The following is a 57671-nucleotide window of genomic DNA, read 5'->3' on the forward strand; positions in this document are numbered from 1 at the left end:
AGAATAAAGTGGTTTTGATCATAGCTAAAGCTGACATGATCAAGACGAATAAGAGGGTCGGGTACTCTTTCGGGTTTTTGGAATTGGAAAGAGAACTCATTTTCCGCCACAACAGGGGCGATATCCTCGAGTTTTTCTAATGCTTTGACGCGGCTTTGGGCTTGCTTTGCCTTGGTCGCTTTAGCACTAAAGCGATCGATAAACTTTTGAAGATGCGCACGCGTCTTCTCATTTTTCTCAAATTGGGCTTGTTGGTGCGCTAATTTTTCTGCTTTTAAACGCAGGAATGCAGTGTAGTTGCCGCTATAAACGGTCGCTTTTTGCTGGTAGAGATGGATAATTTGAGTACAGATATTATCGAGAAAATCGCGGTCATGGGAAATAACAATTAAGATGCCGGGATACTGTTTGAGCCAATTTTCAACCCAAACAACGGTCTCAAAGTCGAGATGGTTTGTTGGCTCATCAAGTAGCAGAATATCGGAGCGACACATTAATGCTTTGCCGATATTGAGGCGCATACGCCAACCTCCAGAAAAATCTTTAACCGGTTTGTGGTAATCATCTACCTTAAAACCTAAACCATCGAGTAGTTGATAGGCTCTGCTATCAGCACGATAGCCATCAATCTCTTCAATGCGAGCATAGATATGAGCAATTTGATTGGCATCATTTTGTGCAAGAGCGCTCACCTCTGCTTCACGTAGTTCTACTAACTCTGCATCTCCACTTAAAATATATTCAAAGGCGGAGAGCTCCGTATTATGGATCTCTTGCGCGACCTCGGCAATCACCGCAGACTTAGGAATATGAATTTCCCCTTTATCAGGTTCATGACGACCGAGTATGGTATTGAAGAGGGTTGTTTTCCCTGTTCCATTTTTACCTACTAATCCGACTCGCATGCGTGGTGTGATGGAGAAGCTGAAGTTGTCAATAAGTATATTCGCATTCATGCGAATGGTGAGGCCTTGGAATTCAATCATAGTTAATCAGGAGATCTCTGTTGAGCTAAAATTAGGTGAAAGTAGGGTGTAAGTGAGGTTGAAATTTGAGGTTCAAGTGTGGGTTGAGATAGCGGATAAAACAGAAGCTGGAGTTGAAATTATCATACTTGTAATCGCCATGCCTATAATTGTTATGTCTGAGATAACTATCTCAGCTCAAAAGGGTAGGGAATCACGCTGTTTGATTCTATCTCTATCTTCAATAATGATTTTCTAGAGGGTAGAACTCTCTGCATGATTGATCGCCTGCCACATTAGAAATGCCTCTTTAGTTGCTTTAACATCATGAACTCTTAAGATTTTAGCACCTTGTTCAATACTCCAGAGCGCTACGGCAAGATTGCCGGCAAGTCGCTCTTTAGGTTCTTCTACATGAGTGATAGCACCAATAAAGCGTTTGCGAGAAACGCCGACGAGATAGGGGTATTGGCTTTTATGCGTCAATCTTCGGAGCTCTTTAAGTAGGGTGAGCTGTTCCGGGACAGATTTATCAAAGCCAAAGCCGGGATCTAAAATAATTCGTGAGGAATCTATTCCCTCGCTCACACATTTTTGGGCGACTTTTTCTAGATGTTGAAAAACGGAATGAGTCACGCCGCCAGTGAGGCGATAATCCCCTGTAATATGCATCTTTTGGTGATCGCCTAACATATGCATCAGAATGACTGCTGCTTTAGATTCTAAAAGAGAGTCGAGTGCTTTAGGATCGCTTAATGCGGTGACATCATTGATAATATCGACTCCAAGATCGAGCATCTGCTTCATCGTCTCTGCACGAAAGGTATCAATTGAAAGGGGGATATCAAGTTTTTGTCGAAGTAGAGATACGACAGGTCGAAGGCGTCTGATCTCCTCCTGGCTACTAATCGGGGTTGCTTTGGGATTTGTAGATTCCGCGCCGATATCGAGAATATCGGCTCCTTCCTCTAACATCTCATAAGCGCGATCTAAGGCTCGTTCAGGATCATAATAATCACCACCATCGGAGAATGAGTTAGGCGTTAAGTTGAGAATCCCCATAATTTTGGGGGAGGAGAGATCAAGTGTTCGATCGTTAAAGGTTATATTCATATGTTCTCTACTTTCGTTATAACAATTAGTCATATCCATAAGTCATACTCATTAGTTGTATCAACTCATTTGAGTCAATCCATTTGAGAGAAAAAAGATGGCAAAAGCCATCTTTCTTTTTTATAGATTTTTGCAACTCTTTGCTTCTCTCTCAAATAGTGATTTCTCTTTTAGAAATAAGCCGTTTTGAGAAGATTAGAGGTGGCGACGAGGATCGTAATTATTATTGATATGGGGATCTTGTTCGCCTAGATCTTCACTTTCATGAGAAGCGTTGATGCCCTCTTCTTGCGTTGTTGAAGCTTTCTCCTGCTGATCCTCTTTGTTTACGTTCTCTTTCGCATTAGAGAACTCTCCATCAGCAATCTCTTCATCTCCCTTTTTATGGGAGATTTTATCAACAGAAGAGATTAAAAGATCGCCATCAACCCGTTTAACATCTTTCGGGCGTTCATCAAAAGCGAGCGCCATCGCTTCTTTAAAGAACTCTAATGCACTCTTATCATCATTCTGAATCAACTTAATTTCACCAATTAAGCGATAAGCTTTTACAAATTGGGGATCGAGTTGAATAGTTTTTTGAAGGTGAGTCATCGCTTCATCATATTGCTGGTTTCGAAAAAGCATATGTGCAAGAGTATATTGTGTAATGGCACTATCTGGTACATCTGCGTTAAACTTTTTAGCATGATGAAGGAGTTTTTGCTGATCGCCACGATAGAGGTGACCATAAGCTAAGATCAGCATCTCATTGTGTGAGCGATTGATCTCTTTTCGAAGAATTTCTTCAGCACGCTTTGTATCCCCCACATCAAGTAAGCGATTAGCATAGGCGATGAGTAGCGCAGGCTCATGTTGGAGATGTTTAGGAAGGCGACCCCAGACGAGGCGTAATTGATCAGAATCTTTACTAATTTGACTTGCATACTCAAAGAGTGCTTTGTAAACATTCTCTGTATATTGATCGATCTCTTCACTAGGCGTTAAGCGAGGTAGTGCTTTTTGCAGATTGGGAAGAAGTCTAAATAGCGCCTCATTTTTACCCTGCTTCTGCAATGCAACGGCAAGAAGTAGTGTTGCGTAGTGGTTTTTTTCTCGTTCTAAGAGGGTATTTAGAAGAAGTTCAGCCTTCTCATTCTCATCAGCCTCCAAGAGAAGTTCTGCACGCTGTACCTCTGCTAACTCACGATCATGCTCTGAATCTGAGAGATCGATCTCACGAAGATAGCGATCTCTTTTCTCCATATTGCCGGAAAGTTGAGCTGCTCGCGCTGCGCCCACATAGCAGAGATTTTTACTTTTACTTCCTTTTGCCGCTAGTAAGAAGAGATCTTCTGCCACTTTGGGGCGATTTTCAAGAAGTGCGAGTTCTGCTTCCGCAAATTGTTTATCTGCAATTCTCGCGCGACGATTGAGTCGAAAATGACGCATAATCTTCGGCGTTCTAATAATTGTGATGATCAGTCGAATCACAACATAGATGATGAGAATAGAGACTGCAGCAAGTAACAAGCCTCCGACAATTGTGGTATGAATTGTTTTAGGACCAATGATGGGGAAGGAGCCTGTAATGAGAACCTGTCCTGTATCATCTTTGACAACAAAGAAGAGGAGAATGGCTAAAATCGGAATAAGAATAATCCAACCGATTGTTTTAAGAAATCTACCCATTATTGCGCTCCTTTATATGCTCGAAGAGTGGCTTCAAAGTCTGTGAGTGTGCGCTCAATATTAGGAGGAGTCACTTCAAGTTTTGCATCAAGAAGCCATTGTAACTGCTGAATAGCCTCTCTAACATCGGCATTATCTTCATCGAAGTAAGTTTTTACCCAAGATTGTACGCTCTCTACAGAGTGTTTGAAGAGGGTGACTTGATCTTGAAGTAGTGCGATTTTTGCCGCAGTTAATTCAAGTTGAATATTTTGTAGTAGGAAGAAACGATCTTCTTTCGCCATTAGTTCCGGTACTTCAGTTCGCTTATCTTCGATCACGACAAGGTGCTTGAGGGAACTTGTTAACTTATCAGTCCAACTCTCTCCTTCAGGAGCGCCTTGGTTAAAGATCTCATTTTTAAGGTTGACCAGTGCGCTATCGCTCTTAAGGGGGGCCTTCTGAAGGAGCATTGTCACTTTCTCTAAGCGACGAGTAATATCCACTAGATCTAATGGTTCTAATGTCTTTAAGGTATCGATATTGGCTTCGAGAAGCTTTTTGGTCTCATTGAAATTGATACTGTTGATCTGAGAGAGCTTATCGAGTGCTGAACTTAAGATCTGTGATGCTGTCTTGTAATCTTTGTCGTATTGCACTTTTTGAATCGCTACCTTGAGGAGATAATCAACCTCTGTAGTGCGAAGCATCTCTAAATCGGTAATATTTTTGATGGTAGAGATGAGCTCTTTTGCTTCATTGAGAACGACATTTTGTTGTAACTCTTGTGCTGCGAGCTTCTTATCAAAGTCGTTAGCGATTGTAATCGCTTGATTGCTGACTTTGGCAATATTGTTGATTTGATCGCCTTGAGCTAAGAGGTCTTTCTGTGTTGCTGCGAGTTTATCGATCTGTGCTTGTAATCCCTTAGCTGACTCTGCCATCGATTGGTTAAGTTGATCATGTTTTTGCGCAACTGCGGCAACTTGTCCTGAGAGTGATTGAGCATCACTCGTCGCTATCTTATCGGTGGTAACTTTGAGTGTGGAGAGGCTCTTGTTGAGCGTATCAACTTGCCCTTTAAGCGTGGAGATTGTCGATGCATCTGTTGCAATAGCGCTCTCTAGTTGAGCGATCTTATCGGTTTTCTCTAACGAGCCTTTATAGTAGGAGAATCCACCAAGCCCTAATCCACCTAATGCTAAGATAAGAGCGAGATAGGTCAATCCTTGGCTGGGGCGAGTTGAGTGTTCAGTGCTCGATGTTGTGGCTGTCGTTGCTGAAGTTGCAACATTTTCGCTATGCGCCTCATTATTCATATTGTGATCTTCCGCTCTCTCTAATGACTTTTCATCAACTGTTTTTGTGGTTGAATCGTTCACACTATCCTGTTCTTTGCGTTTTTGATTCTCTTGACCCTTCTCTTCCTGCGCGGATAGAGACGTTTTTTCTAGATCGTGAGGCGACTCAATCTTTTGCTTGATCTCTTGATTGGTCTCTTGGGTATTTGTTGTTTTAGAGGCCTCTTTCTCATTATCGGCTTCTTTATTAGAACGCTCTTCATCAGATTTCTTCTTAGAAGATTCATTTTCAACAGCTTGATTTTGATTCTCTCTGCGCCCATTGCCTCTCTTTTTATTACCTTTCTGATTTTGGCGCTTACTATTCGTGGTTTGCGTTTTATCATCGTTATCACGCTTCTCCACAGTTGCTGTATCAAGCTCTTTATCTACAGTAGTAGCCTCATTAGTAGAAGATTGTGGGGAGATGGACTGTTCTGTTTTTTTAGAATCTTGGTTATTCAGCTCTTGCGTCATAGAGCGCTCCTTATCATTATCAGGTGAGATAGAAGGGGAATTGAGGGGGTGCGAAGTGAGAGGGTTAAAATACTCCTCAATTGCTTGCCAGAGATCTTTTTCAAGTGCAGATCGGGCAACAATGACTCTCTCAAACCCTTCTGATTTTACTATGTTTTCTAATCGTTCGCTACCTACAAAGATCCCATCAATTTGGGCTCTGAGCTGGTGTCGCTCTAAAATAGGGAGTAAGTTATTGAAAGCCTCTTGGCTTGAGATAACAAGATAGAGTGATCTTGTAGATGTCGGTGTTGAAGCAGATGTTGTAGCCGAGGAGGCATCTTTAAAGCTTAGAAGAGGTGTGAGATTGAGCATCTCTTCAGTGGGGGCTTCCCGGCGATAGACATCACAATATTTGCCAAAGCCACCAAGATCATCAATTGCTCGATCGAGGAGTCGGCGCCCCCCTTCACCACTAATAATTAAGATTTTTTTGCCGGCAATATGATGGGCTTTTAATGTCTCAACGAGTGCTTCAGAGGTGTAGGGCTTAGGTGCTGTAATCGATTCTTTATTGGCAAGATAGGGCTCTAAAGCTCTCTCTGTGCCGGAACCTATAGAGATAAATCCCTTAATTTTATCGAAGGATAGCCCTAACTTCTTAGCAAAACGAACAGAGTTAGGACTTGTAAAGAGAAGGTAATCATACTCTGATACCTGATCTAACTCTTTTTGTGCTTTAGCTAGTTCTTGAGGTGGGGCGATAATAATGCCGGGAAGATCAAAAGCGGTGTATCCCGACGCTTGCAATTTTTGGATAAAGGAGTGTGACTGCCCCTTTGGGCGAGTCACAATAATTCCAATTTCGGCAATATTTCCAATATTTCCAATATTATTAATATCTTCGATAGGATTATTCTCTTTCTGCTTCATAGATTTAGCCATAGATCTTTTCAAGTATCTCTTTTGCGCCACGAGAGAGAAGGTTATCTGCAAGGGCTTCTCCTAAGGCGACCGCTTCTTCAGGTTTTCCCCACAATTCATGATAGATAATTGTCCCATGATCGAGATCTCCTACTAAGCCTCTAAGATAGAGCCCTTTTTCGCTCAACTGGGCAAAGCCGGCAATAGGCGCTTGGCAACCACCATTAAGTTTTGCATTGAAAGCTCTCTCTGCCGAAACACAGATAGCGGTCTCTTCATCGTTCAATTTGGCAATCACCTCTTGAACCGCATGATTGTTAGTGACACATTCGATTCCAATTGCGCCTTGACCGACGGCTGGTAGGGAGATTGTATCGGGAAGAAGTTGGGTGATCTTCTCTTCAAAGCCTAAGCGGATTAATCCTGCCGCTGCAAGGATAATGGCATCATACTCTCCATTTTCTAATTTTTGGAGGCGTGTATTTACATTTCCTCGAAGATCTTTAATCTGAAGGTCGGGGCGGTGTGCTAATAGTTGAGCTCTACGACGTAGTGAGCATGAACCTACTACTGCACCTTCAGGAAGATCATCTAAGGACTTATAGTTAATGGAGACAAGCGCATCTCTTGGATCTTCTCGTTTTAAGATTACAGGTACACTCATCCCTTCAGGGAGTTGAGATGCCATGGGAACATCTTTCATTGAGTGAACAGCAATATCTGCTCTTCCTTCTAACATCGCAACCTCTAGCTCTTTGATAAAGAGCCCTTTCCCCCCTATTTTACTAAGAGGTGAAGAGAGTAGTTGATCCCCTTTTGTTGTCATGCCGAGCAATTCAATCTCCATTTCCGGGAAATGCTTGAGGAGTTCACTTCGAACATGGTTCGCTTGCCAGAGCGCGAGAGGACTTTCACGTGTTGCAATTGTTAATTTCATCTTTTTATCCTAGTTAAAATCTCGATTTTAGTTGGTTGCTTAATAATATATCAATTTTACCGCTTGAGTTATGATCTCTTATAGAGATTGATACCGACACCGATGCCGTATTGATTGCGTATCGATAGCGTATCGATGGCATATCGATGTCGCAATAAGCGATAGGAATAGAGTTATTGCAATATCAGTTGCGACATAAATCCGATATGATCTTGATATAAATTAAGTCTCGATAACTCGATATGTTATCAATTTATATGAAACGCTTTCTCTTTTATTGATACTTATCTCTATTTTTAGAGAGTATGAATCTCTAAAATAGCGAGAAATAGCGATAACATATTGATGAGATATATTGACTATATTATCTATAATGTTCTTTTCAGCAAAATTAATGATGAAGGTAGATGCGATGCAAAATGTTATAACGATAGATGGCCCTAGTGGTGTAGGTAAAGGAACTCTCTCCTTACAGCTAGCAAAAAAATTGGGCTGGCACTTTTTAGACTCAGGAGCGATCTACCGTGCAGTGGCTCTTTTTGCTGAAAAGAGAGGGGTAGATCTTGAAGATGAGGTTTTAGTCGCTTCTCTTGCAGCCGCGTTGCCCCTTCGTTTCGAAGTGGTGGGTTCTGCTCTCAATATCTATCTAGAAGAGGAAGATGTTACCCATAAGATTCGTGAAGAGAAGACGGGTAATAAGGCTTCAATCGTTGCCAAACATCCGCAAGTTCGGGAAAACTTACTTCAACGCCAACGTGATTTTGCACAAGCGCCGGGACTTATTGCTGATGGTCGAGATATGGGAACGGTGGTCTTTCCAAGTGCAAAATTGAAACTCTTTTTAACAGCTACTGCAGAAGAGCGGGCAAAAAGACGGCATAAACAGTTGTTAGAGAGTGGAATTTGCGTTAATATAGAGCAGATTTTATCTGAGGTGGAAGCAAGAGATGAGCGAGATCGGACGCGATCGAGCGCCCCCCTTATTGCAGCAGATGATGCGATAGTGATCGACACATCTAAACTTGGGGTGGATGAAGTCTATGCATCGGCTTGGAAAGTAATTAAAGAGAGATTCTTTTAAACTACTAAAAGTGCTTAAGCGATGTTATAAACGATGTTTAAACACTTATAGAATGGTTTAAAAATGGTTTAAAATTTCGATCTTAAAATGACTTTAAAAGCTGTTGATAACAGATTTTATACCTCTTAGGTGGATCATCTGAGGTTTGTCATCGAAGGTTTAAGGGGAGACTGAGATAATCGGTCCCTCTTTTGCTTTATCAGCTCGATAAAAGAGGGTAATCAGAAGATTATTGATTAGATGTAGGTTTCACAAAGAGCGATAGCAATATCGATCAGTAGCCCCCAGTTCATATCTATAGAAGATCTAAAAGATCTAGAAGATATTTCTCGGGTAGGGGATTTCAGAGCAACTGCTCGGAAGTCGGTCGATTACAGAGCTAAAGCGCTAACGTTGTGATTTTTTATTACTTTAAACAAGTCGTAGATTGGGATAACGCTACAATTTACTTGTTGCCAAGAAATTGAGAATACTTAAGGTAGAGCACCTAGGGTATATGAGGTTTCTAGCAAATAGGGTGAGTATAGTGAGAAAAATATTCCACATGTCTATGCATTTTTAATTATATGTCATTAAGTTTTGCAGAATTATTTGAGCAATCAATCGCCGAAGAACAAGCACGTGAAATTGGTGCAATCATTGAAGCAACGGTTGTTAAGATCGAAAACGGTTTTGTAATCGTTGATGCTGGCCTTAAGAGTGAAGGTCGCATCCCCGCTGAACAATTTCAAGACCTAAATGGTGAAATTGAAGTTCAAGTTGGTGATAAAGTAGACGTTGTCCTTGAGTCATTAGAAGATGGTTTCGGTGAAACTCGTCTTTCACGTGAAAAAGCGAAACGTGCAGAAGTATGGGCATTCCTTGAGAAGAAACTTGAAAATGATGAGATCATTAAAGGGGTTATCTCAGGTCGCGTTAAAGGTGGATTTACTGTTGATATCGGTACAGAGCGTGCATTCTTGCCAGGTTCATTAGTTGATGTTCGCCCTGTTCGTGATATCGCATATCTTGAAGGTAAAGAGCTTGAGTTAAAAGTTATCAAGCTTGACCAAAAGCGTAACAACATTGTTGTTTCACGCCGCGCGGTACTTGAAGAAGAGTATTCTGCAGAACGTGAAGAGCTTCTCAAAACACTTGAGGAAGGTGATGTTGTTAAAGGGATCGTTAAGAACCTTACTGACTACGGTGCGTTTATCGACCTTGGTGGTATCGATGGTCTTCTCCATATCACAGATATGGCATGGAAACGTGTTCGTCACCCATCTGAGATCGTAGAGATCAATCAAGAGATCGAAGTTAAGCTTCTTAAATTTGATAAAGAGCGTAACCGTGTATCACTTGGTCTTAAACAACTTGGTGAAGATCCATGGAAAGATATCGCTATGCGCTTCCCTGCAGGTCTTCAAACAAAAGGTAAAGTTACTAACATTACCGATTACGGTTGCTTTGTTGAGATCGAGCCAGGTATCGAAGGTCTTGTTCACGTTTCAGAAATGGATTGGACTAACAAAAACGTTAACCCTTCTAAAGTTGTTACAGCAGGTGAAGAAGTGGGCGTTGTGGTTCTCGATATCGATGAAGAGCGTCGCCGTATCTCACTCGGTATGAAACAGTGCATGCCAAATCCATGGTCTGAGTTCGAGATGAAATACAACAAGAACGATAAGATCAAAGGTACAATCAAATCTATTACAGATTTCGGTATCTTCATCGGTCTTGAAGGTGGCATTGATGGTCTTGTTCACCTTTCTGATATTTCATGGAGCGTTCCTGGTGAAGAAGCGATCCGCGAATATAGCCGTGGTGATGAGATTGAAGCAATGGTATTAGCAGTAGATGCTGATCGTGAGCGTATCTCTTTAGGTATCAAACAACTTGACCAAGACCCATTCTCTTCATTCTTAGCAGAGCATGAGAAAGGTTCTTTAGTGAAAGGTGTTGTTACTGAAGTTGATGCTAAGTATGCAGTCGTTGATCTTGGTAACGGTGTTGAAGGTAACCTTCGCGCATCTGAAATTTCATCTGAGCGTGTAGAAGATGTTCGTAACGTCTATAACGTAGGTGATGAAGTTGAAGCACGTTTTGTAAGCGTTGATCGCCGTAACCGTTCAATCGTTCTCTCTGTGAAAGCAGTTGACGAAGTGAGCCCACAAGATATCGCTGAATATACGAATGATAGCGTTGGTGCGACAACTTTCGGTGATCTCTTAAAAGAGCAGTTAAAACAGCAATAAGAAGCAACAATAATTTTAGAGCCACTTTGATTAATGTAGATTAGCGTGATTCAGATTGATCTAGATTGATCAATTGAGGTTCATTAAGATTAATAGTTGTATGACCTTCGGTCAGCAAAAAACCGCAGACTTTATAGTTTGCGGTTTTTTTATAGAGGTATTTGATTCTAATAGAGAATTAAGAGATATTTTTTAGAGTGATTGTTGCTTAATAGAACGATAGATTGTATTATTTTATATATAAAAATATACATAAATTTACGGCGTTTGCGGGATTTATGCTGAAAACTAGGGAATTATAGAATCAAGGAGAAGTACGGTGACTAGATCAGAGCTAGTACAGAGATTAAGTGCAAAATACCCACACTGTTCAACAGCTGAAGTTGAAAAGAGTGTTAAGAAAATTTTAGAACATATTACAGAGACCTTAGGGAAGGGCGGGCGTATCGAGATTAGAGGATTTGGTAGTTTCTCTGTTCGTTATCGAGAGCCTAAGATAGGGCGCAACCCGAAGACTGGAGATGCAGTAAAATTAAGTGGCAAATATACCACCCACTTTAAACCGGGTAAATTGCTCCGTGAGCGGGTCAATGAAAGCCGTGAGCATTATGAGCTTCCGAAGTAGAGTGATGACCGCATATCAATATTAGACCGAAGTATCAGTATTTAAGTATCAGTATTTAGTGTCACACTTTGGTAATGACATACTTTAGTATCGAATTTCATGCTTGTCTTTATTTTAGAGAGAAGCAGTAGAGTAGTCGATAAGAGCATCTCAAGCGATGGTTTGAGATGCTTTTTTTATCTCTTCTGTTTAAGAGGTAGGAAAAATAGAGAGCAGGATGAATATTATGATGCAATGGTCATGGAAATTATTGGGAGTTCGCTATAATAGAGATTGACTCTATTAGGGGTTAGAGATTAGAGGTCGAGCTATTTTATGAAGGATATGAAGGAGCAGAAACGCGTTGAGTACTCAAAGAGAAGAGCAAGAGCTCTATTTTATTATTCCTGCAGCTGGCATTGGAAGCCGCATGGGATCTGAAGTGCCGAAGCAATACCTTGAGATTGCCGGAGAAACTATCTTGACGCACACCTTAAAACTATTTTTAGGGGTTGAGGAGATGAGTGGTGGTGTTGTTGCTCTATCAGCTGAAGATGATAAAGCGCTAGCGATCGAGAGTGAATCTTTATGGCGGGTCGCAGGGGGTGCAACACGGACAGATTCTGTTGCGGCGGGGCTCTACTTCTTAAAAGAGAAATTAAGTGGTGCGGGAAAAGATCTTAACAAGATCTGGGTTGCGGTGCATGATGCAGCAAGGCCAGGATTGAAGCCTGAAGAGCTCTCTCTCTTTCTTCGAACGGTATTAGAAGATGCGCCGCAAGGGGGTGCTATTATGGCATTGCCGGCACAAGATACTGTGAAGCGAGTCGATGGGGAAGGATTGATTGTCGAGACCCTTGATCGTGATTCGATCTGGTTAGCACAAACTCCCCAGATGGCGCCACTTTTGACACTGATTGAAGCTACCGAGCGTGCAGCAAGAGAAGGTGCAAAAGTGACAGATGAAGCGTCACTTTTAGAGTATAATGGCCTCTCACCAAGGGTCTATCGGGGTTATCCACACAACTTTAAAGTCACATATCCTGAAGATCTACAATTAATGAGCCTCTATTTTAGTGAGAGAAGATGATGAGAATAGGATTTGGTTTTGATGTTCATACCTTTCAAGAGGGTGATCATCTTATGTTAGGCGGGGTAAAGATCCCTTTTCATAAGGCATTTAAAGCGCACTCAGATGGTGATGTTGTGCTACATGCTTTAACTGATGCTATTTTAGGAGCGGTAAAGGCGGGAGATATTGGAACACTTTTTCCCGATACTGATCCCCGTTATAAAGATGCCGATAGCCGTCTTCTTCTCAAAGAGGCTTACCAAATTGTTCTCAATAGAGGTTATAAGATTGGTAATATCGATATTACGATTATGGCGGAACAACCGAAGATGAAGCCCTATAGAGCGGCGATTGAATCTGTGATTGCCACAGATCTTAATATCTCTACAGATGATATCAATGTTAAAGCGACAACTATGGAGAAGCTAGGTTTTGTCGGTAGGGAAGAGGGAATAGCCGCACAGGTCGCCATCTTATTAAAGCGTCAGGAGTGAAGTGGGCGAAAGCTATCAGTAGTAGTAAGCAGTAATTTAAAACAGATGAGACGAGGGCGCATCGATAAATAGTAATGGATGCTCTAATAGATCTTTTGATAGATCTTCTGATAAACCTTCTAAGAGAGATTAGAGGTATAGAAGTATTGGAAGTATTAGACATTGATGATTACTTACAGAGATGCCCATTATGAAACAAATATAGGAACAAGTAGAGTATGCAACGAAAGAGAGATATTTTTGTCACAAACGCACTGCCATTTGCCAATGGTGATATTCATTTAGGGCATCTATTAGGATATGCTCAGGCCGATATTTGGGTGCGTTTTCAGCGAATGCTCGGAAACAATGTTTATTATATCTGCGCTGATGATACCCATGGAACGCCCATTATGCTAAAGGCAGACTCTCTTGGCATTACTCCTGAAGAGTTAATTGCAAAAGCGCATGCGGCTCATCTGCAAGATTTTGATAATTTCCATATCGATTTTGATAATTATTACACGACACACTCAAAAGAGAATCAACAGTTAGTTGAAGAGATCTATCTTACGCTCAAAGCAAATGATCTAATAGAGACAAAAACGATTGAGCAGTTCTATGATGAAGAGCGTCAAATGTTTTTACCCGATCGTTTCATTAAGGGAGAGTGCCCTAAATGTCATGCTAAAGATCAATATGGGGATAACTGTGAAGCGTGTGGCGCTACTTATCGGCCGACAGAATTGATTAATCCCTTCTCCGTTGTGACAGGAAAGACTCCAGTCATGCGTCCTTCTGAACACTTCTTCTTTAAGTTATCAGATCCACGTTGTGTTGAGTTCTTACGTCAATTTTTAGAAGATAAAGAGCGCTTGCAACCTGAAGCAGCCAATAAGATGCGTGAATGGATTGGTGAGGAGGGAGATTGTAAGCTCTCAGATTGGGATATCTCTCGAGATGCTCCCTATTTTGGGTTCCCAATTCCAAATGCGGAAAATAAATATTTCTATGTTTGGTTAGATGCCCCGATCGGTTATTTTGCTTCATTTAAGAACTATTGTGATCGTGTTGGTAATATTGATTTTGAGAGCTTTATTAAGAGAGATAAGGCAGAAGCTGCCGGCACGGAGATGGTCCATTTTATCGGTAAAGATATTATGTATTTCCATACGCTCTTCTGGCCGGCAATGCTCAATTTCTCTGGACATCGTGTTCCTTCTCAATATGCGATTAATGGCTTTTTAACCGTAGATGGCGCGAAGATGAGTAAATCGCGTGGTACATTTATTACTGCTGACTCCTATATTGCTCAGAAGCTCGATCCAGAATGGCTACGTTACTATTTTGCGGCAAAATCGAATGGGGCAATCGATGATTTTGACCTCAACCTTGATGATTTTGTGAATCGTGTTAATGCGGATCTTATCGGTAAATATGTCAATATTGCTTCAAGAACAAGTCGCTTTATCTCAAAAAACTTTGATAATCGGTTAGGTGAGATTGCAGCGGAATCGGTGGCATTGATCGACTCTGTTATTGCGCGTGCTCCTGCGATTCAGGAAGGGTTTGAGAAACGTAACTTTGCTGCTGCACTTAGAGAGATCTCAGCAGCTTGTGATGATGTGAATGAGCATTTTGATCAGATGAAGCCCTGGGAGATTGCTAAAGATGAGAGCAGAGCAAAATTACTTCAAGATCTCTGTACCGGCTATTTAGAAGCCTTTAGAATTTTAACGCTCTATCTTAAACCAGTGTTACCAGTGGTTGCAGAGCGTGTAGAGAAATTCCTCAATATTGCACCTTTAACTTTTGCAGCGCTTCAAGAGAGATTGCCTCAGGGGCATCTTATCAACGATTATGAGCATCTGATGACGCGTCTTAATCGTAAAGATCTCGATGCGATGATTGAAGCGAATCGTGAAGCTTTGAGTGTCGTGCGTAAAGATGCGCAACAAGCTGATAAAGCGGGCGATAAGGTTGCAAAGAGCGAGCAAAAAAAGGGCGGTAAGGGTCCTGATAAAGATGTTGATAAAAGCGAAGAGGAGGCATATATCTCGATCGATGATTTTGCCAAGATCGATCTTCGTTTAGGGAAGGTACTTTCATGCGATTTTATTGAAGGGGCTGATAAGCTTTTAACGTTCCAGATCGATTTAGGTGAGGAGCGTCCCCGCACTATCTTCTCCGGCATCCGTAAGTTTTATCAAGATCCTGCTGCTTTAGTAGGAATGTATGTGGTGGTGGTTGCCAATCTAGCGCCGAGAAAGATGCGTTTTGGTGTGAGTGAAGGAATGATTCTGTCTGCCTCCACCAAAGAGGAGTTAACCCTCTTAACCTCTTTAAGTGAGCTCAAGCCTGGGGCGAAGATCTCGTAATCATCACAACGGGTTAATTATTGAGAAGTGAAAACAGAAAAGAGAGTCACCATTGAACATTATTGAAAATGCTCAATGGGCTCTCTTTTTTATTGCAATGATTTTGGTTGAAATAACTTTCATTAAAATGACGCAAGCATAGCTAATGTCAATTTTGGATTATCTCCGGCATATGCCACAGTGTGTTTAGAGTGTAATAAATGCACTCGCAATGCCAAAGTAGATAAAGACACCGACAATATCACAGATAGAGGTGATTAGCGGGCCACTTGCTGTTGCTGGATCCATCTTCATTTTACTAAAGATAAAGGGGAGTGAAAGTCCAATGATGCTACCGATCATGACAACAAAAACCATCGTTAATGCCACAATGAAAGCAATCTCAACACCGCCGCGATAGAATCCTACCATGGAGACCGCAAGTGCCATCGTAAATCCGAGTAGGGCAGAGATGATCGTCTCTTTACCGATCATTCTAAACCAATCTTTAAGGCGAACTTCTCCAAGCGCCATCGCTCGAATCACTAATGTTGCGGACTGTGCCCCGGCGTTACCTCCACTATCGACTAATAAGGGGAGGAAGAAGACCAGTGCGACATTGCTCTCAATAAGATCTTCATAAGTTGCGATCCCCGCACCAGAGAAGATATTCATAAAGACAAGAACAACCAGCCAAGCAACACGTTTACGGTAGAGAAGACCGATAGTCGCGGTCAGAAGATTTTGATTATCGAGCTGATCACTCTTGATCGAAGCCATACGATAGATATCTTCAGTACCCTCTTGTTCCATCACATCTAAAATTTGATCGATATGAATGACGCCTAATAGGTGACCTGACTCAGCAACAACGGGGATTGTCACAAGATCTGTATCTTGAAAGAGTTGCGCTACCTCTTCTTGATCCACCGCCGTAGTCACTTTTTTAAGTTTTGTCTTCATAACATTTGCGATCATCTCATCGCCTTTTGCGGAGAGAAGCTCTCTAATCGCAACGACACCAACAAGAACTTTATCTTGATTGAGAATATAGACATAGTGAATATCTTCTCTTTGATAGAGATTCTTGCGAAGATAGTCGATTGCCTCATCAACCGTATGATTGACATCGAGGGTGATAAAGTCATTAGACATTAGGGACCCGGCGGTCTCAATGCCAAATTTCATATTACGATCTTGAATTACCATTTTGCTTAACCTCATTATCTTTTATTTTCATAAAACGACAGTAAGAAATCTCTCTGTCATCGATATATTTTGTTAAGCGCGGCTGTGCGCAGCGGCCGACGCTGATATCCTTGGGAAAAGAGTCCATAGATGATCAGTCTATTTTGAGATCAAAAAAAACACCCAACCACAAAACGTGAGGAGGGTGTTTTATCGATATGTAAAGGCGCCTTTACAGTGATCTCTCCTCTTTCGTAAAGTTTTAGCACTATATGGCATGGGTATTCATCCGAATCCCGGCTACATTAGATACTGCCTTAGCTCGACAGTTTCTGCTGACCCATTGGTGTCTCTCGACGTTTCTGGGCAGTAGCTTACCTCCATATAGGAGCCTCACCTAACGAGGATAGTTAACAATTAATAATCTGTTAACCCAAAATATTTATTTGAGGGCATTGTACCCTTAAATTTTGAATAAGCAAATTATAGTCATGAGATTTTCAAGCCTTTACTCTTTCCTTGACGCTTTCTCTCTTTTATTTACTTAATCTATTTACTGAATCTCTTTTCTCATCGCTCCTGTTATTCATTTGATCTAATTTGCTTTAAAGAGCATTTAAATCCTATCTTCTGTATCTATCTTTATGGCGCCTCTTTACAGTTTTCTTTATGGTTCTCTTTATGGTTATTTGTAGTTAGTTTTATGAGACTTTAACCGTTAAGATATCACAAGGAGAATCATTGATAATCGATCCCGACGTCGATCCTAAAAGAACTCCAAGGCCTGAACGGGTATGGGAACCGATCACCAAGAGATCCGCTTTTAGCTCTTCCGCTGCACGAAGGATACCTTCTTTTGTTGATAATGCAGAGATGACCATTGTGTCACAATCTGGAATTCCCAACTTGAGGGAGAGCTCGCGCATCGATTTTTTTGCTTCTGCAATAATTTCGCTATCAGAGACCTGTGGAATAATAGGCATAAGCTCATAACCGGCACTAATACTAATTCCTTCTAAGATATTGAGGAGGGTAATCTTTGCATGATTTCTTTGTGCAACGATAAGGGCTTGACGGCCAACCCTTTCTGCATCTGCAGATTGGTCAACTGCTACAAGAATATGTTGATACTCATTCGATTCAGACATCTTTTTTCTCCCGCTATATATATGAGTGGTCATCTATTTCATCTCTTTTTGTTATAGCAAGAGATCCGCGATTTATCAATCATCATAGGCTTAAAAAGCGACTTGGGGCAAAAAAACGTGTACAATACGGACACCTATTTTTTGAGTCAATTTTGAATATTCATCATGAGTAAATTAGCGAAAGAAGTTGCCCGTCGTAGAACCTTTGCCATTATTGCCCACCCCGACGCGGGTAAGACCACAATGACTGAAAAGCTCCTGCTTTTTGGAGGCGCCATCAATCTTGCCGGTTCTGTCAAAGGGCGTAAAGCTGCACGTCATGCAACCTCAGACTGGATGGAGCTTGAGCAGCAACGGGGGATTTCAGTGACCTCTTCAGTTATGCAGTTCCCTTATCGCGATTGTATGATCAATCTGCTCGATACGCCGGGACACCAAGACTTCTCGGAAGATACCTACCGAACTTTAACGGCGGTGGATTCAGCGCTCATGATGATCGATTGTGCAAATGGGGTTGAGGAGCAGACAATTAAACTGATGAATGTTTGTCGTCTTCGCGATACGCCGATTATCACCTTTATCAATAAGCTTGACCGAGATGGAAAAGAGCCGATCGATCTTCTAGATGAAGTGGAAGAGGTTTTAAAGATCAACTGTGCGCCAGTGACATGGCCGATCGGTATGGGGCGGGAGTTAAAGGGTGTCTACCATATTCTTGAAGACTATATCCATCTCTATGATTCAAAAGAGCGTGGAACTCGCAGCAAAGGGCAGATCATTCAAGGTTTAGATAGCCCTGAATTAGATGGGGTTTTAGGAGAGGAGCGTGCCAATGCTTTTCGTGAAGAGGTTGAGCTTGTTCGCGTGGCAAGTCATGAATTTGATCTTGAAGAGTATCTTGCCGGGCGCTTAACACCGGTCTACTTCGGTTCTGCGATCACTAATTTCGGGGTTCAAGAGATGCTCGATGGATTTGTTGAGATTGCACCATGCCCTAAAAAGCAGGCAACCTTAACTCGTGAAGTATTAGCAGATGAAGAGCCATTAACGGGATTTGTCTTTAAGATTCAGGCTAATATGGATCCTCGTCATCGAGATCGTATCGCTTTTATGCGTGTCTGTTCCGGCAAATATACACCAGGAATGACCGCGCGTCATGTTCGGATTGGCAAAAATATCCGTATTCCAGAAGCATTGACCTTTATGGCCTCCGACCGCGGTCATTTAGAAGAGGCCTATGCCGGCGATATTATCGGTATTTATAATCATGGAACGATCCGTATTGGGGATACCTTTACCGAAGGTGAAGAGCTAAGCTTTAAAGGAATTCCTGATTTTGCACCAGAACTCTTTCGTCGTGCGCGTCTGCGAGATCCTCTAAAGATGAAGCATCTTGAGCGTGGTCTTGAACAGCTTTGTGAAGAAGGAGCGACACAGCTCTTCAAACCCCTTCGTAATAATGATCTAATCATTGGTGCGGTGGGAATTCTTCAGTTTGATGTGGTCGCTCATCGATTAAAGCTTGAGTACAATGTTGATTGTATCTTTGAGCATGTCGAGGTCTCTACAGCACGATGGGTCCATGCTAAAGATCCGAAGAAGTTTGCCGAATTTAAGAAGCGGGCGGAAGATAACTTAGCGATCGATCACCATGGAGAGTATGTCTATATTGCTCCTACACGAGTTAATTTACATTTAGCGCAAGAGCGTTATCCAGATATTCAATTTGATGCCTTCCGTGAGATTCACGGTTAACATCAATTGAGTGTGTCGAGAGGAAGTCGACAATTGATTAAGACCCATTAGGATAGTGGTGTCTTAGTTACCAACCTCAGCATTATTGCTGAGGTTTTTTTATGCAAAAAAAAGCATCGTGTGCTTTAAGCGACTGTTGTTTCTCATCTTTTATTCCTTATTTTCTGTTGAATATAAATTATCATTTGTTACCGGTTATCTTATCTGATAGATTCCTAAATGACAATGATTATCGTTACAGTTAATATTGATTATATCGATAGCTCATCGGGTATAGCCCATCGGTATAGCTCATATGTAGAAGTTATATTTAGAAGCTATATGTAGCTATCCAAAATAGAGGGCTCATAGAAAGCTCATCAAGAAGATCACTCAAATAGGAACCATAAAAAAGATGCAAAATAGTAGCCATCCTCCCCAAGAAGAAGTGTCGTTATCTTTTCTCTCCCCAAAAAGTAACGGCACACTCAATAGAACTGAGTTAAAAGCTGGAACTGAGCTAAAAGTTCTTGGAGTTAGATCACCAATTTTTAGTGCGCACTTCAATAAACTTCTCTTTAGCGCATGCTGTACACTCTCACTTCTCTCAATATCAGCTGCTTTAGCGGATGATGATAAAGAGGAGAATCTTCCAACAATTGCATTAGGTTCGGTAGTTGTTGTTGGTGCGCCAGAGCAGGTTACTCCTTTTAAAGAGACTCAAAGTGCTGCGGATTTGAGTAAAAACTTGGTGCAAGATGAGCGAGATCTACTGCGTCATGAGTTGAGCGTTGGTGTTAATGAGAGTGGACGAGCCGGCAGTAATGGTTTTGCGATTCGAGGTGTTGATAAGGATCGGGTTGCCGTCATTGTTGATGGTTTACCGCAAGCTGAGAGCTTTATGCCCTCAATCTACCGCGGATATGGCTATTTTAATGGCAGTATCAATAGTACAGAGTATGAAAATATTAGTGCTGTCACAATCAATAAAGGGGCGAACTCCGTTAGTGATGGCAGTGGTGCGGTAGGGGGATCTCTCTATTTCACAACTAAAAGTGTCGATGATATTGTAAAGTCGGGACAAAAATGGGGGCTCTATTGGAAGACGGGATACTCCTCAAAAAATAGGGAGTGGCGTCAAGTGCTAGGCGCCGGTTATCGTGGTGATCGCTTTTTTGGATTTGCACAATTAACAAAAAGAAGAGGGCATGAGACCGTTAATAGTGGTAATGGAGAAGAGATCTATGGCCCGGCGAGAGGGCGTCCTGATCCCCAGATGAAGCATGGTTCCTCTTGGTTAACAAAGTGGGGTGTTAATATCACCGATGAGCAGACTTTAACCGCTTTTTATGAGAATCGCCGGCAAGACAATCGAACTGAAGAGCGAAGCTTTGATGCTTGGGGAACGTATCGATTTGCGAAAGATACCGCACCCTATCGTCGCTTTGGTGTGGAGTATGACTATATTCCATTGGACTCCTCTTGGTTAGACACGCTCAATATCGTCTATGCTGATCAGAAGATTGATATGCGCTCAGATACCTACAATGTAAGTCAAAAAGATCCAACTGATATTACACAGCGTTACTATCGCGCTTTTGAACAGCGACAGAAGCTCTTTAAGGGCCAACTTTTTGCGTTACCGATCTCTTTGAGTGAGCAGGAGCATCTGCTACAAGCAAAGTTGGAGCTTAGAAGGGGCATGCTTAAGAATAGTAATCGAGATATTCTCTATCTCAGTGGTGTGGCACACCCTTCAAATTACAGCATCATGACTCCGGTTAAATCCTCTGTTACCGCTTTTTCTCTGCAAGATGAGATAACGGTAACTCCTCAATTATCTCTCACGTTGGGGGCGCGTTATGATCATTACCAATACTCTCCGCAGATGGATGGCAGTAATAAATTTCCAGTGAGCTTTAATGGTGAGAAGAAAAGTTTTTCTAAAACCTCTTGGCAATTAGGGATTCATTATCAAATAACGCCGGAGCAGTTGATCGGTTATCGTATCAGTACAGGATTTCGAGCCCCAAAAATAGAGGAGCTCTTCTTTGAGTTTGGTAAAGGGGGAATGAATCACTTTATGCCGAATCCTCAATTGAGACCAGAGACAGCGTTGAATCAAGAGATTACTTATCAATTTAAAAATGAGGATGTAGAGATAGGGCTAGGCGCGTTTCATAGTAAATATCGTAATTTTATTGATGAGAGAGTCTCTGAGAAATTAGAACCCAATCCTTACTATCCCTATAGTTGGGATTCAAAGCCGTATCTATCAATTAATCAGATTCAATTTGTCAATGTGGCACATGCTCATATTTCAGGACTTGAATTGAATGCGACATTGAATGGTCCCTTATTTGGGCTCTCTGAGAGTTGGAAATTTCACATAAAAGGGCAATATAGTAAGGGTAAGAATCAAGATGGCGATCCTCTAAAATCGATTCAGCCTTGGAGTGCGTTGATGAGTATTGAGTATCAAGATCCTGCCCAGCGGTGGAATAGTACTTTGACAGCGCGTTATAGTGCGGCAAAGAGAGGGAAAGATACCAAAGAGACACAATACTCATGGCGCGGGAAGGAGGAGGCGGAGTGGAAGTGGTTAAGCCCCTCTTACTTTGTGGTAGATTTAACGACACAGGTAAAGCTAGATCGGGATATAACGCTCAATTTTGGTGTCTTTAATCTCTTTAATCGAAGCTACTCAACTTGGGATAGTCTACGGGATCTACCTACCTTTGGTACCACGAATCGAATAGATCCTGATGGGCGGGGATTAGAGCGTTTTACTGCGCCTAAACGTAATTTTGCTATCTCTATTGAAGGGCGCTTTTAGTGAGTTATAAATACGTTTCGAATAATCTATAATATTTTTAGAAAGTGTTATAATTTATTGAGTAGTTATAGCATTATTAAATTAATGAAGTAACGTATTAGTTGTTACCGAGTGATTGATCACTCGGTGATTATCGGGTCGAAGAGTTTAGCGATATATTTGTTTATGTTTATATTTGTATTTATATCTCTAGTTTCTAACAGCCGATTCTAGAGCGTGATCTTTTAAATAGGAGCAGAAGATGAAAAAATTATTAGCAGTTACCGTCTTGGCGGCAGTGACCTCTTCTTTAACCGTAGCGCAAGCGCAAGACTTTCAGCAGTATGTCTCTGCGAAAGCGGTTCTCAATCATGTGAACAATAAGTTTGAAGCTACTATGGGTGACGAATCAGATTCTCTTAAAAAGAGTAAAAATGTGGGTGGTTTCCGTTTAGCTTATGGTGCAATCTTCCCAGCAGGTGATAATAATGTGCGTGCTGAGATTGAGTACGGTTACAATGGGAAAGTGAAGTTGTCAGAGCATTTTGAAGATGGGGATTATGCTGACTCAAAAACTAAATCACAAGCTGTGATGTTAAATGGTTACTTCGATTTTAATACGGGCACCGCATTCACTCCTTATGTAGGAGCGGGTCTTGGATATGCACGCCTTAAAAACACCTTATCTGATGATGAAGGGTCTATTTCTAAGAGCAAGGGTAACTTTGCATGGCAGGTGGGTGCTGGTGTGAGCTACGCTGTTAACAGCAATGTAGATATCGATTTAGCTTATCGTTTTATGGATTATGGTAAAGTAAAACATAATTTTGGTGATGGTGCTAACTTGAAAGTTAAACAACGTGGTAATGAGTTTAGCTTAGGGGTTCGTTACAACTTCTAATCTCATTAATCCTCTAGCTGATAGAGTATTCGTTGATAAAAGTTAGCGAAAAATCAGTTATAAAAATGATGAAAAATCTTAAGTTTCTTACGAGCTTAAGATTTTTTTATTGTTTTAAAACAATTCATTAAGCTCTTTTTATGGTGTAAGAATAAAAAAAGATGACATAAAAAGGGGAAAAGCAGTGATATAATTTTGCTCCAAAAGCTGATCTTTAAATATAGGAGATAAAGATGAAAAAGCTACTGACCATCTCTGTGCTTTCTGCTGTAGTAGCGAGCGGTTTCACTGTTGCGCATGCACAAGATTTTGATCAATATCTATCTGCAAAAGCAGTTCTCAATCATGTGAATAACAAGTTTGAAGGACAGGTTAAAGATGTTGACGGTGAAGATTCTGGGTCATTTAAAAAGAGCAAGAATGTTGGCGGTTTCCGTTTAGCATATGGTGCAATCTTCCCTGTGGGCGATAATAATGTTCGTGCTGAAATTGAGTATGGCTACAATGGTAAAGTGAAAGTATCAGATGAAGATTCTAAATCTGAAACTAAATCACAAGCTTTAATGCTCAATGGTTATTATGATTTTAATACTGGTACTGCATTTACCCCATATGTGGGCGCAGGTATTGGTTATGCGCGTCTTAAAAATACTTTATCTGATGAAGAGTTATCAATCTCTAAGAGCAAAGGTAACTTTGCATGGCAAGTGGGCGCTGGTGTGAGCTATGCGGTAAATAGTAATGTTGCGGTTGATCTTTCATACCGCTTTATGGATTACGGTAAAGTATCTCATAGCTATAAAGCGGATGATGCTTCAGTCAATGGTAAAGTTAAACAACGTGGTAATGAGTTTAACTTAGGTGTTCGTTACACTTTCTAATCTGTATCGATGAGATCAATAGAGATCAACGGATATCAACGAATATTTATTAATATGTGCTAGTTGATATTTCCGCTCAATATCTTCTTTATCTGAAATAGGATCAAGAAGCTATTTTGCAGAGCCTTGGAACAATGTTTCAAGGCTCTTTTTTTATTTCTGACCTTTTATCTCTTCTTTCTTAGCTCTTAGGTGATCTTGAAGCTCCTCTCTATTGTGGATAATAGTAGAATAGAGAGCATCATAGCTGAGCGTAAACTATCTGAGTGAATTATGAGGAGAAGAATGAGAGAGAGTAATGTGAAGGTCGATTTAGACACCCTAGAGACGGAGCAACGTAATAGTCGTACGATGGAGATCGACACCTTATCAACTTTGGAGATGGTGCGATTGATCAATCGAGAGGATCAAGCTGTTATCGATGCCATTGAACGTGCTACGCCACAAATAGCAGCGGCAATTGATGCGATTGTTTTACGTTTGCAGAAAGGGGGGCGTTTAATCTATGTGGGTGCCGGGACCTCAGGGCGATTAGGGGTATTAGATGCTTCGGAGTGTCTTCCGACATTTGGTGTTGGGGAGGAGAGTGTACTGGCATTGATTGCCGGGGGAGATCGCGCATTACGCCATCCGGTAGAGGCGGCAGAAGATCAAGAAGATGCTGCAATCGCTGATCTCGCTGCTGTTGCACTTTCAGGTAATGATATTCTCTGTGCAATAGCTTCATCAGGACGGACACCTTATGCCTTATCAGCCTTACAGTATGCGAAGCACTTAGGTGCGGCAACGATCTCTCTTGCCTCTGTTTCGGAGAGTAAAATTGGAAAGATTGCTGATTATCCTATCGAGGTGATTGTCGGTGCTGAAGTGATTACCGGCTCAACACGTATGAAGGCTGGATCTGCGCAGAAGATGGTGCTCAATATGCTCTCTACCGGTACGATGGTTAAGTTAGGTAAGGTCTATCAAAATTTGATGGTCGATCTTCGTGCAACAAATCAAAAATTGATCGAAAGAGCCCGGCAGATGGTAGTGATGGCGACCGGCATCGATTATGATAAGGCCTCTCAACTCTTAGAGGCCGCTGATTACCACGTTAAAAGTGCGATTGTTATGGCACTTTTAGCGGTCGATTATCAAAGAGCGACACAATTATTAGCTGCCCATCAAGGTGTTGTGAGAGCTGTATTAGCAGAGGCGGATCTAACCTAAGAGAGAAGTATAGGGGAGAAACATAAGGGAGAAATAAAATGGAGACTTTAAATGAGTGATAGAGCTATCCGCGATACCTTTGCGATAGGGTTAATGACTGGCACCTCTCTAGATGGGGTTGATGCGGCATTAGTGAGAATCAGGGAGACTGTAGTAAAGGGGCAGGGAGGTGAGATCGTAAGAGGGGAGGAGGATCTTCAATGTCAATTACTCCATTTTATCTCAATCCCTTATTCTCCTCAGCTACGAGCGGAGATTGAAGCACAATGCCATAATGAGGCATCCACCGTTGCCGGGATCTGCTCTCTTAATATGAAGCTAGGTGAAATCTACCAAAAGAGTGTTGAAGCGCTTCTGAGCGAGGTTGAACTAGAAAGAGTACAAGACCCTGAACGATTGATGGGATTCTCCGGCGCAGTTGATTTTATTGCTTCTCATGGTCAGACTATCTATCATCTACCCCCGGCAGTAGCGAATGAAAAAGGTTTTACGGCATCTACATTACAGATTGGTGATCCCTCCCTTTTGGCATACCATTTTCGTTGTGATGTCTACTTTAACTTTCGAATGATGGATATTGCCGCAGGTGGTGATGGCGCGCCTTTAGTACCAATGACGGAGTATCTTCTCTATCGCCACCCTAATTACCATCGGTTATTACAGAATATTGGTGGGATTGGTAATGTAACATTGCTACCGTGTAAGGCCTCTATTGCGGAGATCTCTGCCTTTGATACGGGGCCGGGCAATATGATGATCAATGACGCGATGAGATTTCTCTATCAGCGTGATTTTGATCGAGATGGAGAGGTTGCCCGAAGCGGAAGGTTGATTCCTGAGCTTTTTAAGGAGTTGCAAGCTGATCCCTATTTAGCACAACAGCCTCCAAAATCTACCGGACGGGAGTATTTTGGTGCGCAATATACTCTACCTCTTCTTGAGCGCTATCGAGCTTATGTTCCGGAAGATCTGATCCATACCTTGACTCGGTTTAGTGCTTACTCTATTGCAGAGAGTTATCGTCGATTTATCTTTCCCTTTTATAAGATTGATCAGGTGATTGTTGCCGGAGGGGGGGCTTATAATAGCGCTTTGATGGAGTATCTAGAAGCAGAGCTTGCCGGTGTTGCGCTCTTAACACAGGAGGATCTCGGTTTTTCCAGTGATGCGAAAGAGGCGATGGCTTTTGCGCTCTTAGGATATCTGACAAAAGAGCGTCGAGCGGGGAATCTTCCAACAGCGACCGGCGCTTCTGAGGCCGTGGTTTTAGGTCAAATTTGTCCCAATCCCTTTCCAGAGATGGATTAATTAATGATACAATGCCGACTTGATAATCATTCTTTTTTGTCCTATCTGTAGGAGGTCAGCAATGTCGATAACGAATAGCACACTAGAAGCGCAGAAGGGAAGCGCAGAAGCCCCCATCTTAGTTTTAGGAATCAGTGAGTGGCGCGCTGAAGAGTGTGATCATGAGAATATTGTCAATTGCTTAGAAGAGGGGCAGGTACTCTATTTTCCCTCACTCCCCTTTGTTTTAACAGAAGAGGAGCAGGCATTATTAGATCCCCGTTTAGTCAGTCCAAAGCGCAAGAATATTATGTATCAAGCGGATCAAGAGAGTATTAAAGGGATTGCTGATTCAGCCTCAGAGAACGAGAAGAGAGCTGTTGAGGGCTTGTTGAAGCGCTATTCAGAAGCGAGTTATCAGCTTTTAACGGATCTGATTCCTCAATATAAGGGGAAATTACATAGCCCAATGAATACGCTGCGTCTCAATGCGATTGATGAGTGGAGTGATAGTCACTCTTTTCGTAAAGATGATCGCCGGCTACATGTAGATGCATTTCCTTCTCGTCCCCTTCATGGGCGTCGTATTATCCGCATTTTTAATAATATTAATCCGAGTGGTGTTCCACGAAAATGGCGTGTTGGTGAACCTTTCCCACAACTAGCTGCGCGTCTATTACCGAAGAGTAAACCGTACTCTCGAATAGGTTCTGCTCTCTTAGATCGATTACAGATTACTAAAAGTCGTCGTACCCATTATGATCATATTATGTTGCAATTCCATGATCTGATGAAAGAGGATCAAGAGTATCAAGATAATGGAATTCAGTGGGATGTAAGCTTTATGCCGGGATCAACATGGATCTGTTTTTCAGATCAGACACCTCATGCCGCGATGAGTGGGCAATTTATGTTAGAGCAGACTTTCCAGCTTGATGTTGATGATATGGTGGATCCTGCAAAATCACCGTTAAAAGTATTGGAAGCGATGGTGAAGAAGCCACTTGTATAAGGGATGACGCATTATTTTGAAAATGTTGTGAAAGGGCGAGACAGGATCTCGCCTTTTTGTTGTTTTTAGTTAAAGATGGAGAGTTGTAAAGCGCGAGAGATCCCTTTTGCCGGCGAACATAACTTTTTTATGCCGGGAAATGGTTAAAACTAGCCTGTTGTGACGTGTGATATTTTCAAAATTTCCACAATTTTTACGAGAGATATCGTAGAATTAGATTCATTTTAGAATCGATTATTAGGGCCCCATTTTATAACTTACAACGTAGAGATATGAGTCGGCGCATAAATCTTTACAAGGGGCGATTTAGAAATTGGCAATTAGGGGAATTTTTACGATGTATGAAGCAACAATGCTATTGATCACTCTAGCGGGAATTCAGTTAGTCGCACTGATCTCTCCTGGTCCTGATTTCTTTTTAATTACACAAGTTGCCGTCAGTCATTCAAGGCGAGAGGCCTTTATGGCAGTATTTGGGGTAACGATCGGTGTCGCTGTTTGGGCACTGGTGGCACTATTGGGCTTGCACCTTTTAGTTGAGCAGTTTCCTTGGATTCAAGGTCTACTCTATCTTGCAGGTGGTGGTTATCTCAGTTATTTAGGGTTATTGCTCTTAAAAAGTGGGCTAAGAGCGCGGCATCAACAGAAGCAGGGGCTTGTCGATAATGCTACTGAAAAGGTGATGGAGCGGGTGGTCGAAAAGGAGCGAAAAGGGGTGCAATTTCTCTTTAAGGGATTGTTTACTAATCTCGCAAATCCTAAAGCACTGATCTATTTTGGCAGCGTCTTTGTTCTCTTTGTCGGAGATAATATCTCTAATGTGATGCGAGTCGAGATCTTCGCATTAGTGGTGATTTTAACGTTTCTCTGGTTTGCGATTGTGGCCATTCTCTTCTCTTTGCCAAAGCCAAAGGCGATCTATCAGCGTTTAGGTGCTTATATTGATGCTGTTGCCGGTGCTCTATTTCTGCTCTTTGGGCTCAATCTTCTCTATCAAGGGGGGAAGATGTTACTTTTAGGGTAGTGTCATTAAGATGAGCGCCAAAGCGTTAAGCTACTGGGCGTTATAGTCATCGGGAATTTCAAATAAAAGAGGCTAGTCTGTTACTAGCCTCTTTATCTATATACTTATCTCTATCTCTATCTCTATCTCTATCTCCATCTCTGATCGGAGATAGTGGTCACTCTTCGATTCTTGAGTTGATTGACCTTATTTTGACTCGGCTACATAGAGATTAATGGTATCTTCAATATGATTCTTCATAAGCGCAACCCCTCTCTCTGCATCTCGTGCTAAAAGCGCATTGTAGAGCTCTCTATGAACATCGACAAAGTGATCAACATTCTCCAATTTTCTAACATTGGTTCTTGTCTCATTGAGTGATTCGAAGAGCTGTTTGAAGATAATCTCCATCATCTCGACCATTGTGGGATTATGACTCGCTTTGATCAGGGCGAGATGAAAGCGTAGATCCTCTTTAGTGGCTGCTTTGTGGAGTTTAATTCGCTCCTCAAGTGCGATAAGTGCCTCTTCGATCTGTTGTAAATCATCATTCGTTGCGCGTTTTGTAGCAAGGACGAAAGCTCGAGTCTCTAACCCTTCACGAATTTCTAGAAGATCAACAATGGCCGCTGAATGGATATTGAGAACGCTATTTTTCAAACGGCTAAGAATAAGATCTTTATCACTTCTTGTTAAGAAGAGCAGGCCTTCACGATCGAGGAAGATATCTTCCTCTTTGAGAACGTCAATCGCCTTTAAGATATCTGTTTCTGATCTCTGAAGAGATTCCTGAATTTCAGGGAGTGACGGTAGAATCTCTCCGGGAAGAAATTGGCCTGATTCAATCATCTCCATAAAATCGAGAATAACTTCTTCATGAGGTAAGCGTTCAACAGCGGATAATTTCATCTCTCATTCCTCCAAATATAAGTTATCGAAATATTCGATAAGGTAGCTCTTTATAGGGTTTTCAGTCACTCAATAGCTACCTAACATTGGGACCGATTATTATTGTTATCTGATTTCACTTTTACATAAAAATGTAAAGGGAGCAATCAATTTCATCTTCTATTAGATGAATGAATGCCCCCTTAATGATCCCTTAATGATTCCCTGAGTCCGATTTTATTGTGATAAGTAGGAGAAATTGTGATCTCTCAAATCTGCTCATGAATATTTTTTAAATACTTTATGAGTAGACTATTTGGCTGTATTTGCCGCAATATTGATCGCTTCCCAAGTGGTTGTAAAGGGCGGTGCATAACCGAGATCGAGAAATCCTAATTCCTCTGTAGAAAGCTCAGCGTGGATAGCGACAGAGAGCGCATGGAGACGAAGTGCCGCATCTTTTTTACCAAATATTTGCGCACCTACTAAGCGATGATTATCCTCACGATAGACCAATTTGATAGTCAGCTCCTCTTGACCTGGGTAGTAATCGGTATGATTCGCTGTTTTAATCAATGTGCTCTTATATTTCACCTCAGTTGACTCTTCTAGCTGCTTTGCCATCTTTTCAGTCAGTCCTGTGCTTCCTGCTTCATATTGACCTACTTTAATCATGCTTGAGCCTAAAGCGCCGGGGAAAGCGATATAATGTTCCGGTGATCGAACAATATTACTGCCGATAATACGCCCCATCTTATTGGCATAGGTGGCCAGAGGAATATAGCGATCGCCCAATTGTCGATGATAGATTGATGCACAGTCGCCGGCACTAAAAACTCCTTCGATAGAGGTTTCTCCAAATGGGTTGATTAAGATCGCACCATTAGGGAGTTTCTTCAGCTGAGGATCGGTCAAGAAGTCGGTATTAGGGCGAAAACCGATGGCCACGACAACTGCATCAACCGTGATCTTCTCCACTTCGGTCTTAACAGCGACAATTTTGCCATCAGAGAGTTGAAAGCCGGTGACATTTTGCTGCAATCGAAGATCGACGCCTTCCGCCTCTAACGCTTCTTGCATTAAGTGAGAGAATTCTGGATCGAAAGGGCCTTGCATAATGGCATCACCACTTTGAAGGAGGGTGACTTTTTTGCCAAGTAGCGCTAATTGATCGGCAACTTCAACACCAATAAAGCCGCCACCTATAATAGCGATCGATCGGTATTGATCGAGTTTTGCTTTAAGCGCCTCTGCATCGCGTAACTTTGTATGAAGGTAGAGATTAGGCGCATCCATTCCTTCAAAGGGGAGCCGATTTGCTGAAGCGCCAGTTGCGATCATCAGGCGATCAAAAGCAATCTCCTGATCTATTCCACTCTTGTCACGATAAGTGACTATTTTTCGAGTTGTATCAACCGCTGTGGCCTCTGATTCAAGAAGAAGATTGATGCCGCTCTTTTCTATCATTTCAGGCGTTCGGGCAAACATCTTTTGAGGATCATCAAATTGCCCCCCGAGATAGTAAGGGAGACCACAAGCACCAAAGGAGATATAGTTCTCTTTTTCGATAACTGTAATATTTGCCTGAGGGTTTTCCCGTTTAGCTTTTGCCGCAACGCTCATGCCGGCAGCGATTCCCCCAATGACAACAATATTGAGTTCCTGTTGCATAATAGCCTCCTTAACCTAGACGCTCTATTAACCACTTGGCAATATCTTGTAGCTCATCATTGATCACCTCATGTTGCATAGGGTAATCATGCCAACGAGTATCGATACCTTGGGCTTTTAGAAATTGTTCCGCGGCACGACCTAATTCGATCTTAACAACAGGATCTAAAGAGCCGTGAAGATGGAGTGTTGGGATCTGCTTCTTCTTTTCATCGAGGGTAATCGCTTCATCGAAGGTTGCACTATAGGTTGAGAGTGCCATCACGCCACCGACATTTTTGGGATAAGCGATAAAAGCAGTATGGAGTACGACAGCACCACCTTGGGAGAATCCTGCCAAAATAATACGCTCAAGGGGAATTCCCTTTTCGATCTCTGCCTCAATCAAAGCAATAATCGATTGGCTCGACTCATCGAGTTCAGAGAGCTTTATTTCACGAGGAGAGGTTAGGGCGATAATGTCATACCAAGAGGGCATTGGAAAGCCATTGTTCAAGGTAACGGGACGAACCGGTGCTTGGGGTAGAATAAAACGGGTATGGGGGAGCGCATCTCGTTGCAAAATTTGGGCGACGGGGAGAAAGTCCTCTTTAGTAGCCCCTAGGCCATGTAGCCAAATTACGGCGGAATCAGCCGATTGTTTCGGATCGAGAATAATAGGTTTATCCATGGGGAAACTCCTCTTTTAAGATTGAATGTACTTTATCTGATCATAACATTGATCCCTTAAGTGAGCATGTCTGTGAGCATGTCGTTTAAGCGTTATGAAGATCAAATCCCAATGATGCTCCCGCTTCTGCGATCAGATCTAGCCAAGTGGGAATGACAAAACTTGTCATTAGCGGAGCAAGCGGGTAATTTTCGATCTCTTGAGGTGTAATCCAGATCGCTTCGGCAATCTCAGTTGCAGCCTTAACCTCGATTGCTTGGGGAAGAAGAATAAAGAAGAGGTTAGAGCGAATCTGATATCCCGGCTCATTTGCTGCTGGCGCTTCATAGGTTGTAATAAAGTTTGCAAGCGCTGGAGGAATTTCAACATCTAGCTCCTCTTTGAGTTCGCGGATTAAGGCCTCAATAGGAGTTTCTTGCGGTTCGATTTTTCCGCCAGGCAGCATATATTTTTCGGTATTTTTCTTTCGGACAATAAGGAGTCGCCCTTTAGGATCGATCATAATGCCGGCGGCTAGGATAAAGAGTTTTTCTCTGGAGCTGTCAGTTATATCATTCATATTGTTTTACCATTGTAATTCTCGCTCTAGTAATGAGCGTGGGTGATTGAGTGATTGAGTGATGCAGTGGTTCCCTCAACTGGGAATTGATCTCTCTATTGTACGTCACTTTTAAGGTGGTTGAGTGCATCAAGAGTGAGAAAATTCTCGGCAAAAGAGAACCTATAGGGAATCCATAGGGAGTCTATAGAGGATTCAAGGAGAATTGAAAGAGAATTAAATGAGGGGTAATAAAAGCTCGCTTATTTTTGAGCTGAGTGTAGGCGATAATTGTAAAAAGCGGTATGATTGTAGGAGTAATAGTAGTGCTTTGAATAGAAAGAGGATCGCTTGTTTTAAGGGGAATCTCTAAAATAAGCGATGATACTCCGCAATAAATTGATTAATAACGTGATTAATAACGGAAGAAAGGAGCAGCAATGAGTGAACTAAATTTTCAAGAAGGATTAGTCGTTGAGAATCGTGATCATGCGATTTTTATGGAAATTAATTTTAAGAGTGATGATCTCGATGCCATTAAAGATGCGATTGCAGGTCTACTTGCGCGTCAAAGATCGTATACCAGTCGCTTTGATAAATCCGGTTTACAGATTGTTGTTGCTTTTGGTCGAGAAGCTTGGACGGCTCTCTCTGAAAATGGTAAAAGTGCACCGGAATTAGTCGACTTTAGAGAGCTCGGTTACGGTATGGCGAAAGCAACGCAACGTGATATGTTTGTTCATATCAATTCCCACTCTCATCGTATCAATTTTTCAGTGGCACAAGATCTAGTGAAGATCTTTGGAGATCTTATTACGGTAGAGGAAGAGGTGCACGGTTTTAGATGGATTGAAGCGCGTGATCTGGGTGGATTTGTTGATGGAACAGAAAATCCTAAAGGGTTAAAAGATCGTACTGAGGTCGCGGTAATTAATGAGGGGATTGATGCCGGCGGAAGTTATGTCATTGCTCAAAAATGGGTTCACTCATTAGAGCAGATTAATCATTTTGATCTTAAGACACAAGAGGATATCTTCGGGCGAACAAAAGTAGAAGATATTGAGATGGATGATGATGAGAAACCGGTTGGTGCTCATACAGAACGAGTTGTGATTGATGAAGATGGGGAAGAGTTAGAGATTGTTCGTCACAGCTTGCCATATGGTTATGCAAGTGGAGAGAAAGGGCTCTATTTCCTCGCTTATAGTGCAGAATTGACCCGTTATGAAAAGATGTTAGCGCGCATGTTTGGAGAAGAGGATGAACATTTCGATCGCATGCTCTCTTATACACATGCAGTTACCGGAAGTTTCCTCTATGCGCCATCCCTCGATCAACTTGAAGAGATTGGGGCAGCGTAATAGATCATCTGTAGTAGATCTCATCTGTAGGAGATCTTTTAAGAATATCTATTTAAGTTATTAATTTAAGGAAGCGTCATCTAATAGGTGGCGCTTTTTTGATGGAGAACGGATAAGTCGTAGCGAGATCTGCTAAAGTGAAGTGAGAGGATCTATTAAAACCTCTAACGGTTTAACCGTTCAACCCATTTAACAAAGGAGTCTCTATGTTAAAAGTATTGCAATCTCCCGGTAAGTACGTCCAAGGTCCTAATGCGCTCTATGAAATTGCAGAGTATATTAAGCCTCTTGGGAAAAAAGCGCTCTTTATTGCTGATCAATTTGTCTTTGGCCTTGTTGAATCAATGTTGCAAGAGAGTTGTCAAAAGAGTGATATCGCCTACCATAAAGCGGTATTTCAAGGAGAGTGTTCTCAAAATGAGATTAAACGTCTCGGAGATCTCTTTGCTCAAAGTGGTGCAGATATTGTTGTTGGCGTTGGCGGTGGAAAGACCTTAGATGCGGCAAAAGCGGTTGCATATTATGGTGGAGTTCCGATTGTGATCGCTCCAACAATAGCTTCAACAGATGCTCCTACAAGTGCGCTCTCGGTGATCTATACCGATAATGGAGAGTTTGAGAGTTATCTACTCTATCCCAAAAATCCAGATGTTGTTCTGATGGATACAACAATTATCGCTAATGCACCTGTTCGCCTCTTTGTTGCCGGAATGGGGGATGCTTTAGCAACCTATTTTGAAGCGAGGGCCTGTACTGATGCACAGAAAGCGACAATGGCGGGAGGCTTAACGACAAGAGCGGCAATGGCATTAGCGGAGCTCTGCTATCAAACATTATTGGAAGAGGGGCTTAAGGCGAAATTTGCTGTTGAAAATCGTGTGAGTACCAAGGCGGTAGAAGATATAGTTGAAGCCAATACTCTCTTAAGTGGTTTAGGATTTGAGAGTGCGGGATTGGCAGCATGCCATGCGATTCATAATGGATTAACCGTAATTGAAGAGTGTCATGAGATGTATCATGGCGAGAAGGTTGCCTTTGGTGTTTTAGTGCAGCTTATTTTGGAGAATAGTCCACTTGAAGAGCTTGAAGAAGTTCTCTCTTTCTCAACCGCTGTCGGTCTGCCGGTAACATTGGCACAATTGGGTCTCAATGATGATGCGCCACGTTATCATGAACGTCTTAAAGAAGCGGCAAAACTGAGTTGTGCAGAGGCTGATACGATCCATAATATGCCCTTTAATGTTACAGAAGAAGATGTCTATGCTGCGATTATCACTGCAGATCGATTAGGGCGAGCATGGCTCAATAGTGATGAAGCGTAATACTCTGATATCGGTGTTTGGTCGTTTTGTTTTAATTGGCGTATAGAGAGAAGTATTGATCAGCAAGCTGATCAAATCGATGATTAAGTCGATGATTAAATCGGTGATTAAATTTTAATAGAAGATCAGACAGAAGATATAGCAGAAGATAAAAAAGAGCGTTCATTTTGAACGCTCTTCTTATTGAAAGTCATTTAAGAGTTATAACGCTTATTTGCAATACCTATTTGCAATGTCTATTTGCAATGATTATTGACATTAAAATGACAAAGACTCTAAGCAACTAACTCAAAGTAACCAACTCTAAACAATTAATTCTAAACAATTAACTTTAAATGATTACATTGCTGCTTTAAAGATATTCTCAACATCTGCTTGCGTACCTTGAACAGGGTTAGTTGCTGAACAGACGTCAAGAAGTGCATTTTTAGCAAGGAGGGGAATATCTTCCTCTTTTGCATTGAGAAGTGTTAAGTTCGCTGGGATATCGATACTTGCTGAAAGTTCACGAATCTTCGCAATCGCCGCATCTGCAGCCTCTTTATCACTCATGTTCGCAACATCAATATGCATCGCTTTTGCAACATCTTTAAGGCGAGCAGCTGCCGCGCTCTTATTGAAATCTAAGACATGAGGAAGTAATACTGCGTTACAAACACCGTGCGGAAGGTCATACATGCCGCCTAACTGATGCGCCATCGCGTGGACATATCCTAATGAAGCATTATTGAATGCCATTCCTGCGAGGAATTGTGCATAAGCCATATTATCACGAGCTGTAATATCATCCCCATTTGCAACCGCAGCTTGTAAGTTTTCAACAATTAAGCTGATCGCTTTGAGCGCGCAAGCATCTGTGATAGGATTTGCCGCTGTTGAGATATAAGCTTCAACGGCATGTGTCATCGCATCCATACCGGTTGCCGCTGTTAAGCCTTTTGGCATTCCTTTCATCATATGTGGATCATTGACAGAGAGGATAGGAGTTGAGTTTTTATCAACAATCGCCATCTTCACGTGACGCTCTTCATCTGTGATGATGCAGAAGCGGGTCATTTCACTTGCTGTTCCTGCAGTCGTATTGATCGCTACCATCGGTAATTGTGGGTTTTTAGTCTTATCTAAACCTTCAAATGCGCTGATATCATCACCATTTGTTGCACAAAGAGCGATTCCTTTAGCACAGTCATGAGGTGATCCGCCTCCTAGAGAGATCACAAAATCACACTCATTCTCTTTAAGAATTGCTAAACCATCAGCGACATTCTTTGTTGTTGGGTTAGGATTTGTACCATCAAAGACGACAGCTTCAATATCAACATTATTGAGAAGCTTGATGACTTCATCCGCCATACCTGAAGTTGCAAGGAATTTATCGGTCACGATCAATCCTTTTTTGAAGCCATAGCCTCTTAAAGTTGCAACTGCATCTGCTAACGCATTTTCACCAATAATATTGACGGGTGGCATAAAGAAAGTACTACTCATAGTTAGACTCCTTGTCTTTAGAGTGCCGATTAAAGCACCAGATTATTTAAAAAAGAAAATTGGAACGATATTTTTTAGCAATTCTTATCTAACGTCTATTTAATATTGATCTAGGATCTACCGAATGTAGATTGATTTTGTCTTTTCTTCACTTTTTCTCTACTTAACTTCATTCTAACTGAGAGTGAGGGAAACCTTTAATATAAAATATTAATATCGATAATAACATTGTGCTATAGCGCTACGTTTACAAAATGGGTTGATCGACCTCTCCCTACTATTCTCTCAATAATGGTTTGTTGCCAATGATCTGTCGGCAATGAGCATTGGCAATGATCTCTAGCCAGATATTATATTACTTTATAGTATGACTGCCTATTCCCATTATAGGATGCTTTTCAGAATCAATAAGGAATATATCTCACGACAATCTGACCTAAGTAAGTTTTTTATAATTTTTATAGACTTTTATAGGTTTTTGTAGATTTTACGAACACCCATCAGTTCTCACCATTTGTTGATGAGAGCTGATGGATAGAGAGGAATGAAGTAGATAAACTCTTATTAAGAAGGTGTGGAGGGAGTAGGGGGCGTTGCTGTTGCAATAGCTGATTGAACACTACCGCCTTTAGCAAGGAGCGCAGCCGTTTTTGCCTGCTCTTTCTCTTTCTCTTTTGTTTTCCAATCTTGAATCATAGTGGTGATATAGACTGTAAAGATAGGAAAGATCGTAATGCCGGTAATAGCAACGATAGCAGTACTGACTTTACCGATACTGGTCACGGGAATAATATTAGAGCCGAGTGTTGTGACCGTCATCGAAGCCCACCAAAGGACATCATAATAGTTTTTAACTTCTGGATTGACAGGGGATTCTGTTAAAAAGAAGACGAGCGTCTGTATATAGGTAATGGAGATAAAAATAGAGAGATAGGCGATAAAGAGCCCGGTAATTCGATTACTAATGACCAGATTAATTAAGAGAATAAGCGCAAAAACGCCTCGGAAGATCGGGATAAACTTTAAAAAATAGACCGCTTCAGAGGTTAGGTCGATGGAGTAGTAGGCAAGAAGATTGCTATAAGGGATCGATAGTGGCAAGAGTATAAAATATTTTTTAAAGTAGGCCATCTTATCCTCTGCAATGAGCATTAGAAGGATAAAATCGATAATAAAGTAGATACAGATCCAAAATTGTAAGCGTGTTGGCTCAACATCGAGATTCTTCTGAATATTGGGAAGATCAACAATGGTGATATCTGCGATCAGAATTAGAGAGGCTAAGATGGTTGCAAAATAGAGGAACTTTCGGGCATAGAGCCGAAAATCGAAATGTCGCTTTGTCATCGGTTATTCACTTTAGTATAGATCGATATGGTAATTTTAGAAGGTGATTAATAAGCTCTATTGTAGACGAAAAAGCGCTTTGATTCTTCCTCTAGTAAAATGTTTTTGCGATGACTTTTCTCCGATGGCGCACTCTTTTTAGAGATGGGACTTTGGTACTACTTATCAATAAATGTAAAAGATTGAGGACTAAAATATGCACCATTGATATAATAATCGATGGAGTATAAAAAGGAGGCCTTCGATTGATCGATAGCGCAGGAGCCCTTAAATACCAATAGAGATACCAATAGTAAATTTTTATCGAATTTACTATCTAAGGCTCTATTTATATTTGGGATAACTTTGAAGTCATTGGGAAAATATGTTGGATAATAATTACAATAGTGAGGTTCTTCAGCAATTACTGCCGCGGAAGGTTCGAGAATTAATTCGGGAAGGGAGATTGCGAGAGCCAACGGCAAAGATGGCAACGCGTTATACAAAAGGAACACTGATTGTTATTCCTAAGAGTGAGGCATATGATTTTTTAGTCTATACACAGCGAAATTCAAAAGCGTGTCCAGTCCTAGAGGTATCGGATGCGGGATCGAAAGAGTTTCGTCTCACTGCCCCAGGTTCTGATATTACGCGAGATATTTCTCGTTATTCGATCTATGAGCGGGGAGAGTTGGTGGGCGAAGCCGATTCCTTAGAGCGCTACTGGCGTCCCGATTTAGTCAGTTTTCTATTAGGCTGTAGCCGTAGTTTTGAGGCAGTCTTACAATTTGCCGGCGTTCAATTGCGACATGTAGATGATGGCTATGATATTCCGCTCTTTATTACCAATATTAAGACGATTCCAAGTGGTCATCTTAGTTCGCCGCTTGTGGTCAGTATGCGCCCAATCAAACGTCAAGATTTGATGAAAACGATGAAGATCACAAGTCTGTTAGAAGATATCCATGGTGCGCCGATCCATATTGGAGATCCAGAGTTGATCGGAATTAAGGATCTTCGGATGCCCGATTTTGGTGCGCCTCTACTGTTAGCTGAAGATGAAGTCCCTGTCTTTTGGGCAAGCAGTATTACAGCAAAGCTAGCATTGATTAGAAATCGTAGTGAATTTCTTATCACTCAAGCACCGGGGCACGATTTTATTACAGATATTTTAAGCGCGGATCTATCATCACTAATGGAGTAGGAGCGGTAAGAGGGATTGGAAGGCGCTCAGATTGATGAGGGCTATTTCTGTGCTGAAATATAGATAGTCCAACCTTCATCTTTTTCTCAATCTATTATCTCTCAATCTATTATCTCTCAATCTATTATCTATTAACTCCAGATAAATTCATTACTCTCACCAATCCAGCGATCGATCAATTTTTGACTGAGCTGATCATCTTTAATGACGTTATCGGCAATAGCGGTCGCCTTCTCAATGAGATGTTGATGTTCAAAGAGATCGGCCATTTTAAATTGAAATTCTCCAGTTTGACGTGTGCCAAAAATATCTCCGGCTCCTCGAAGCTCAAAATCTTTCTCTGCAATCTCAAAGCCATCATTGGTCAATTGCATAATCTCCAGTCGTTCTCTCGTCATATGGGAGAGAGGGGGAGAGTAGATTAAGAGGCAGAAAGAGGCTTTTGAGCCACGACCAACGCGACCTCTTAATTGGTGGAGTTGGGAGAGTCCAAGACGTTCGGCATTTTCAATCACCATAATCGATGCATTGGGAACATCAACCCCTACTTCAATCACGGTTGTTGCCACTAAGATATCGAGTTCATGCGCTTTAAAGGCATTCATAACCGCCTCTTTTTCAGCACTCTTTAAGCGTCCATGAATAAGGCCGATTCGGAGATGGGGCAGTTTTTCACAAAGATCAGCATAGGCCATTTCAGCGGCTTTTGCCGGGAGCTGCTCCGATTCTTCAATTAATGTACAGACCCAATAGACTTGAGTTCCCTCTTCACACTGTTTTTTAACGCGCTCAATCACTTTGTCGCGAGCTTTATCACTCACGACAGAGGTAGTGATCGGGATACGGTTCGGTGGGTACTCATCAATCACAGAGCTTGAAAGGTCGGCGTAGAGCGTCATCGCTAATGTTCGGGGAATAGGTGTTGCCGTCATCATCAATTGATGAGGCGTGAAACCCTCAGGCGCTTTCTTTTGTAGCATGAGACGTTGCTCAACCCCAAATCGATGCTGCTCATCGATCACAACGAGGTTGAGTGCTTGATAGGAGACACTCTCTTGAAAAAGGGCATGTGTGCCAATAATGACATCAATTTGGCCTGCCGCAATCTCTTCAACACGTTCTCGTTTCTGTTTTTCCGTTAATCTCCCTGTTAAGAGTGCTGTTTTAATTCCTAGTGGAGTCAACCAACGTTCTAGATTGATGGCGTGTTGCTCTGCGAGAAGTTCTGTCGGCGCCATGAAGACCGCTTGAAATCCGGCCTTTGCCGCATGAATTAATGCGCTTGCAGCAACAACTGTTTTACCAGAGCCGACATCGCCCTGCACAAGACGCATCATCGGAGAGTGGGATTGGATATCATTTTCAATCTCTTTCACAACACGCTCTTGTGCATTTGTTAAGGTAAAGCCTAAGCTTCCTTTAAAGGTGTCAAGGGCCTCAGGATCGAGATAGATCGGATTTGCTCTCTCTTGGAAGAAGCGATTGCGTGATTTTTTAAGCGCTACTTGATGGGCGACAATCTCTTCAAGTGCAAGAATTTCTTGAACGGGATAATGCTTCTTCTCTAACCGCTCAATATTGACATCTGTGGGTGGCTTATGCAGGAAGTAGAGAGCATCTTTTAGATTAGTCTCTCTCTCTTCTAAAAATGCGGGGAAGTGTTCATCTTGTAACTCTTCGAGCAGATTATTGATCAATGCTTGCATCTGTTTTTGGGTGATGCCGGCAGTGAGGGAGTAGATCGGGGTCATGCGCTCTTCTAACTCAACATTTTGATCGGCAAAGTTGAGAACTTCGGGGTGGCTCATCTCTAAGCGGTTAAGCCCGTAACGTACTTCGCCGTAGCAACGTAATACTTTTAGTGCATCAAAGCGCTTAATCATGCTGGTGTAGAAATTAAAAAAGCGAACAGCAATAACACCACTCTCATCTTTAAGCCAAATAAGAAGAGTAGGGCGACGACCATGAGTCATCTCTTTTTTAAAGATCTCCCCTTCAATAATGGCGATTTGTGAAGGCTGAAGTAGTGCAATCGGTGTGATACGAGTCCGATCTTGGTAACGAAATGGTAGATGGAAAAGGAGATCAAGATAGCTCTTAATTCTCAACTTTTCTAATGTTTCAGCCATTTTCGGCCCTACACCTTTTAGTGCTGTAATAGGTCGGTTTTTTAAAGTTTCCACAATTGCGCTCTAAGAATCCTTCATGAAATTCGTGAGTTGATTTTAAAGATAGTTCTACTTTCAGCTATTTTGCCATCTTTTAATGGCGTTGCGAATACTTTTCCATTTCAGTTTTGTTTTTCTTTAACTGCTTTAGCGGTAGTTTTCTGATATAGCTTTTGGTGAAATTTATTAAAATGGCTATTTTTTAAGGTATAACATTTTTTGATATAAATCTTATAAAGTTAGGATATTTATTTGGTTAAATTCTTTTTTTATTTTTATAAGAGTTTTTAAAAATAGAGAGGAATTTCGGGAGTTGATTGGATTCTAAATTTAACAATAGCTGTTTGTAACCTATTTGTAATGCCTTCAATGCTTCATTAACACTGGTTTTTGCGCTTATGTATCTTTTCTGTGCCAAAGGTTTTATTTGAATTTTTTCTTATACTTTCTTGATGAAGATCACTTGATTTTTGGAAATTTTTTTATTTTTTTATCCATTTTATATAAAATTTATACCTATAGTTTTTATCTATAAGAAAACTCAATAGGAGGGTTTTGAAGATGAAAAACTTAAATATATGGAAAAAAAGAGCTTTTAATAATGAGCGTATAGATGAGGAGAGAGGGCATTTTTTGCTACAGCGTTCTCTTTTAAGCTTAACGTTTTTAATTGCATTATCGAGCAATAGTAGCTTGGTGCAGGCGGGAAACCTGGGTAAAGGGGAAGGTGTTATAGATAAATTTTCATCTCTAATAGAGCGTGAAGTTATAGAGAATGAAATAGGAAACGAAATAGGAAATGGAATGGAGAGTAATATCGGCGGGGGAGAGCCATTAAATCGAGATCGATATTATGTGATCAAAAAAGAGATAGAGGCGGCATTATGGCAACAACTAGCAGACTCTTTTTATTCTGTTTTAGGGAATGAAAAGAGAGAGATAGAATCCCATTCACTTTTTGATTATACGCTCGAAGATGATATGGCCCCTATTATCATAGGAAAGGATGTAACTGTTGAAGCCGAGGAGACAATTGTCTTTGGTTCTCATTCAGAGGCAGATCAGGTTGGTGCGGTTGCAATAGGGTTTGATACGAAAGCGGACGGTCTTGCGGCCGTTGCACAAGGGCATCATGCAGAAGCATTGGGTAATGCAACTATTGCAATAGGCCAATATTCCCAAACTTTACAAGATGAAGCTATCGCGATCGGGGGGAATACGGTTGCTCAAGGGGAGTCCTCGATTAGTATTGGTCATGGAGCTCAGAGCAATAATGATTATGCTGTTGCTTTTGGTAGTTCGGCTATTGCAAATGGCAATGTGTCGGTAGCGATTGGTGCAGATTCACATGCCTTAGGCGGGGGAAGCTTAAGTATTGGCTCACAAAGTCACAGTGGTGGATATGGTGCTACTGCTATTGGCCGGGAGGCGAAAGCAAAAGAGATATTTTCAACAGCAATTGGCTTTCAAGCTCTGGCAGAAAAGAGTGGCTCTATGGCTCTGGGGAATAACGCTCAAGCGTTAGAGGAAGAGAGTGTCGCAATAGGTAATGAATCGATTGTGAAAAACATGAATGAGGTCTCTTTTGGTAATGCGAAATTGAAGCGGAAATTGGTCAATGTTGAGAAAGGGAGAATTGAGAAAGATTCGACTGATGCAGTGAATGGATCTCAGCTTTATGAAACAGATACAAAAGTGACACAGATCGATCAGCGTGTAACAAATCATGAAAACAGGATCAACAATCTTGGAGATCGAGTAACACAACATGATAATCATATTACAAATCTAGAGAAACAAGTGACTCAAAATAGTGGGGATATTCTCCAGATCGGTGATCAGATTACAACAATCACTCATCAGACCGGTAAGCGTTTAGCCGGGATTGAGGAAGCCTTTGGTGCCGGCGCAAAATTTGATGATAGAGGTGAGTTAAAGCAGCCGAACTACTCAGTAGCATTAGCACTGCCAGAGGATCAAGAGATTGCAGATGGTGTTGAAGCAGGTTTCCAATATGTTGGAAAAACCTTAAATGATCACGATAGACGGATCAATGAGAATGCAACTAATATCAAAAACATTACCCAAGGAACTGCCGGGATAGTGAAGCTCGATAACAATAAGATTGTGATTGATAATCTGTTAGCAAAAGGGGCGATGATTTTTGATTTCTCAGATCAAGATCAAGATCAAGATCAAGGAGGAAAATCTGTTGCTCGTAAGTTAACAGGTGTCGCCATTGGTGAGGTTTCTGAAACTTCAAGCGATGCAATCAATGGGAGCCAATTGCATGTGACTAATCAGCAGATAACAGAACTCGATCAGAGTATAAAAAACCATGAAAGTACTATTAATAACCTGGGCGACCGAGTAACAAATCATGAAAGTACTATCAATAACCTTGGAGATCGAGTAATACAGCATGATAATCATATTACAAATCTAGAGAAACAAGTGACTCAAAATAGTGGGGATATTCTCCAGATCGGTGATCAAATTACAACAATCACCCATCAGACCGGCAAGCGCTTAGCCGGGATTGAGGAAGCCTTTGGTGCCGGCGCAGAGTTTAATGAAGCAGGGGAGTTAAAGCAGCCGAACTACTCAGTCGCATTAGCACTGCCAGAGGATCAAGAGATTGCAGATGGTGTTGAAGCAGGTTTCCAATATGTCGGAAAAACCTTAAATGATCACGACACACGGATCAATGAGAATGCGACCAATATTAAAAACATTACCCAAGGAACTGCCGGGATAGTGAAGCTCGATAGTAATAAGATCGTTATTGATAATCTGTTAGCGAAAGGGGCGATGATTTTTGATTTTTCAAATAGCGGGCAAAATCGCGTTTTAACAGGTATTGCTCGGGGGAAGATATCTCAAAACTCAACTGATGCCGTCAATGGCTCTCAGCTTTTTGAAATGGATCAAAAGATAGAGAAGATCACAAATCTTAATCATCAGAGTCTAGAGGGAGTTGCAGATGCTTTTGGGGGAAGCGCCTATGTTAAGGAGGGGATGTTGGAAGGTGTTGATTTTACCAACTCATTAAAAGCAGATAAACCGATTACTAATGTTAATGATGGTTTTGGTTATGTGGCAGATCGCCTAGATGATCATGATAAACGCCTCGATAAACATGATACAACGTTAGAGAACCATGAAAATCGTATCACTCATCTTGAAGATAACATTACTAATATTGCTGAGGGAAAATCGGGTCTTGTTCAACTTTCTGAAGATCAAAAAACGTTAGTTGTGGATAATGATCTAGGCAAAAATGCAGATACTTTTGATATCTCCAATAGTAATGATGAACGTACTTTAACGGGGGTTAAGCATGGTCAAGTGGCAGAAAACTCTAAAGATGCTATTAATGGTGGACAGCTCTATGCTTCAAATCAGTCAATAGCAGAGATGTTTGGTGGAGGGGCAACAATCGATAAAGAGGGTTATATCTTAACACCTGAATATCGTTTGGGAGATGACCATATCTTTAATAATGTGGGAGATTCATTAAGCTATCTCAATAGTAAGATTCAAGAGCATGGGATCTTTAGTTTAGATCGTGAGAAGAACCAGATCATTATTGCTGAAAATGGGGAAATCAACCAAGAGACCGTGGTTAATATGGGAAGTCATAAGGTTGTGGGTGTTGCTAATGGTCGAATTGAAAAGGGATCCCAAGAGGCTATCAATGGCGGTCAACTTTGGGAAACCCAACAGCAAGTGGCCTCAAATAGTCATCAGATTAAGCATATCAATAACACTTTGAATCATTACAATAATCGGATTTCTAATCTTGAGCGAACGGTTCAACAAAATCGTAAAGTTGCAAGTGCAGGAATCTCTAGCGCAATTGCGATGAGTTCAATCCCTTATAGCCAATCGAATAAACATTCATTTGGCATGGGTGTCGGTTCTTATGATGGAGAAGCCGCAGTTTCAATGGGCGTTATTTTTAATATCTCTCCTGATGCTCGATTTAAGATACAGGGTTCTTATGATACTCAAAATAAGGCGGGCGTTGGTGTTGGTTTCTCTATCGATTTTTAAAGATTGAGATTGAGGATAGAGGTTGAAGGAAGCATCGCTAGATAGATGGGATATCATTTATGGTAGCGATGCTTTTTTATTGTGATGAAAGAGGGCATAATTACCTCTCTTTATAAATGTAATGATCAATAAGTGTAAGAGAGTCAGCCATGCGTTGGGAAAATGAGCGGAAAAGTCAAAATATTGAAGATCGTCGTGGTCAAAGACGAGGAAGAACACCGATGCGAGGCGGCATGGGATTGCCCCTTAAAGGGAAATCGGGTTTAGCAATTTTAGCCGTAGTGATTGCTGCGGGTTATTTTGGTTTTGATTTAACACCACTCCTACAAGGTGAAATACCGGCATTGGAGCAGAGCGATCATCAAAGATCTCATGCTTCTTATCAAGCATCACCGGCAGAGCAGAGAATGGCAGACTTTACAGCGGTTGCTCTCGCTAAGACAGAAGATCTTTGGAGAGCTCGTTTTAAGGAGCAGGGAATGCGTTATCGTGAGCCGACCTTAGTGATCTATAGTGGCAGCACAAGTACAGCTTGTGGTTATGGGCAAGCGGCGATGGGGCCTTTTTACTGTCCTGCCGATGAGAAAGTCTATCTCGATCTGAGCTTCTATAATGATATGAAGCGCAGTTTAGGGGGCGGTGGTGATTTTGCTCAAGGATACGTGGTTGCCCATGAAGTGGGGCATCATGTACAAAATCTTTTGGGAATTTCAACCGCCGTTCGCCAAGAACAAGCGCGGGTAAGTAAGGTTGAGGCGAATCGTTTATCGGTGAAGATGGAGTTACAAGCAGATTGCTTTGCCGGCATCTGGGGACGATCGGTACAAGAGCAAAATCTCCTAGAGGTTGGCGATGTTGAAAAAGCGATGAAAACCGCAGCGGCGATTGGCGATGATCGATTACAGAAGCAGGCAAATGGCGTCGTTGTTCCCGACAGCTTTACGCATGGGACTTCTAAAGAGCGTCAGGAGTGGTTTATGCGAGGTTTTAAGAGTGGTGATATCAATGTCTGCAATACTTTTGAGAATTGATATGAGTATTTATGTAAAATATCTGTTATTGAGATCTCATATTATAGTTATAAAGAGCTGATAGAGAAGATCTGATAGAGAAGATCTGATAGAGAAGATCTGATAGAGAAAATGAAGAGGGCGAATCAATGCTGATTCGCCCTTTTTCTTATAAAGTCTATTAGTTATATCGTCAATGATGGAACTAAAGTCCGGCAATAGACAGATATTTGGTTTGAAGATAAGGCTCAATCCCTTCTGATCCTCCTTCACTACCAATACCACTCTCTTTCATACCACCAAAGGGCGCTTGTGCGGTGCTTGGGAGACCATCATTCCAACCTAGAATCCCAAAGTCGAGGTTTTCTTGGAAGTAGATACCGCGTTTATAATTATCTGTAAAGAAGTACGCAGCTAATCCAAATGGAGTGCTGTTTGCGATCTCAACGGCTTCTTCATCACTTTTAAAGGAGGTAATGGGTGCTACAGGGCCAAAAGTCTCTTCCTGCATAATCTTCATATCTAGTGTGACATTGGCCAATACTGTTGGATTGACAAAATAGAACCCTTTTTCATCATCAAAGTGAGTTGTTCCGCCGGCAAGGAGTGTTGCCCCTTTTTCTTTCGCATCCTCAATTTGCGCCACAATCTTATCAAACCCTTTTTTATTGATCACAGGACCGACTTCAACACCCTCTTCTAAGCCATTTCCTACTTTGAGTGCTTTTGCGGCTTGTGCAAATTTTTCACTAAACTCATCAATCACCGCTTCATGGACGAGAAAGCGATTAGCGCAGACACAGGTCTGGCCTGCATTACGGAATTTTGAAGCAATCGCTTGCGTTACCACATAATCAATATCAGCATCTTCACAGATAATAAAAGGAGCATGTCCTCCTAATTCCATAGAGACATGTTTAACGGTATCTGCACTCTCTTTAATTAACTGTTTTCCAACAGGTGTTGAGCCAGTAAAGGTGATCTTTCTAACATAAGGGCTACTTGTAAAGAGTGGACCCACATCAGCTCCTCGACCGTTAACGATCTGAATCACATCCTTAGGAATGCCAGCTTCATGCGCTAGTTCCAATAGACGAATCATTGTTAAGGGCGTATCTTCTGCCGGCTTGACAATAAAGGTACAACCCGCAGCAAGTGCCGGACCTGCTTTCCGTGTCATCATCGCAGCTGGAAAGTTCCAAGGGGTAATTGCCGCCACTAAGCCAACGCCTTGACGTGTGACTAAAAGCCGTTTATTAGTGCTATTTGCGGGAATAGTGCGCCCATAGAGCCGTTTTGCCTCTTCAGCAAACCAAGTGAGATAGCTTGCGGTATAGGCAGCTTCTCCTCGAGACTCTTTAAGCGGCTTACCATTTTCTTTAGTCATGATCTCGGCAAGTTCTTCTTGATGTTCAAGAATCAGTTCCGCCCAGCGATTTAAGAGTGTCGCTCGCTCATATGCGGTTGTCTTTGAGAAGGTTTTAAAGGCTTCATATCCTGCTTTGAGTTTAGCATTAATGCTCTCTTGATTATCTGCAGGGATGGTGGCAATCAGCTCCCCTGTCGCTGGATTTCTAACATCAATTGTATTGCTCATAACTGCTCCTGTTTTGATAATAGACCCCTGGGTCTATGGCATCGTACTGATAATGATTCTATTGAGAAAACAATGTATCACGAGTATTCAGAGCCACTGATGCTATTTTATACTCGTGTTACTTTAAATTTAAATTATATGAAGGATAGATTTATAGAAATGATTCAGTAGCCTGGCTCAGTAACCTGGTTTAGTAATATTCTTTCATCAAGATGATAGTGAGATTGAGATTAATCTTTTCAAGCTTTAAAAATAGCTTCAATATTCTCACTATCCTCACTATCACCTTATCACTCATTATGCGTTTTAACTATTGATTGAACGCTTCTGTCAAAATGGTTAATCCTCTCTCAAGCTCCGAATCTGTAATCGTTAAGGGTGCTAAGAAACGGATCACATTACTATTGATGCCAGCTGAAAGAAGGAGCAATCCATGATCATTGGCATATTTTGTAATAGCGTTTGTTTTTTCTGCATCTGGAACTCTGCTCTCAGGAGATTGGACAATTTCTGCCGCGACCATTGCCCCTAAGCGACGAATATCACCAATGTAAGGGTGTTTACTCTGTTGTTCAGTGAGATACTCCTCTAGTTTTTGACCTAAAGCTTCTGCTTTTTCGTTAAGATTCTCTTCTTCAACAATCTCCATTACCGCAAGTGCAGCGGCACAGGCGAGTGGGCTTCCTGAAAATGTTCCGCCCAATTCACCAGGATTAGGGGCATTGACAATCTCTGCTCGTCCAACAACAGCACTTAACGGAACTCCCGCCGCTAAGGATTTTGAAGTGGTCATAAGATCAGGAACAATGTCAAAGTTCTCCATAGCAAAGAGTTTCCCGGTTCTAGAAAAGCCGGTCTGAATCTCATCTGCAACGAAAATGATGCCATTTTTCTGACAGAAATGGTACACATGTTCAACAAAGCGTTTAGGGGGAATGATAAAACCGCCCTCTCCTTGAACAGGCTCCATTACGAGACAAGCAATCGTTTCAGGTGATGCAGTGGCCTTAAAAAACTGATCGAAGCGATGAATGGTATAGTCGATATACTCCTCTTCATTCATGTGTGCTGGGCGCTGATAAAGGTAAGGAAAAGGCGCTTGATAGATTTCAGAAGCAAAAGGCCCAAAACCAACTTTGTAAGGTTTCACTTTACTTGTCATTCCCATGGTGAGATTTGTTCGGCCATGGAAGGCTCTATTAAAAGCGACAACGCCTGTTCTACCGGTAAATTTTCTAGCAATTTTTACAGCATTTTCGACAGCTTCAGCACCGGTATTAAAGAGAATCGCTTTTTTATCATGAGTACCTGCAGTGATTTCACAAAGGCGTTTACAAACCTCTAGGTAACTCTCATACATCATGACGTTAAAACCAGGATGGGTAAACTGATCCAGTTGTGCTTTGATGGCAGTGACCACTTTAGGGTGGCTGTGGCCAACATTCATGACACCAATCGCGCCAGCAAAATCGATATATTCCTCTCCTTTCTCCGTTGTGATAGTGGCATTTTTCGCATTTTTAGCAATATTGAGGTTACCGTTGCTGACGCCTCTGGCAACATATTTGTGACGCATTGCTTGTAACTGTTCTGTTGTATAGGACATTTTAATCTCCTTCTTATTTCAATTTGATGGATTGGTATAGCTTGATTGAGTGTGATGCCGTTTCTCTTATTCTAGACAGTAAGTGATATTGCTGAAAGATATTATGGAATTGACCTCACCAATCATTTTGATCAGTCGATGGACTGTTGTTTCATTTTGATACAATGGGACTTTCTAGTTAGAGGTCGTTTGAAGATATCTTCCTTTTGAATGACCAAGAAGAAAATACGCGCCAATAAGATACCAACCTAAAACAAGGCTCCATTCAATAGGAAAGTTTAATTCCGCAGGCATACCCGGTAGGTAGAGGGAAAGAAAGCCAATACTGAGTAAGACAGCAATCCAGCCAATAGTTTTAGGATATTTAACAGCATAAGGGCGTTCAAGATGGGGTTCAAGTCGGCGAAGTTGTAAGAAAGCAAGGGTGACAATAAGGTAGCCTAATACAATACCGATGCTTCCAGCATTGACGAGCCAATTTAACGCTTGTCGTCCAAGAAACGGCGCTAAGAATGCTAATGCTGTTAAAAAGAGAATGGCATTAGAGGGCGTATGAAATTTAGGATGCATCTTTGCAAACCATTGTGGCAACATCCCTCTTATCGCCATCGCATACATAATACGGCTTCCCCCTATCACGAAAGCATTCCAACTCGTAATGATTCCAGCAATTCCGCCTATGACAAGGATTTTCCCTAGTAAGGGACTATCAAATAAATTACTCATAGCATCTGCAGTTGCTAATTTAGAGGTTAAAAGTTCACTATGTGGGAGGCCGATCGATACACCGTAAATAATCAGAACATAGAAGATTAGCGCAGATAAAATCGATATGATAAGAATTTTTCCAATCGACTTTGTCGCTTTTACTTCGGAGGCAATCTGTGGGATAACGTCAAACCCTACGAACATAAAAGGAACCATAATCAAAACCTGCATTAGCCCATCAAATCCACCGCTAAAGTAGGGTTTTAAATTCTCTGAATCTCCGTAATATCCTGCACCGAATATTAAGAGAAAACCAACGCCGACAATGGCTATGGTGAAAACGGTTTGTAAAATGGTGGCAGATTTTATCCCTCGATAGTTTAGTGCGCCAAGTAAGAGTGCACCAAATGATCCTATCAAAGCCCATGTGAGGTAGACATCTGAGTCGGCAATATTCCAGAGGTGAATGTGATGGTTTAGCGGCGAAATGTAGTCAATAACAGTTGGTAGAGCAACGGCCTCAAAGGCAATTACAGACATATAACCAAATAGAACAGACCAGCCAGCGAGAAAAGCTAAGGGCATATTGAATGCTCGTTGAACAAAAGCTACACCACCACCCGTTTCAGGAATCGCTGTTGCTAATTCAGCATAAGTTAAGCCGATTAAAATAATGAGAGCTCCACCTGCAGAGAAAGCGATTGAGGCTCCTAAAAAGCCAGCGGTAGCTACCCATTCTCCTGATAGAATGACCCAGCCCCAGCCAAGCATTGCTCCCATGGCTAAAAATAAGACATCGATGGATGATATCTTTTTACTCATAAACTCCTCCTTGAGTCTTTGTTCTTTTTTATTCGATCTATTATTTGATCTTTTATTTTGGCACTCTTGATTAAATGATTGCTTTGATCCTCTTTTAACTTTTATTGTTAAACTGACACTCAGATTATGAACATTCAATTAATGAAAGTTGATTGTTGAAAAGGGATCATAGCGCTCAAGCTTATCTTGGTGTGTTACATGCAACTCTATTTATACATACCCTGAGATTGATTTCAATCAATAATTGCAGGTGTTACGCGCTATTTTTTTGTTGATGAATGATGAGGATGATCTCTTAAACTAGAGTTAATCGAGTATTTCTCAAGATCAGCAGTGATGTTCTATTTTGGGTAAACAATATTAAAAATGAGTCATCTTTAAGAGTATTTTGAGCTAATATGGAGTGATAATTATTAATAATATTAAGAAAAATGGAGTCATATTAGCGATGAATCGACACTGGAATAAGATTGCTTTATTGGTAGGCAGTTCACTTTTACTAGCGGCCTGTCAGCCTGCAGGCCCAGATTTGGCCGATCTTCAGGCGCTTCGTGATCCATCTTCCGGAATTGAGATTACAAGTAGTCATATTAAAACCGTCTCTCCGATAGATGAGCATCGAGCGCTCTATGATATTAATGGCACCTTTAAATATCGTGATGGTCGCTATCAGTTTTTGACCACCTTTGGCAATATTAAGATCTACACGCCTTTAAATGGGGAAGAGAATAATCAGTTTGATGCCGTTGTTGTTGCCCAAGAAGGGGATGATCAAAAATGGTTGATTGAGATGGAGACATTACCTCGTTTTACCGGAGAGGAGACGGCGCAAACGCTCTCTCATCGAGCGCTCTTTGCCAATAGTGTTGAGCATCTTCCCGGTATCTATACTCATCAAGATGGTACGCTTTTTGCCCTCAATGATAAGACGCTTGATAAGCGCATTAAAAACTTAATGAATGAGTATGAAGCGCAATTGCAGAAGAACTTAGAGCTCGATAAAGATCTTAAAGCAGTCGATGAGGCGTTAGCGCTCCATTATCGAAAGCAGGAAGAGGAGAGCCGAAAATATTTAAAAGAGCAGTTAAAAGAGTCATCGAAGGCTGTCGATAATGGGGAAGCGCTGTTGCAGAATCATATCGAAATAGCATTAGCTGCGGATGAGAAATATCAGCATCTTTTACAAGAGCGAGAAGGGTATCGTTTAGAACTTCAAGCATTACAACAATCGATGCCGGCGCTTTGGCGCGTTGATCAATGTTATGAGAGTGATTACCGCTTTCATGGACGTATGTGTCATCAGCTGATGAGTATTAATCGTGATTATCTACCAAAGATCCGCTTTCAGTATCGTCCTGATGCATCTCTCTATACGGCTCAGTAATATTAGGAAAATTGAGAACTTAAGGTGATTATGTCATAACTTCTTAGCAACTTTGATCAGGAGAGATTACCTTTATCGCTAATAACCCTTATAATGAGGGATTAAGCATGATCTTTGAAGGAATCTCTCTTCTCTCTATCACCTTTTTATAAAGATCGCTCGAAGAGGGGCTGAAAAGAATCTAAATTAGATTTGATTAGGATTGAATCGAATTTGATGCAGATCCAAATAAGATCCAACAGGAGCAAATTCTCCTGTAAAATTAGATACTATTTATTTTATTTAATCATTAAGGTAGCAAAGCAATGTCAATAGAAGCTGTTCAAGCGCTTGCAAAGAAAGATTTCAATGCTGTTAACGAGAAGATATTAACGGCACTCTATTCAGATGTCGTCCTGATCAATCAAGTCGGACAATATATTGTCTCATCTGGCGGCAAACGTTTACGGCCCTTGATTACGCTTCTTGCTGCGCGTGCTGCGGGGTATGAGGGAGAAGGGCATATCACGGCGGCTGCCTTGATTGAGTTTATTCATACGGCAACGCTTCTTCATGATGATGTCGTTGATCACTCCGATATGCGTCGCGGTCGAGAGACGGCGAATGAATTATGGGGAAATGAGGCAGCGGTTCTTGTGGGCGACTTTATCTATACTCGCTCTTTCCAGATGATGGTCAGTCTCGATTCGATGCCCATTATGCGGATTCTCTCTGATGCGACAAATGTGATTGCAGAAGGGGAGGTGATGCAGTTGATGAATATTGGTGATCCCGACACCACAGAAGAGAATTATATGAATGTCATCTACTCTAAGACGGCGCGTCTTTTTGAAGCTGCCGGGGCAGTTGCCGGAATCCTAACGCGCGAAGCAGGTGGTGATGATTTCGAAAAAGAGTTAGCAACTTACGGGATGTATCTTGGAACCGCCTTTCAACTGATTGATGATATTTTAGATTACACCGCAACGGCAGCAGAGATGGGTAAAAATACCGGAGATGATCTTGCAGAAGGGAAACCGACGCTTCCCTTGATCTATGCGATGCGTGCAGGGACGAAAGAAGATGCAGCCTTAATTCAAGATGCACTTGTCAATGCCGATATCTCAAAATTAGATGCTATTTTAGCGGTGATTGAGAAGACAAAATCGCTCGATTACACACATCAAGTGGCAGTTGCGCAAGCAAAACTTGCGATTGAAGCATTGAGCCGTCTACCGGAATCTCCTTATAAAGAAGCGCTGAAAACATTGGCAAATTATGCTGTAGAGCGGAAATTTTAGAGAGCGTCTTTATCAAGAGTGATCGAAGTTGAAGAAAGGATGGCAACATCCTTTTTTTATTGTCTTCTTATTGTCTTTTTTATTGTTTTTTATTGCTTCTATTATTGTCGCTATTTTTTAACGTCTCAATTTATAAAGTGAGATAATGGAATAATGGATTATATCGATAACAGTTAACAAGAGGAGTTGCAGATGAGTGAAGCAGTGAGTGAAAAGAGAGGAACGCGGCATAAGGAGTATGCGCTCCTATTGGCAATTATCGTCATTGCATTTGATCTCTTTTTTGGAAGTACGAAATCCACCCCCTTTTTGATCTTAATTAATCTCATCTCATTAGTGGCTATTCTCTATAGTGCTTTTAGTGTGGTGCGTCATGCAGATATCTTTGCCCATCGCTTAGGAGAACCTTATGGTTCTTTGATCTTGAGTCTTTCAGTTGTGATCTTAGAGGTGAGTTTAATTACGGCGGTGATGTCATCAAGTCCTGGTGTTGGGGAGAATGGGGTCGATCCTTATGCCACACTGATGCGAGATACGCTCTACTCATTGATCATGTTAGTGATTAGTGGTTTTGTGGGGATTTCGCTACTTTTAGGGGGGCGAAAGTTTAAGACACAACATGTCAATTTAGGTGGGGTGACGCAATATACAACAGCGATTATCCCTCTTGTTCTAGTGGTTTTGATTCTACCAAGCTTTATGCCGGGTGGAACCTTTAGCAAAGGACAATTAATTGTTGTAGCATTTCTTTCAGCTGTTCTTTACGCTGTTTTCCTTGTGATTCAGACAAGAACGCATCAGAGTCTCTTTATCTATGATCATGAAGATCAGGATGAGAATCATGAAGGGATTCCCTCTCCACATTCCAATCTTTGGCATGGTATCTGGTTGGTGATTCATCTGATCTCGGTGGTTGCGATTACTAAGGTAGATTCAGCTCCTTTAGAATCTTTGCTTGATAATCTCAATGCGCCGAAAGCTTTAACAGGGTTGATTGTCGCGATTCTGATCTTTGCGCCGGAAGGATTAGGGGCGATGCGGGCAGTCTTGAATAATAAGTTACAACGCGCAGTTAATATGTATTTCGGTTCTGTTTTAGCAACAATCTCTCTAACCGTTCCTGCGGTGGTTATTATCTCTCTCTTAACAGGGCATCAGATTGTTTTAGGTCTGCCGATTACCGATGTTGTGCTATTAGCGGGACTATTTGTACTCTGCCAGGCAACATTTGATAGTGGCCGAACCAATAAGGTGGATGGTGTTGCTCATCTTGTCATTTTTGGCGCATTTTTAATGTTGTTATTAGGTGGCGAATAGAGCAAGGTTCAAATCGATCTTGCTCTATAGAGTAGAGAGTTAAGAGTATGCAAAGGCATCATCATTGATGGTGCTTTTTGCTATTTGAAGTAAGAAGATTTGAGAGTTGCCGGAGAGAACGATCATGCTCTTTTAACAATCGTATGCCGGCAGATTAACATTTTCAATGCCGAGATGATCGGAATAAGGGTTGAGAGATTAAAGTTGAGGGATTAAACGATCGCTCATCTGCGGGCTCATGATCTTTCCGAAGCTGCAAGCATTCTCTCCCGCTATGAGTCAGCTTCTGTTGATATAAATGAAAGATCCTTCATCGCCGGGAGCATGCCGGTAGATCGGCATTTTAATGCCGAGATTATCAGAGTAATGGTTGAGAGATTAAAGTTGAGAGATTAAAAGAGCGTTGCGGAAATTATCCGTAACGCTCTATTTTTCTATCTTCTATTTCTATTTTTTAATGACTCTTAAATAGTCTTCAAATCGCTTCTATATACTTGTTTAATACAGGTTAAATACTTCTTAAAGTTCTGAAGGAAGCGGTTTTCTCCTAATGGGCGCCTCATGTTTGTAACGGTCTTCTAATCGATCAGCAATCGTATGGGGTTTTGAGCCACCATTGTAGGGATTGCCTTCCTCATACTTTTTACTGATTTCACGCCATAGATCTGCATTCTTAACGCCGGCAATATCAGGATTAAAGATGGGATCTTTTCCTTCCCGCTTTTGGCGCTCATAATCTTTAAAGGTGCGATAGAGTGGTTTTGAGAGAAGGATAATTCCCACAAGATTGAGGTAACTCATACTACCGAAGCCAATATCTCCAAATCCCCACATTAAATCGACCGATTCAATACTGCCGAAGAACATTGTGAGAAGGAAGATAAATTTTAATAAGAGTGTTAAAAGTGGATATTTAATCTTACGATCTAAGAAGATCATCGCCGTCTCGGCAATATAGTAGTAGGCCATTAATGTGGTAAAGGCGAAGAGAAAGATTGCAATTGCAACAAATCCCGCACCAGCGTTAGGAAAAACGCTCGATACTGCCATTTGAGACCATGCGCTTCCGGCACTAATACCGGGGATATTCTCAACAATCGCTTCACCTCCCGGAGGAGTAACATTATACATCCCGGTAATTAAGATCATCAATCCCGTTGCAACACAGACAATCACGGTATCGATATAGATTGAAAACCCTTGGATTAATCCCTGTTTAACAGGATGACTCACTTCAGCTGCTGCGGAGCTAAAAGTTGCCTCTCCGGCACCAGCCATACTTGAGAAGACCGCACGCCGTACACCCCAAGCAACCGCTAAGCCAACAATACCCCCAAAGATCGCATCCATTCCAAATGCACTCGAGATAATCAATTTAAACATCGCCGGAACTTGTGTAATATTCGCCCCTAAGATTACAAACATTAAGATGATATAGAGAAGCGCCATGATGGGAATAATCTTATCGGCATAATTAGCAATACGTTTAACACCCCCAAAGATGAGATAAGCCATTGCGATAGTTATAACAATGCCTGTTAAAACGGGCGGGATATTAAATGCAGTATTAAAAGAATCGGCAATAGTATTTGATTGGATTCCCGGCACTAAGAAACCATATGAGATACAGATCACGACCGCCATTAAAATAGCAAAAGGTTTCCAGCCAAGACCTCGCTCAATGTAGTAGGGAGCGCCCCCACGATATTGCCCATCTACTTTCTGTTTATAGACCTGTGAAAGAGTTGATTCGGCAAAAGCGCTTGCGCCACCTAATAGCCCCATCACTGCCATCCAGAAGATTGCGCCTGGACCACCGGCAGCGATTGCTGTGGCAACGCCGGCAATATTACCAACACCCACTCGACTTGAGAGTGCTAGACAGAAGGCCTGGAATGAAGAGATCCCTTCTTGGGAACTTTTCCCCTCTTTTAGTAGCTTGATCATCTCGATCAGATAACGAAATTGAACTCCTCGAGTGATAATTGTGAAATAGAGACCAGCTCCGAGAGAGAGTGCAACGAGTGCATTTCCCCAGATATAGCCTACCAATGTATCAACGATGCTTTGCATAGTTTTATCCTCCGATGATATCGCCCTATTTTTATTGATGATCGATCTTATTTAATGATTTGAAGCTCTATTTTTTCTATTTTTATAGTGATCGATAGGGTCGAAATGTTTTTTTGTTTGGTAGTAATTTTTAGATATTCGATACAGTAACGTATCGACGATTTGAATTGCTGACTTGAATTGCTGATTGGGATTGATGATTTTAGTTGATTTGTCGTTAATTGCTAAAGTATTAATAGGGAAGAGGGGCAAGGGAGATCTTCTCCCTTTCCCGCTCTTCTGTTATGTCAGTTACGTTAGTTATGTTAGTTACTACAGTGATACTGATTAATGGATGCTGATTAATGCATATACCAGATCACTTTCTGTGCGGTATATTGTTCAAAGGCTTCTAGGCCATTATCTTTACCGCCAAAACCTGATTGTTTAAAACCTCCGAAAGGTGTAGTAATATCCCCCTCACTAAAGCCGTTGACTGAGATTGTTCCTGCTTTAATCGCGGCAGCAACATGGAAAGCTCGCTTGATATTTTGGGTATAGAAAGAGGCCGCTAAACCATAGTGAGAGTCATTTGCGAGCGCGATCGCCTCTTCATCTGATTGGAAACTCACAACGGCGAGAACAGGGCCAAAGACCTCATTTTGAAAAAGGGTCATATCGGGGCGAACATTATCAAAAATTGTCGGTTCGATATACCAGCCACTGCCTAAGTCGGAATGGATTTTACCGCCGGCAACGAGATTACCTCCCTCTTTTAGAGTGATATCGATAAAGGATTTGACCTTGTTAAAGTGT

The 57671-nt window shown here is 41.6% G+C and carries 41 protein-coding genes and 1 riboswitch (2 of these 42 cut by a window edge); of the genes, 22 read left to right on the forward strand and 19 right to left on the reverse strand.

The window, feature by feature from the left end:
* The 5 genes from B9T19_RS00245 to hemC all read right to left on the reverse strand — a co-directional run.
* Positions 1-986, reverse strand: partial view of an ABC-F family ATP-binding cassette domain-containing protein gene (locus tag B9T19_RS00245; RefSeq protein ID WP_094566616.1) — the 5' portion only. The gene continues 925 nt to the left of window position 1, outside the view; the window shows 986 of its 1911 coding nt (coding positions 1-986); its start codon is at positions 984-986; the stop codon falls past the left edge of the window.
* 234 nt (positions 987-1220) lie between these two features.
* Positions 1221-2078 carry a dihydropteroate synthase gene (gene folP / locus B9T19_RS00255; protein WP_094566618.1) on the reverse strand — a complete coding sequence of 286 codons (858 nt, stop codon included), beginning with the start codon at positions 2076-2078 and terminating at the stop codon, positions 1221-1223.
* A 195-nt stretch (positions 2079-2273) separates the two neighbouring features.
* A complete protein-coding gene (locus tag B9T19_RS00260) occupies positions 2274-3749 on the reverse strand; it encodes a heme biosynthesis HemY N-terminal domain-containing protein (protein WP_094566619.1) in 1476 nt (491 codons plus the stop codon).
* Positions 3749-6457, reverse strand: a complete 2709-nt coding sequence (locus B9T19_RS00265; protein ID WP_158214315.1) for a uroporphyrinogen-III C-methyltransferase — start codon at positions 6455-6457, stop codon at positions 3749-3751. Before B9T19_RS00265 ends, B9T19_RS00260 begins: the two co-directional genes overlap by 1 nt.
* A 4-nt stretch (positions 6458-6461) precedes the next feature.
* Positions 6462-7385, reverse strand: a complete 924-nt coding sequence (gene hemC / locus B9T19_RS00270; RefSeq protein WP_094566621.1) for a hydroxymethylbilane synthase — start codon at positions 7383-7385, stop codon at positions 6462-6464.
* A 412-nt stretch (positions 7386-7797) separates the two neighbouring features.
* Here hemC and cmk point away from each other — a divergent pair, with 412 nt between their 5' ends.
* The 6 genes from cmk (at position 7798) to metG (ending at position 15227) form a co-directional block, all read left to right on the forward strand.
* Positions 7798-8466: a (d)CMP kinase gene (cmk, locus tag B9T19_RS00275; protein WP_094567333.1), complete on the forward strand. Its 669-nt coding sequence runs from the start codon at positions 7798-7800 to the stop codon at positions 8464-8466.
* Positions 8467-9032: 566 nt separating this feature from the next.
* Positions 9033-10700 (forward strand): 30S ribosomal protein S1, encoded by a 1668-nt coding sequence (rpsA, locus tag B9T19_RS00280; protein ID WP_094566622.1) that lies wholly within the window; start codon positions 9033-9035, stop codon positions 10698-10700.
* A gap of 319 nt (positions 10701-11019) precedes the next feature.
* Entirely contained in the window at positions 11020-11325 is a 306-nt protein-coding gene (gene ihfB / locus B9T19_RS00285; protein ID WP_094566623.1) for an integration host factor subunit beta, read from the forward strand.
* 343 nt (positions 11326-11668) lie between these two features.
* Positions 11669-12394 (forward strand): 2-C-methyl-D-erythritol 4-phosphate cytidylyltransferase, encoded by a 726-nt coding sequence (gene ispD / locus B9T19_RS00290; protein WP_094566624.1) that lies wholly within the window; start codon positions 11669-11671, stop codon positions 12392-12394.
* A complete protein-coding gene (gene ispF, locus B9T19_RS00295; RefSeq protein ID WP_094566625.1) occupies positions 12391-12870 on the forward strand; it encodes a 2-C-methyl-D-erythritol 2,4-cyclodiphosphate synthase in 480 nt (159 codons plus the stop codon). The genes ispD and ispF overlap by 4 nt, the downstream gene beginning before the upstream one ends.
* A 218-nt stretch (positions 12871-13088) precedes the next feature.
* Positions 13089-15227, forward strand: a complete 2139-nt coding sequence (metG, locus tag B9T19_RS00300) for a methionine--tRNA ligase (RefSeq protein WP_094566626.1) — start codon at positions 13089-13091, stop codon at positions 15225-15227.
* A gap of 186 nt (positions 15228-15413) precedes the next feature.
* On the opposite strand, the gene mgtE is transcribed toward metG, so the two are convergent.
* Both mgtE and B9T19_RS00310 read right to left on the reverse strand, forming a co-directional pair.
* Positions 15414-16415, reverse strand: a complete 1002-nt coding sequence (mgtE, locus tag B9T19_RS00305) for a magnesium transporter (RefSeq protein WP_233146748.1) — start codon at positions 16413-16415, stop codon at positions 15414-15416.
* Positions 16416-16634: 219 nt separating this feature from the next.
* A riboswitch (M-box (ykoK) riboswitch) is annotated at positions 16635-16806 on the reverse strand.
* A gap of 289 nt (positions 16807-17095) precedes the next feature.
* Positions 17096-17542, reverse strand: coding sequence for a universal stress protein (locus tag B9T19_RS00310; RefSeq protein WP_094566628.1), 447 nt, complete (start codon positions 17540-17542; stop codon positions 17096-17098).
* A 165-nt stretch (positions 17543-17707) separates the two neighbouring features.
* Between B9T19_RS00310 and B9T19_RS00315 the strand changes: the two genes are divergently transcribed.
* The 8 genes from B9T19_RS00315 (at position 17708) to B9T19_RS00350 (ending at position 28408) form a co-directional block, all read left to right on the forward strand.
* Entirely contained in the window at positions 17708-19297 is a 1590-nt protein-coding gene (locus tag B9T19_RS00315; RefSeq protein ID WP_094566629.1) for a peptide chain release factor 3, read from the forward strand.
* Between the two features lie 394 nt (positions 19298-19691).
* Entirely contained in the window at positions 19692-22112 is a 2421-nt protein-coding gene (locus B9T19_RS00320; RefSeq protein WP_094566630.1) for a TonB-dependent hemoglobin/transferrin/lactoferrin family receptor, read from the forward strand.
* 241 nt (positions 22113-22353) lie between these two features.
* Entirely contained in the window at positions 22354-22992 is a 639-nt protein-coding gene (locus B9T19_RS00325; protein WP_094566631.1) for an outer membrane protein, read from the forward strand.
* Positions 22993-23225: 233 nt separating this feature from the next.
* A complete protein-coding gene (locus B9T19_RS00330; RefSeq protein WP_094566632.1) occupies positions 23226-23873 on the forward strand; it encodes an outer membrane protein in 648 nt (215 codons plus the stop codon).
* Between the two features lie 285 nt (positions 23874-24158).
* Complete coding sequence (murQ, locus tag B9T19_RS00335) at positions 24159-25085, forward strand: N-acetylmuramic acid 6-phosphate etherase (protein WP_094566633.1); 927 nt, start codon at positions 24159-24161, stop codon at positions 25083-25085.
* Between the two features lie 51 nt (positions 25086-25136).
* Complete coding sequence (anmK, locus tag B9T19_RS00340) at positions 25137-26393, forward strand: anhydro-N-acetylmuramic acid kinase AnmK (protein WP_094566634.1); 1257 nt, start codon at positions 25137-25139, stop codon at positions 26391-26393.
* A 61-nt stretch (positions 26394-26454) separates the two neighbouring features.
* Positions 26455-27384 carry a Kdo hydroxylase family protein gene (locus B9T19_RS00345; protein WP_094566635.1) on the forward strand — a complete coding sequence of 310 codons (930 nt, stop codon included), beginning with the start codon at positions 26455-26457 and terminating at the stop codon, positions 27382-27384.
* A gap of 337 nt (positions 27385-27721) precedes the next feature.
* Positions 27722-28408: a LysE family transporter gene (locus B9T19_RS00350; protein WP_233146749.1), complete on the forward strand. Its 687-nt coding sequence runs from the start codon at positions 27722-27724 to the stop codon at positions 28406-28408.
* 186 nt (positions 28409-28594) lie between these two features.
* On the opposite strand, the gene B9T19_RS00355 is transcribed toward B9T19_RS00350, so the two are convergent.
* From B9T19_RS00355 to B9T19_RS00370, 4 genes are all read right to left on the reverse strand, one after another.
* On the reverse strand, positions 28595-29296 hold the full coding sequence (locus B9T19_RS00355) for a FadR/GntR family transcriptional regulator (RefSeq protein WP_094566636.1): 702 nt from the start codon (positions 29294-29296) through the stop codon (positions 28595-28597).
* Between the two features lie 291 nt (positions 29297-29587).
* On the reverse strand, positions 29588-30946 hold the full coding sequence (locus tag B9T19_RS00360; protein WP_094566637.1) for a CoA-disulfide reductase: 1359 nt from the start codon (positions 30944-30946) through the stop codon (positions 29588-29590).
* 10 nt (positions 30947-30956) lie between these two features.
* Positions 30957-31616 (reverse strand): alpha/beta hydrolase, encoded by a 660-nt coding sequence (locus B9T19_RS00365; protein ID WP_094566638.1) that lies wholly within the window; start codon positions 31614-31616, stop codon positions 30957-30959.
* 85 nt (positions 31617-31701) lie between these two features.
* A complete protein-coding gene (locus B9T19_RS00370; protein WP_094566639.1) occupies positions 31702-32175 on the reverse strand; it encodes an NUDIX domain-containing protein in 474 nt (157 codons plus the stop codon).
* Between the two features lie 419 nt (positions 32176-32594).
* Between B9T19_RS00370 and B9T19_RS00375 the strand changes: the two genes are divergently transcribed.
* Positions 32595-33515, forward strand: coding sequence for a Dyp-type peroxidase (locus tag B9T19_RS00375; RefSeq protein WP_094566640.1), 921 nt, complete (start codon positions 32595-32597; stop codon positions 33513-33515).
* A gap of 206 nt (positions 33516-33721) precedes the next feature.
* On the forward strand, positions 33722-34837 hold the full coding sequence (locus B9T19_RS00380; RefSeq protein ID WP_094566641.1) for a glycerol dehydrogenase: 1116 nt from the start codon (positions 33722-33724) through the stop codon (positions 34835-34837).
* A gap of 339 nt (positions 34838-35176) precedes the next feature.
* Here the strand turns inward: B9T19_RS00380 and yiaY are convergent, their stop codons facing one another.
* Together yiaY and B9T19_RS00390 are read right to left on the reverse strand one after the other, a co-directional pair.
* Positions 35177-36325, reverse strand: coding sequence for an L-threonine dehydrogenase (yiaY, locus tag B9T19_RS00385; RefSeq protein ID WP_094566642.1), 1149 nt, complete (start codon positions 36323-36325; stop codon positions 35177-35179).
* 564 nt (positions 36326-36889) lie between these two features.
* Positions 36890-37672: an ion channel gene (locus B9T19_RS00390; RefSeq protein ID WP_094566643.1), complete on the reverse strand. Its 783-nt coding sequence runs from the start codon at positions 37670-37672 to the stop codon at positions 36890-36892.
* A 364-nt stretch (positions 37673-38036) separates the two neighbouring features.
* Here B9T19_RS00390 and B9T19_RS00395 point away from each other — a divergent pair, with 364 nt between their 5' ends.
* Positions 38037-38855, forward strand: coding sequence for a D-glutamate cyclase family protein (locus B9T19_RS00395; RefSeq protein WP_094566644.1), 819 nt, complete (start codon positions 38037-38039; stop codon positions 38853-38855).
* A gap of 131 nt (positions 38856-38986) precedes the next feature.
* On the opposite strand, the gene recG is transcribed toward B9T19_RS00395, so the two are convergent.
* Complete coding sequence (gene recG / locus B9T19_RS00400; RefSeq protein ID WP_255406326.1) at positions 38987-41038, reverse strand: ATP-dependent DNA helicase RecG; 2052 nt, start codon at positions 41036-41038, stop codon at positions 38987-38989.
* 546 nt (positions 41039-41584) lie between these two features.
* On the opposite strand from recG, the gene B9T19_RS00405 reads away from it, so the two are divergent.
* Both B9T19_RS00405 and B9T19_RS00410 read left to right on the forward strand, forming a co-directional pair.
* Positions 41585-45079 (forward strand): YadA-like family protein, encoded by a 3495-nt coding sequence (locus B9T19_RS00405; protein ID WP_094566646.1) that lies wholly within the window; start codon positions 41585-41587, stop codon positions 45077-45079.
* Between the two features lie 149 nt (positions 45080-45228).
* Complete coding sequence (locus B9T19_RS00410; RefSeq protein ID WP_094566647.1) at positions 45229-46110, forward strand: neutral zinc metallopeptidase; 882 nt, start codon at positions 45229-45231, stop codon at positions 46108-46110.
* 184 nt (positions 46111-46294) lie between these two features.
* On the opposite strand, the gene B9T19_RS00415 is transcribed toward B9T19_RS00410, so the two are convergent.
* The 3 genes from B9T19_RS00415 to B9T19_RS00425 all read right to left on the reverse strand — a co-directional run bounded on the left by B9T19_RS00415 (position 46295) and on the right by B9T19_RS00425 (position 50822).
* Positions 46295-47686: an NAD-dependent succinate-semialdehyde dehydrogenase gene (locus B9T19_RS00415; RefSeq protein ID WP_094566648.1), complete on the reverse strand. Its 1392-nt coding sequence runs from the start codon at positions 47684-47686 to the stop codon at positions 46295-46297.
* Between the two features lie 310 nt (positions 47687-47996).
* Positions 47997-49292, reverse strand: coding sequence for a 4-aminobutyrate--2-oxoglutarate transaminase (gene gabT / locus B9T19_RS00420; protein WP_094566649.1), 1296 nt, complete (start codon positions 49290-49292; stop codon positions 47997-47999).
* A gap of 174 nt (positions 49293-49466) precedes the next feature.
* The gene (locus B9T19_RS00425) at positions 49467-50822 is read right to left on the reverse strand and encodes an APC family permease (RefSeq protein WP_198959023.1); all 1356 of its coding nucleotides are present in this window, start codon (positions 50820-50822) and stop codon (positions 49467-49469) included.
* 448 nt (positions 50823-51270) lie between these two features.
* Between B9T19_RS00425 and B9T19_RS00430 the strand changes: the two genes are divergently transcribed.
* The 3 genes from B9T19_RS00430 (at position 51271) to B9T19_RS00440 (ending at position 54803) form a co-directional block, all read left to right on the forward strand.
* Positions 51271-52206, forward strand: coding sequence for a hypothetical protein (locus tag B9T19_RS00430; RefSeq protein WP_094566650.1), 936 nt, complete (start codon positions 51271-51273; stop codon positions 52204-52206).
* Positions 52207-52511: 305 nt separating this feature from the next.
* Entirely contained in the window at positions 52512-53486 is a 975-nt protein-coding gene (ispB, locus tag B9T19_RS00435) for an octaprenyl diphosphate synthase (RefSeq protein ID WP_094566651.1), read from the forward strand.
* A gap of 192 nt (positions 53487-53678) precedes the next feature.
* Positions 53679-54803, forward strand: coding sequence for a sodium-potassium/proton antiporter ChaA (locus B9T19_RS00440; protein WP_094566652.1), 1125 nt, complete (start codon positions 53679-53681; stop codon positions 54801-54803).
* A 519-nt stretch (positions 54804-55322) separates the two neighbouring features.
* On the opposite strand, the gene B9T19_RS00445 is transcribed toward B9T19_RS00440, so the two are convergent.
* Together B9T19_RS00445 and B9T19_RS00450 are read right to left on the reverse strand one after the other, a co-directional pair.
* Positions 55323-56876, reverse strand: a complete 1554-nt coding sequence (locus B9T19_RS00445; protein WP_094566653.1) for a sodium:alanine symporter family protein — start codon at positions 56874-56876, stop codon at positions 55323-55325.
* 341 nt (positions 56877-57217) lie between these two features.
* A protein-coding gene (locus B9T19_RS00450; protein WP_094566654.1) for an aldehyde dehydrogenase crosses the window boundary here: on the reverse strand, positions 57218-57671 show its 3' portion. It continues 1028 nt past the right edge of the window; only the last 454 of its 1482 coding nucleotides appear in the window; the start codon falls outside the window, past its right edge — the gene reads right to left on this strand; its stop codon occupies positions 57218-57220.

Origin of the sequence: Ignatzschineria sp. F8392, assembly GCF_002252045.1 — a bacterium.
GTDB lineage: Bacteria > Pseudomonadota > Gammaproteobacteria > Cardiobacteriales > Wohlfahrtiimonadaceae > Ignatzschineria.

Excerpts from the sequence above, each read along its gene's own strand:
- B9T19_RS00370 (WP_094566639.1), bottom strand. The coding sequence starts at position 32,175 with ATGAATGATATAACTGACAGCTCCAGAGAAAAACTCTTTATCCTAGCC.
- B9T19_RS00360 (WP_094566637.1), bottom strand. The coding sequence starts at position 30,946 with ATGCAACAGGAACTCAATATTGTTGTCATTGGGGGAATCGCTGCCGGC.
- ispF (WP_094566625.1), top strand. The coding sequence starts at position 12,391 with ATGATGAGAATAGGATTTGGTTTTGATGTTCATACCTTTCAAGAGGGT.
- rpsA (WP_094566622.1), top strand. The coding sequence starts at position 9,033 with ATGTCATTAAGTTTTGCAGAATTATTTGAGCAATCAATCGCCGAAGAA.
- hemC (WP_094566621.1), bottom strand. The coding sequence starts at position 7,385 with ATGAAATTAACAATTGCAACACGTGAAAGTCCTCTCGCGCTCTGGCAA.
- B9T19_RS00440 (WP_094566652.1), top strand. The coding sequence starts at position 53,679 with ATGAGTGAAGCAGTGAGTGAAAAGAGAGGAACGCGGCATAAGGAGTAT.
- B9T19_RS00445 (WP_094566653.1), bottom strand. The coding sequence starts at position 56,876 with ATGCAAAGCATCGTTGATACATTGGTAGGCTATATCTGGGGAAATGCA.
- B9T19_RS00320 (WP_094566630.1), top strand. The coding sequence starts at position 19,692 with ATGCAAAATAGTAGCCATCCTCCCCAAGAAGAAGTGTCGTTATCTTTT.
- B9T19_RS00330 (WP_094566632.1), top strand. The coding sequence starts at position 23,226 with ATGAAAAAGCTACTGACCATCTCTGTGCTTTCTGCTGTAGTAGCGAGC.
- B9T19_RS00430 (WP_094566650.1), top strand. The coding sequence starts at position 51,271 with ATGAATCGACACTGGAATAAGATTGCTTTATTGGTAGGCAGTTCACTT.
- B9T19_RS00355 (WP_094566636.1), bottom strand. The coding sequence starts at position 29,296 with ATGAAATTATCCGCTGTTGAACGCTTACCTCATGAAGAAGTTATTCTC.
- murQ (WP_094566633.1), top strand. The coding sequence starts at position 24,159 with ATGAGAGAGAGTAATGTGAAGGTCGATTTAGACACCCTAGAGACGGAG.
- B9T19_RS00375 (WP_094566640.1), top strand. The coding sequence starts at position 32,595 with ATGAGTGAACTAAATTTTCAAGAAGGATTAGTCGTTGAGAATCGTGAT.
- B9T19_RS00380 (WP_094566641.1), top strand. The coding sequence starts at position 33,722 with ATGTTAAAAGTATTGCAATCTCCCGGTAAGTACGTCCAAGGTCCTAAT.
- B9T19_RS00315 (WP_094566629.1), top strand. The coding sequence starts at position 17,708 with ATGAGTAAATTAGCGAAAGAAGTTGCCCGTCGTAGAACCTTTGCCATT.
- B9T19_RS00405 (WP_094566646.1), top strand. The coding sequence starts at position 41,585 with ATGAAAAACTTAAATATATGGAAAAAAAGAGCTTTTAATAATGAGCGT.
- B9T19_RS00325 (WP_094566631.1), top strand. The coding sequence starts at position 22,354 with ATGAAAAAATTATTAGCAGTTACCGTCTTGGCGGCAGTGACCTCTTCT.
- metG (WP_094566626.1), top strand. The coding sequence starts at position 13,089 with ATGCAACGAAAGAGAGATATTTTTGTCACAAACGCACTGCCATTTGCC.
- mgtE (WP_233146748.1), bottom strand. The coding sequence starts at position 16,415 with ATGGTAATTCAAGATCGTAATATGAAATTTGGCATTGAGACCGCCGGG.
- gabT (WP_094566649.1), bottom strand. The coding sequence starts at position 49,292 with ATGTCCTATACAACAGAACAGTTACAAGCAATGCGTCACAAATATGTT.
- B9T19_RS00350 (WP_233146749.1), top strand. The coding sequence starts at position 27,722 with ATGTATGAAGCAACAATGCTATTGATCACTCTAGCGGGAATTCAGTTA.
- anmK (WP_094566634.1), top strand. The coding sequence starts at position 25,137 with ATGAGTGATAGAGCTATCCGCGATACCTTTGCGATAGGGTTAATGACT.
- B9T19_RS00265 (WP_158214315.1), bottom strand. The coding sequence starts at position 6,457 with ATGAAGCAGAAAGAGAATAATCCTATCGAAGATATTAATAATATTGGA.
- B9T19_RS00345 (WP_094566635.1), top strand. The coding sequence starts at position 26,455 with ATGTCGATAACGAATAGCACACTAGAAGCGCAGAAGGGAAGCGCAGAA.
- ispB (WP_094566651.1), top strand. The coding sequence starts at position 52,512 with ATGTCAATAGAAGCTGTTCAAGCGCTTGCAAAGAAAGATTTCAATGCT.
- B9T19_RS00310 (WP_094566628.1), bottom strand. The coding sequence starts at position 17,542 with ATGTCTGAATCGAATGAGTATCAACATATTCTTGTAGCAGTTGACCAA.
- B9T19_RS00425 (WP_198959023.1), bottom strand. The coding sequence starts at position 50,822 with ATGAGTAAAAAGATATCATCCATCGATGTCTTATTTTTAGCCATGGGA.
- B9T19_RS00410 (WP_094566647.1), top strand. The coding sequence starts at position 45,229 with ATGCGTTGGGAAAATGAGCGGAAAAGTCAAAATATTGAAGATCGTCGT.
- yiaY (WP_094566642.1), bottom strand. The coding sequence starts at position 36,325 with ATGAGTAGTACTTTCTTTATGCCACCCGTCAATATTATTGGTGAAAAT.
- cmk (WP_094567333.1), top strand. The coding sequence starts at position 7,798 with ATGCAAAATGTTATAACGATAGATGGCCCTAGTGGTGTAGGTAAAGGA.
- B9T19_RS00260 (WP_094566619.1), bottom strand. The coding sequence starts at position 3,749 with ATGGGTAGATTTCTTAAAACAATCGGTTGGATTATTCTTATTCCGATT.
- B9T19_RS00395 (WP_094566644.1), top strand. The coding sequence starts at position 38,037 with ATGTTGGATAATAATTACAATAGTGAGGTTCTTCAGCAATTACTGCCG.
- B9T19_RS00415 (WP_094566648.1), bottom strand. The coding sequence starts at position 47,686 with ATGAGCAATACAATTGATGTTAGAAATCCAGCGACAGGGGAGCTGATT.
- B9T19_RS00365 (WP_094566638.1), bottom strand. The coding sequence starts at position 31,616 with ATGGATAAACCTATTATTCTCGATCCGAAACAATCGGCTGATTCCGCC.
- folP (WP_094566618.1), bottom strand. The coding sequence starts at position 2,078 with ATGAATATAACCTTTAACGATCGAACACTTGATCTCTCCTCCCCCAAA.
- B9T19_RS00390 (WP_094566643.1), bottom strand. The coding sequence starts at position 37,672 with ATGACAAAGCGACATTTCGATTTTCGGCTCTATGCCCGAAAGTTCCTC.